General features: G+C 39.7%; 51 protein-coding genes, 1 tRNA gene, 1 pseudogene and 2 other annotated features. Of the genes and pseudogenes, 19 read left to right on the top strand and 34 right to left on the bottom strand.

The genetic code is table 11. The annotated features are described in order from the left end of the window. Positions 1 to 318: 318 nt before the first annotated feature. The 3 genes from ACFVAD_RS15650 to ACFVAD_RS15640 all read right to left on the bottom strand — a co-directional run bounded on the left by ACFVAD_RS15650 (position 319) and on the right by ACFVAD_RS15640 (position 3,811). A complete protein-coding gene (locus ACFVAD_RS15650; RefSeq protein WP_386641919.1) occupies positions 319 to 1,260 on the bottom strand; it encodes a LysM peptidoglycan-binding and 3D domain-containing protein in 942 nt (313 codons plus the stop codon). 233 nt (positions 1,261 to 1,493) lie between these two features. Then, entirely contained in the window at positions 1,494 to 2,486 is a 993-nt protein-coding gene (locus ACFVAD_RS15645) for a class I SAM-dependent methyltransferase (RefSeq protein ID WP_386641916.1), read from the bottom strand. Beyond that, positions 2,483 to 3,811, bottom strand: coding sequence for an FAD-dependent monooxygenase (locus tag ACFVAD_RS15640; protein ID WP_386641914.1), 1,329 nt, complete (start codon positions 3,809 to 3,811; stop codon positions 2,483 to 2,485). The genes ACFVAD_RS15645 and ACFVAD_RS15640 overlap by 4 nt, the downstream gene beginning before the upstream one ends. Positions 3,812 to 4,215: 404 nt before the next feature. Here ACFVAD_RS15640 and ACFVAD_RS15635 point away from each other — a divergent pair. Then, positions 4,216 to 4,374: pseudogene (locus ACFVAD_RS15635) on the top strand (transposase); the annotation flags it as partial. 137 nt (positions 4,375 to 4,511) lie between these two features. Here the strand turns inward: ACFVAD_RS15635 and ACFVAD_RS15630 are convergent. Both ACFVAD_RS15630 and ACFVAD_RS15625 read right to left on the bottom strand, forming a co-directional pair. Continuing rightward, positions 4,512 to 4,760 (bottom strand): DUF2164 domain-containing protein, encoded by a 249-nt coding sequence (locus ACFVAD_RS15630; RefSeq protein ID WP_386641911.1) that lies wholly within the window; start codon positions 4,758 to 4,760, stop codon positions 4,512 to 4,514. A gap of 26 nt (positions 4,761 to 4,786) precedes the next feature. Then, positions 4,787 to 5,614: a VanW family protein gene (locus ACFVAD_RS15625; RefSeq protein ID WP_386641909.1), complete on the bottom strand. Its 828-nt coding sequence runs from the start codon at positions 5,612 to 5,614 to the stop codon at positions 4,787 to 4,789. Positions 5,615 to 5,788: 174 nt separating this feature from the next. Between ACFVAD_RS15625 and ACFVAD_RS15620 the strand changes: the two genes are divergently transcribed. Both ACFVAD_RS15620 and splB read left to right on the top strand, forming a co-directional pair. Beyond that, entirely contained in the window at positions 5,789 to 6,046 is a 258-nt protein-coding gene (locus tag ACFVAD_RS15620) for a transcriptional regulator SplA domain-containing protein (RefSeq protein ID WP_386641906.1), read from the top strand. Positions 6,047 to 6,057: 11 nt separating this feature from the next. Next, a complete protein-coding gene (gene splB, locus ACFVAD_RS15615) occupies positions 6,058 to 7,083 on the top strand; it encodes a spore photoproduct lyase (protein ID WP_386641904.1) in 1,026 nt (341 codons plus the stop codon). Between the two features lie 41 nt (positions 7,084 to 7,124). Here the strand turns inward: splB and ACFVAD_RS15610 are convergent, their stop codons facing one another. Further along, entirely contained in the window at positions 7,125 to 8,204 is a 1,080-nt protein-coding gene (locus ACFVAD_RS15610) for a M42 family metallopeptidase (protein ID WP_386641901.1), read from the bottom strand. A gap of 168 nt (positions 8,205 to 8,372) precedes the next feature. On the opposite strand from ACFVAD_RS15610, the gene ACFVAD_RS15605 reads away from it, so the two are divergent. Together ACFVAD_RS15605 and ACFVAD_RS15600 are read left to right on the top strand one after the other, a co-directional pair. Then, positions 8,373 to 9,065, top strand: a complete 693-nt coding sequence (locus ACFVAD_RS15605) for a cobalamin B12-binding domain-containing protein (RefSeq protein ID WP_386641898.1) — start codon at positions 8,373 to 8,375, stop codon at positions 9,063 to 9,065. Next, positions 9,065 to 9,601: a hypothetical protein gene (locus ACFVAD_RS15600; RefSeq protein ID WP_386641896.1), complete on the top strand. Its 537-nt coding sequence runs from the start codon at positions 9,065 to 9,067 to the stop codon at positions 9,599 to 9,601. Before ACFVAD_RS15605 ends, ACFVAD_RS15600 begins: the two co-directional genes overlap by 1 nt. A 46-nt stretch (positions 9,602 to 9,647) precedes the next feature. On the opposite strand, the gene ACFVAD_RS15595 is transcribed toward ACFVAD_RS15600, so the two are convergent. Further along, positions 9,648 to 10,637 (bottom strand): CheR family methyltransferase, encoded by a 990-nt coding sequence (locus tag ACFVAD_RS15595; RefSeq protein WP_386641893.1) that lies wholly within the window; start codon positions 10,635 to 10,637, stop codon positions 9,648 to 9,650. A gap of 633 nt (positions 10,638 to 11,270) precedes the next feature. Here ACFVAD_RS15595 and ACFVAD_RS15590 point away from each other — a divergent pair. Both ACFVAD_RS15590 and ACFVAD_RS15585 read left to right on the top strand, forming a co-directional pair. Beyond that, positions 11,271 to 11,804 (top strand): hypothetical protein, encoded by a 534-nt coding sequence (locus tag ACFVAD_RS15590; protein ID WP_386641890.1) that lies wholly within the window; start codon positions 11,271 to 11,273, stop codon positions 11,802 to 11,804. Positions 11,805 to 11,867: 63 nt separating this feature from the next. Then, positions 11,868 to 12,200, top strand: coding sequence for a CHY zinc finger protein (locus tag ACFVAD_RS15585; protein ID WP_386641887.1), 333 nt, complete (start codon positions 11,868 to 11,870; stop codon positions 12,198 to 12,200). Positions 12,201 to 12,220: 20 nt separating this feature from the next. On the opposite strand, the gene ACFVAD_RS15580 is transcribed toward ACFVAD_RS15585, so the two are convergent. Further along, complete coding sequence (locus ACFVAD_RS15580) at positions 12,221 to 12,379, bottom strand: YvdQ family spore coat protein (RefSeq protein WP_386641884.1); 159 nt, start codon at positions 12,377 to 12,379, stop codon at positions 12,221 to 12,223. 500 nt (positions 12,380 to 12,879) lie between these two features. Between ACFVAD_RS15580 and ACFVAD_RS15575 the strand changes: the two genes are divergently transcribed. Continuing rightward, positions 12,880 to 13,137 (top strand): hypothetical protein, encoded by a 258-nt coding sequence (locus tag ACFVAD_RS15575; RefSeq protein WP_386641881.1) that lies wholly within the window; start codon positions 12,880 to 12,882, stop codon positions 13,135 to 13,137. Positions 13,138 to 13,318: 181 nt separating this feature from the next. Continuing rightward, positions 13,319 to 14,545, top strand: coding sequence for an NAD(P)/FAD-dependent oxidoreductase (locus ACFVAD_RS15570; protein ID WP_386641878.1), 1,227 nt, complete (start codon positions 13,319 to 13,321; stop codon positions 14,543 to 14,545). 206 nt (positions 14,546 to 14,751) lie between these two features. On the opposite strand, the gene ACFVAD_RS15565 is transcribed toward ACFVAD_RS15570, so the two are convergent. The 6 genes from ACFVAD_RS15565 to ACFVAD_RS15540 all read right to left on the bottom strand — a co-directional run bounded on the left by ACFVAD_RS15565 (position 14,752) and on the right by ACFVAD_RS15540 (position 21,553). After that, on the bottom strand, positions 14,752 to 15,576 hold the full coding sequence (locus ACFVAD_RS15565; RefSeq protein ID WP_386641876.1) for a nucleotidyltransferase domain-containing protein: 825 nt from the start codon (positions 15,574 to 15,576) through the stop codon (positions 14,752 to 14,754). A 430-nt stretch (positions 15,577 to 16,006) separates the two neighbouring features. Continuing rightward, complete coding sequence (locus ACFVAD_RS15560) at positions 16,007 to 16,459, bottom strand: GNAT family N-acetyltransferase (protein ID WP_386641873.1); 453 nt, start codon at positions 16,457 to 16,459, stop codon at positions 16,007 to 16,009. A gap of 172 nt (positions 16,460 to 16,631) precedes the next feature. Beyond that, positions 16,632 to 18,551 carry a threonine--tRNA ligase gene (gene thrS / locus ACFVAD_RS15555; RefSeq protein ID WP_386641869.1) on the bottom strand — a complete coding sequence of 640 codons (1,920 nt, stop codon included), beginning with the start codon at positions 18,549 to 18,551 and terminating at the stop codon, positions 16,632 to 16,634. 58 nt (positions 18,552 to 18,609) lie between these two features. After that, positions 18,610 to 18,834: a binding site (T-box leader), on the bottom strand. A 42-nt stretch (positions 18,835 to 18,876) separates the two neighbouring features. Further along, positions 18,877 to 19,101 (bottom strand) — a binding site (T-box leader). 215 nt (positions 19,102 to 19,316) lie between these two features. Beyond that, positions 19,317 to 19,985, bottom strand: coding sequence for a hypothetical protein (locus ACFVAD_RS15550; RefSeq protein WP_386641866.1), 669 nt, complete (start codon positions 19,983 to 19,985; stop codon positions 19,317 to 19,319). Positions 19,986 to 20,049: 64 nt separating this feature from the next. Further along, complete coding sequence (locus ACFVAD_RS15545; protein ID WP_386641863.1) at positions 20,050 to 21,036, bottom strand: LCP family protein; 987 nt, start codon at positions 21,034 to 21,036, stop codon at positions 20,050 to 20,052. Continuing rightward, complete coding sequence (locus tag ACFVAD_RS15540) at positions 21,026 to 21,553, bottom strand: sigma-70 family RNA polymerase sigma factor (protein WP_386641861.1); 528 nt, start codon at positions 21,551 to 21,553, stop codon at positions 21,026 to 21,028. The genes ACFVAD_RS15545 and ACFVAD_RS15540 overlap by 11 nt, the downstream gene beginning before the upstream one ends. A gap of 258 nt (positions 21,554 to 21,811) precedes the next feature. Between ACFVAD_RS15540 and ACFVAD_RS15535 the strand changes: the two genes are divergently transcribed. Beyond that, on the top strand, positions 21,812 to 22,255 hold the full coding sequence (locus ACFVAD_RS15535; protein WP_386641859.1) for a tyrosine-type recombinase/integrase: 444 nt from the start codon (positions 21,812 to 21,814) through the stop codon (positions 22,253 to 22,255). A gap of 1 nt (position 22,256) precedes the next feature. On the opposite strand, the gene ACFVAD_RS15530 is transcribed toward ACFVAD_RS15535, so the two are convergent. Both ACFVAD_RS15530 and ACFVAD_RS15525 read right to left on the bottom strand, forming a co-directional pair. Continuing rightward, positions 22,257 to 22,328: transfer RNA gene (locus tag ACFVAD_RS15530), tRNA-Val, on the bottom strand. A 115-nt stretch (positions 22,329 to 22,443) separates the two neighbouring features. Beyond that, complete coding sequence (locus ACFVAD_RS15525) at positions 22,444 to 22,665, bottom strand: hypothetical protein (protein ID WP_386641856.1); 222 nt, start codon at positions 22,663 to 22,665, stop codon at positions 22,444 to 22,446. A gap of 243 nt (positions 22,666 to 22,908) precedes the next feature. Here ACFVAD_RS15525 and ACFVAD_RS15520 point away from each other — a divergent pair, with 243 nt between their 5' ends. Together ACFVAD_RS15520 and ACFVAD_RS15515 are read left to right on the top strand one after the other, a co-directional pair. Then, positions 22,909 to 23,133, top strand: coding sequence for a hypothetical protein (locus tag ACFVAD_RS15520; protein ID WP_386641853.1), 225 nt, complete (start codon positions 22,909 to 22,911; stop codon positions 23,131 to 23,133). A 94-nt stretch (positions 23,134 to 23,227) separates the two neighbouring features. Next, entirely contained in the window at positions 23,228 to 23,779 is a 552-nt protein-coding gene (locus tag ACFVAD_RS15515; RefSeq protein ID WP_386641850.1) for an HD domain-containing protein, read from the top strand. 74 nt (positions 23,780 to 23,853) lie between these two features. Here ACFVAD_RS15515 and ACFVAD_RS15510 read toward each other — a convergent pair whose 3' ends face one another. From ACFVAD_RS15510 to ACFVAD_RS15490, 5 genes are all read right to left on the bottom strand, one after another. After that, positions 23,854 to 24,750 carry a GNAT family N-acetyltransferase gene (locus ACFVAD_RS15510; RefSeq protein ID WP_386641847.1) on the bottom strand — a complete coding sequence of 299 codons (897 nt, stop codon included), beginning with the start codon at positions 24,748 to 24,750 and terminating at the stop codon, positions 23,854 to 23,856. A gap of 93 nt (positions 24,751 to 24,843) precedes the next feature. Beyond that, positions 24,844 to 25,434 (bottom strand): SCO family protein, encoded by a 591-nt coding sequence (locus ACFVAD_RS15505; protein ID WP_386641844.1) that lies wholly within the window; start codon positions 25,432 to 25,434, stop codon positions 24,844 to 24,846. Between the two features lie 68 nt (positions 25,435 to 25,502). Continuing rightward, positions 25,503 to 26,501 carry an aliphatic sulfonate ABC transporter substrate-binding protein gene (locus ACFVAD_RS15500; protein ID WP_386641841.1) on the bottom strand — a complete coding sequence of 333 codons (999 nt, stop codon included), beginning with the start codon at positions 26,499 to 26,501 and terminating at the stop codon, positions 25,503 to 25,505. 28 nt (positions 26,502 to 26,529) lie between these two features. Further along, positions 26,530 to 27,285, bottom strand: coding sequence for an ABC transporter permease (locus ACFVAD_RS15495; RefSeq protein WP_386641837.1), 756 nt, complete (start codon positions 27,283 to 27,285; stop codon positions 26,530 to 26,532). Next, positions 27,282 to 28,055 carry an ABC transporter ATP-binding protein gene (locus ACFVAD_RS15490; protein WP_386641834.1) on the bottom strand — a complete coding sequence of 258 codons (774 nt, stop codon included), beginning with the start codon at positions 28,053 to 28,055 and terminating at the stop codon, positions 27,282 to 27,284. The genes ACFVAD_RS15495 and ACFVAD_RS15490 overlap by 4 nt, the downstream gene beginning before the upstream one ends. A gap of 483 nt (positions 28,056 to 28,538) precedes the next feature. Between ACFVAD_RS15490 and ACFVAD_RS15485 the strand changes: the two genes are divergently transcribed. The 4 genes from ACFVAD_RS15485 (at position 28,539) to ACFVAD_RS15470 (ending at position 31,129) form a co-directional block, all read left to right on the top strand. Beyond that, the gene (locus ACFVAD_RS15485; RefSeq protein WP_386641831.1) at positions 28,539 to 29,264 is read left to right on the top strand and encodes an alpha/beta hydrolase; all 726 of its coding nucleotides are present in this window, start codon (positions 28,539 to 28,541) and stop codon (positions 29,262 to 29,264) included. A gap of 102 nt (positions 29,265 to 29,366) precedes the next feature. Continuing rightward, positions 29,367 to 29,888, top strand: coding sequence for a YjcG family protein (locus ACFVAD_RS15480; RefSeq protein ID WP_386641828.1), 522 nt, complete (start codon positions 29,367 to 29,369; stop codon positions 29,886 to 29,888). Positions 29,889 to 29,891: 3 nt separating this feature from the next. Beyond that, a complete protein-coding gene (locus tag ACFVAD_RS15475; protein WP_386641826.1) occupies positions 29,892 to 30,317 on the top strand; it encodes a GNAT family N-acetyltransferase in 426 nt (141 codons plus the stop codon). A gap of 110 nt (positions 30,318 to 30,427) precedes the next feature. Next, positions 30,428 to 31,129: a DUF421 domain-containing protein gene (locus ACFVAD_RS15470; RefSeq protein WP_386641952.1), complete on the top strand. Its 702-nt coding sequence runs from the start codon at positions 30,428 to 30,430 to the stop codon at positions 31,127 to 31,129. On the opposite strand, the gene ACFVAD_RS15465 is transcribed toward ACFVAD_RS15470, so the two are convergent. Both ACFVAD_RS15465 and ACFVAD_RS15460 read right to left on the bottom strand, forming a co-directional pair. Further along, positions 31,099 to 32,007 (bottom strand): MBL fold metallo-hydrolase, encoded by a 909-nt coding sequence (locus ACFVAD_RS15465; protein WP_386641824.1) that lies wholly within the window; start codon positions 32,005 to 32,007, stop codon positions 31,099 to 31,101. The two genes, ACFVAD_RS15470 and ACFVAD_RS15465, sit on opposite strands and share 31 nt — an antisense overlap. Before the next feature lie 28 nt (positions 32,008 to 32,035). After that, positions 32,036 to 32,302, bottom strand: coding sequence for a hypothetical protein (locus ACFVAD_RS15460; RefSeq protein WP_386641821.1), 267 nt, complete (start codon positions 32,300 to 32,302; stop codon positions 32,036 to 32,038). A gap of 123 nt (positions 32,303 to 32,425) precedes the next feature. Here ACFVAD_RS15460 and ACFVAD_RS15455 point away from each other — a divergent pair, with 123 nt between their 5' ends. The 3 genes from ACFVAD_RS15455 (at position 32,426) to ACFVAD_RS15445 (ending at position 35,595) form a co-directional block, all read left to right on the top strand. Further along, on the top strand, positions 32,426 to 34,726 hold the full coding sequence (locus ACFVAD_RS15455) for a UvrD-helicase domain-containing protein (RefSeq protein WP_386641818.1): 2,301 nt from the start codon (positions 32,426 to 32,428) through the stop codon (positions 34,724 to 34,726). Between the two features lie 159 nt (positions 34,727 to 34,885). Next, a complete protein-coding gene (gene sda / locus ACFVAD_RS15450) occupies positions 34,886 to 35,062 on the top strand; it encodes a sporulation histidine kinase inhibitor Sda (protein ID WP_386641816.1) in 177 nt (58 codons plus the stop codon). A 68-nt stretch (positions 35,063 to 35,130) separates the two neighbouring features. Next, positions 35,131 to 35,595, top strand: coding sequence for a hypothetical protein (locus ACFVAD_RS15445; RefSeq protein ID WP_386641813.1), 465 nt, complete (start codon positions 35,131 to 35,133; stop codon positions 35,593 to 35,595). A gap of 46 nt (positions 35,596 to 35,641) precedes the next feature. On the opposite strand, the gene spoVIF is transcribed toward ACFVAD_RS15445, so the two are convergent. From spoVIF to ACFVAD_RS15390, 11 genes are all read right to left on the bottom strand, one after another. Further along, positions 35,642 to 35,902, bottom strand: a complete 261-nt coding sequence (gene spoVIF, locus ACFVAD_RS15440; protein WP_386641810.1) for a sporulation-specific transcription regulator SpoVIF — start codon at positions 35,900 to 35,902, stop codon at positions 35,642 to 35,644. A gap of 135 nt (positions 35,903 to 36,037) precedes the next feature. Next, on the bottom strand, positions 36,038 to 36,190 hold the full coding sequence (locus tag ACFVAD_RS15435; protein ID WP_386641807.1) for a YjcZ family sporulation protein: 153 nt from the start codon (positions 36,188 to 36,190) through the stop codon (positions 36,038 to 36,040). A 265-nt stretch (positions 36,191 to 36,455) separates the two neighbouring features. Further along, on the bottom strand, positions 36,456 to 36,656 hold the full coding sequence (locus tag ACFVAD_RS15430) for a hypothetical protein (RefSeq protein ID WP_386641804.1): 201 nt from the start codon (positions 36,654 to 36,656) through the stop codon (positions 36,456 to 36,458). 47 nt (positions 36,657 to 36,703) lie between these two features. Then, on the bottom strand, positions 36,704 to 37,564 hold the full coding sequence (locus ACFVAD_RS15425) for a DUF421 domain-containing protein (RefSeq protein WP_386641801.1): 861 nt from the start codon (positions 37,562 to 37,564) through the stop codon (positions 36,704 to 36,706). 18 nt (positions 37,565 to 37,582) lie between these two features. Beyond that, positions 37,583 to 37,780, bottom strand: coding sequence for a DUF1657 domain-containing protein (locus ACFVAD_RS15420; RefSeq protein ID WP_386641798.1), 198 nt, complete (start codon positions 37,778 to 37,780; stop codon positions 37,583 to 37,585). 5 nt (positions 37,781 to 37,785) lie between these two features. Continuing rightward, positions 37,786 to 38,142 carry a stage V sporulation protein AE gene (spoVAE, locus tag ACFVAD_RS15415; protein ID WP_386641795.1) on the bottom strand — a complete coding sequence of 119 codons (357 nt, stop codon included), beginning with the start codon at positions 38,140 to 38,142 and terminating at the stop codon, positions 37,786 to 37,788. Position 38,143: 1 nt separating this feature from the next. Beyond that, the gene (gene spoVAD, locus ACFVAD_RS15410; RefSeq protein ID WP_386641792.1) at positions 38,144 to 39,154 is read right to left on the bottom strand and encodes a stage V sporulation protein AD; all 1,011 of its coding nucleotides are present in this window, start codon (positions 39,152 to 39,154) and stop codon (positions 38,144 to 38,146) included. Beyond that, positions 39,154 to 39,630, bottom strand: coding sequence for a stage V sporulation protein AC (gene spoVAC / locus ACFVAD_RS15405; protein WP_386641789.1), 477 nt, complete (start codon positions 39,628 to 39,630; stop codon positions 39,154 to 39,156). Before spoVAC ends, spoVAD begins: the two co-directional genes overlap by 1 nt. A 16-nt stretch (positions 39,631 to 39,646) precedes the next feature. Then, the gene (locus ACFVAD_RS15400; protein ID WP_386641787.1) at positions 39,647 to 40,099 is read right to left on the bottom strand and encodes a YhcN/YlaJ family sporulation lipoprotein; all 453 of its coding nucleotides are present in this window, start codon (positions 40,097 to 40,099) and stop codon (positions 39,647 to 39,649) included. A gap of 102 nt (positions 40,100 to 40,201) precedes the next feature. After that, the gene (locus ACFVAD_RS15395; protein ID WP_386641949.1) at positions 40,202 to 40,555 is read right to left on the bottom strand and encodes a DUF1360 domain-containing protein; all 354 of its coding nucleotides are present in this window, start codon (positions 40,553 to 40,555) and stop codon (positions 40,202 to 40,204) included. A 319-nt stretch (positions 40,556 to 40,874) separates the two neighbouring features. After that, a partial coding sequence (locus tag ACFVAD_RS15390) for a hypothetical protein (protein WP_386641784.1) occupies positions 40,875 to 42,130 on the bottom strand: 1,256 nt, incomplete at its 5' end.

Raw genomic sequence — 42,130 nt, 5'->3', positions numbered from 1 at the left:
AAAGGTCCTTCATTTGCTTTATGATGGACTTTTTGAGCTTCCTGCACCATGAAAAGGTCCTTCATTCGCTTCATGATGGACTTTTTGAGCACGCTTCACCATGAAAAGGTCCTTCATTTGCTTTATGATGGACTTTTCGAGCACGCTTCACCATGGAAAGGTCCTTCATTCGCTTCATGATGGACTTTTTGAGCACGCTACACCATGAAAAGGTCCTTCATTTGCTTTATGATGGACTTTTCGAGCTTCCCTCCACACAATAAGGTCCTTCATTCAGCACAAAAAGGCCACCCGATCTGGGCAGCCTCTGAATATCTATTATTTATATACTTTTACTTGAACTTCTTGAACACCATAGTTGATAGCATCTTGCTTGTCTGGAATGAAGATATCTATCTTGTTGCCTTTGATTGCTCCACCAGTATCTCCTGCAATCGCTTCTCCATAGCCTTCAACCCATACTTTAGAACCTAAAGGAATGACATTTGGATCAACGGAGATAACCTTCATGTCCGGGTTTTCCAGTAAGTTGATACCTGTTGCAGTAATCCCTGAACAGCCTTCACATGAAGCAGTATAGGCAGTTGCAGACATTGTTAGTTCCTGTACAACTTCCTCGTCAGCAGGTGTTTCCTCTGCTGGCTCCTCGGCTGGTGTCTCTGTTACCGGCTCTTCAGCTGGTGCTTCCTCTGCCGGTGCCTCTGTTACTGGCTCCTCGGCTGGTGCTTCCTCGGCTGGTGCTTCCTCGGCTGGTGCCTCTGTTACTGGCTCTTCGGCTGGCGCTTCCTCGGCTGGTGCCTCTGTTACTGGCTCCTCGGCTGGTACTTCCTCTGCTGGCGCCTCTGTTACCGGCTCCTCAGCTGGCGCTTCCGTTTGTTCAGGACTTGGATTTCCTTTTGTATAGATAATTATTTCATCATCTGCATAGATTAAATCAGGATTTTCAATGGAGTTCCATTGCGCTAGCTGTTGGTAGGTAATTCCATCATAGTTTTGGGAAATTCCCCAAAGAGTATCACCTTTTACAATTTTGTAGCGTTCGGATAAAGCCACTTTTAATCCTTGTTCCGGATGAATCAGATCACTGGAAAGATTGTTCCAGTCTTTTAATTCCTGTACTGTTATGTTATTTGCGTTGGCGATGTCCCAAAGGGTATCACCTTTTTTCACCGTTACTTCTGCAGCAGAGGCATTTGAACCTAGACTGAACGTACCTGCAAGGGCCGCTGCTGTTACCAATGAAAACATGGTTTTCTTCATACGAAATACCTCCTATGTATTCTGACTCAATGTTTACAATCATATCATGATATTGCTAGATTAAAAGAACAGTGGAATAACAGTTTCGTTACATGAGTAACGGGTATATTAAGGGATTGTTACAAAGTTTCCTTATATTAGAATATAAAGGAATACTCTTCTATCATAGGGTTTTCCAACCAAAAAAATGGCCTGCGAAGAGTTTTTCATTCTCCACAGAACCTATTAAACAACTATTTAGTTTTAGTGAGAGTAATCTGATACCAGCCACCTTCCTTGATGACAGGCTTCATTTTTTCCACTTTTAGACCCGCTTGTCGAGCCAGCTCTTTCAAATCACCCTCTGATGGAAGGGGATAGAGATTATCAAACGCCGTAAAGAAGCTGTTAAATACACTTGAGAACTGTCCACCATGCTTGGAGTTATGAATCGGCGTCACGATGGAAAGAGTTCCTTTGCGGTTCAACCATTCATTGATATTTTTAAATAGAGTGATTCTTTTCTTTGGGGAGATATAATGGAGAATATTATTCAGCATGACAAAATCAACTTTCGACTCTGGCCTCCATTCCTGTACATCTTTACAAAGTATCTCTATTTGTTCCTGCTCCCTGCAATTTCTTTTGGCTTCTTCTGCAACATCCTCGTTCAACTCTATTCCGAGCATCTCCGCCTTTGGGAATTTTTTCGACAGCTTCAGCAGGTATCCACCGCTTCCACAACCCACATCCACTACACGCTTCGGGTTTACTTTCTTCATGACCCTCATTACTCTAGGTACAGCCAACTGTTCTAATAAGGAAGAGGTTTGTGCTACCACCATTCCATGTTTATCCTGATTAAAACTCTCTTTTTGATCCTCCTGCATCATTTTCGGGTACTTTATAAGGGTTGGAATATGAAGCTCCATCATTTCCTTCAGGAGTACACCGGTCGATCTTGGGTTATTCTTGCTCGAAGGTAACATGAAACGCTTGACCGTCTGATATCTCTGTTTGGAGCGCTGCTTCAGGTAGCCTATTACTCCACCAACTTCCACCCATCTGACAAGGAGATCCTCCTTCAGGGAGAATTCCTGGGCAACTTCGGTTATTGTTTTTGGCTTTTTAAAGGCTTCGAACAAGTCCAGCTCATAGCCTACATATGCATGCCAACTATATAAAAAAGGCAGATTTCTTTTCATATATCCTCTTGCTTTGAATAGTCGAACATATTCACTTATCATCCCTTGACTTCCTCCTCCATGTCCCTCCAAGGATAGTCATCCCTTTTTGTAAATAGATGACGCTTATCCAAGTGAAAATCCATCTCTTCTGTTCTTTTTGGGGCCACTCCCGTCTGGATAGCCCTATCGATGATGGTTTCCTTCCAAATACCCAATCCGGAAATATTCAGCATATGCTTAATATGAAGCACTGGGTCATTGGTCAACTGGTCCATCACTTTCTTTCTCCACGATACAAACGAGCGCAAAGGACGGGAATAGGCAAGCGCAGATAAATGACTCAGTTTTAGAATATGATGTACACGTGGCCTTCTTACTTTTTCGTATAATGATAAAAGTTCGCTTGAATGTCGGTTATGTTCATACATCCAACAGAAAAGCTCCCCGATCACATCCCCATCCTGGATAGCAAGGTTCATCCCTTCACCGGCCATGGGATGAACACTGTGAGCTGCATCTCCCAATAGAACGATATTATCTTTTACATAGCTGGAAACATGATAATGGACAGGTATCATCAGTTGTATCTGTTTCCAGGATTCTATTCTTTGTACATACCCATCCAATGATGGACACAGTTCTAAGTATTTTTCATAAAAAGATTCCAAACCTTCCTCTATCATTGTTTTATAGGAACCCTTTGGAATCAGATAAACAGACCTCACCATGTTATCTGGAAGCGGAAAGAGTCCCAGGAAAGTCCGGTCTGTTGAGATTATTTTTCCTTCTGTAAGGCATTTGGGCCTTGGAAAGGTTACAGTCAAAAAATGATGATCATATTTCTTTTCTTTCCGCCGCAGCTGCATGAAATCTCGGACCTTCGACTTTCTTCCTTCGGCACTCACATAATAGTCAGCTTCGATAAAAACCTCTTCCTTGGCGAGCTTAACTTTTGCAAGACCATTTTCAAAGCCCATAAACCTGCCCGGCTGAATACTTTTGAAAGATGGATATTTCTCCGCTTCCTCGAGCAGTATCGTTTTTAATGTTTCATGAGGAATCATAAGGGCATGATGGTATGGTTTTGGCAAAATGTTATAACTCATTGACTGAAATGGCAATTCTTCCAAGTTGATATCTACAGGTTTTTTTCTTTCGACCAGATCTATTCTGTTAATGATGTGCCCGGCATCCAATACAGGTGGTAAAAGGCCGATACTGTCAAAGATCTGCAAAGTCTTTGGCTGGACGAGTTCTCCTTTATATAGGTGTGGGCTTCCCTTCATCTGCTCCACCAAAGTTACTCCTATGCCGCACCTTGCAAGCTTGAGAGCGACCGTTAAACCTCCTACTCCGCCTCCAATCACCAATACATTCGTCTTCATAATCGTCACCACCTATAGGTTTCTTTCCACTTTTGTTCAGATGTGAAACTTTTGAACTCTCTGCTGAAAAGCTTTATTATTCATAGCCCATTCAAAAAGCCCTCCACTATTGTCAGTGAAGGGAACAGACAGTAGACAAACTCAAGGTAATTCGAGGTTGCCTACTGTTTTTTATGTACCTGTATAATAAAGCCCGTTGATTTCCGTTCCAGGCACTGCGCTTTCCGCGGGCAGTCCGGGAGCCTCCTCGACGCTTACGCGTCTGCGGGGTCTCCCTTGTCCCTTCCTCCCGCAGGAGTCTCCGTGCCTCCCACTCCAATCAACTGAGTTTTTTAAAACTTTTTGTTAACGATAATCACGTGTATTTTAATGCCTGTTTTAAAAATATTGTGGGTGTCAAATAAATCGACCTTGTATTCGCCGATGCCAAAGAAAAACATGGTATTCGCTTAATAACCCTAAGCGGGATTAAAAATTGAGCATGCAGGCGATGCTTACTTTCGCTGCATATAAACCTAAAGAAGATGGCCAACTTGACATGGAGACGCCACTCGATAGCTTAAATAAAACATCCAAGAAATCTATCCGACGATAAAATCCCACTAAATCTTATAAAAGGGTTCGGAATTTGATCACTCCGAACCCCTTTTGCATACAAACTATGCCCTTCACTTTTGTCAGTGAAGGGCATTTAACCATTTTATCTTTTTGTTCTCGTTGAACGTTTCAAACTTTCCAGGTCCTCTTCCACAGCTGACCATCTTTGCTCGACCATCAGCTTGGCATCATCCACACCTTGATTATAATAGAAGAGACCAATCTCTTTCACAAAAAAATCAACAAGCATTTCCGCTCCGAGCTCGCCAATTGTTTCATCCCGCTCCAATTCGAAATACGTCTGGATACTGCCGATCATTTGGTCTTTTGCTTCTTTTGGCAATTTAATCATTTACTTATTCACACCTTGCAGTAGATTTAACCGCTGTTTTCGGATGCTTCAAGCAACGGTTCATACATCATGATAGCATGATTTTCCGTTATATACTGATCATCCACCTCAATCCCCTGTAAGTTCGATACTTTTCGATGAATGATGTTATGGCGAAGGTAACCTCCCCAATATGCAGGAGTTATACGATGATCTTTTTCATACACCTTATAGCTGACAAGAGGTGGATTGGCCATCCTCCATTCACCGACCAATTGGTCCCCTTTGACCATGACACAAAGTTGAAAAGGCTGATTGGTATCATTTCGAATCTGCAGATCCAAGTAATTGTAGGAGCAGGTTGCCCCACTTCCGAAAGGCTGTGTTCGTCTTGAGTCGGGAAACACATCAAAACTGTGACGGTAGCGTTCGGTCACTGTTAAAGGAGTATGTAACGTCATCCAATATATCAAATTGGAAAGTTGGCACAATCCGCCACCCAGCCCGGGTTTGAACTTCCCGTAAAATAACACCATTCCATCCACATACCCTTTCTCTTTGGTTGGCTTTCCGATAAGCTTCCAATAGGAAAAGGTTTCTCCGGGCTTCAGTACCACACCATTTAATTCTTGTGCGGCAATACGAAGGTTGATCACTTTATTATGTTGATACCACATATCCACATCCTTTAACTTTCTTAAGGTAGGGGTGGAATGTTTAAAAGAGAGGTATGGCAGCATTTCATCTGTCTGATAATCCGCGTACCTGATTGAATCTGTTTTCCACTCCATCCAACGTTTTGCTATGTAGAATTGCGTTCCTAGCCAAATTCGGAGTGCAGACCTGGGCTTAGGTCTTAAATCCACGTTATTCAATAATACTACCCCCAAAATATCCCTTTTAACTAATAGACGATTATAACCTGTAAAAGTTTCGAAAATTTTTAATATTTTCACAGGTATTTCCTTGACATTATTTCTCAAGAATAATTGTCTGCTCTCATAAAAGAATAAACAATAGTTGAGAATTTATTAGAGAAGGTGAAGACCATGGATATACCACAACCGTCCAATTCTGCTGATGTAACGATTGGTGACAGAGTTTATCTATTCTATCGCAACCCACACACCCAAAATGTAGCAACCGTGCAGGAAGCGCAAGTTATGCCTGATCCTCACGATTCCGGTCAATTAGCTTTATTTCTATATGATACCTATTATCCGCTATCAGATGAGTTCGTCTTTTTCAAGTCTTTGGATGATGCAGAAGCTATGTATAATGACTATTTTGGGCCTACATATGATTAGGAGGTGTTTTTTTGAAACCATTTGTCCCTCAACTGGTCTATATTGAACCTAAAGCATTGGAGTATGAGCTTGGAAGGGAATTAAAGCAGAAATTTGAAGCAATGGGGCTTGAGATTAGGGAAACCACTTCCCATAACCAGATACGGAACCTGCCGGGGGATAATGATTTTCAAAAGTATCGGATAGCTAAATCCACGCTCGTTGTAGGAGTAAGAAAGACCCTGAAGTTTGATTCTTCGAAACCATCTGCAGAATATGCCATCCCTTTTGCAACAGGCTGTATGGGCCATTGCCATTATTGCTATTTGCAAACAACTATGGGCAGCAAGCCATATATTCGTACCTATGTAAATTTGGATGAAATCTTTGATGCTGCAGATAATTATATGAAGGAACGCGCACCCGAAATAACAAGATTTGAAGCATCATGTACATCGGATATCGTAGGAATTGACCATCTTACCCATTCGTTAAAAAGGGCTATTGAACATTTCGGAAGATCGGAGCATGGCCAACTTCGTTTTGTTACCAAATTCCACCATGTCGACCACCTGCTTGATGCAGACCATCAAGGGAAAACGAGATTTCGGTTTAGTGTCAACGCCGACTATGTAATCAAGAATTTTGAACCGGGGACTTCATCTCTTGATTTAAGAATCGAAGCCGCCGCAAAAGTCGCTGGCGCCGATTATCCGCTTGGCTTCATCGTTGCCCCCATCTATTTACATGAAGGCTGGCAGGACGGATATAGAACCTTGTTCCAAAAGCTATATGATAAGCTGCCGGCTCAGGCTACAGAGGATTTAACCTTTGAATTGATCCAGCACCGGTTCACCAAGCCTGCCAAACGCGTAATCCAACAGAATTATCCGATGACCAAGTTAGAACTGGATGAAGCCAAAAGGCAATACAAATGGGGACGTTACGGAATTGGCAAATATGTCTACACCAAGGATGAGGCTACAGAAATCAAGGAAACCTTATCCCAATACATTCATTCTTATTTCCCACAAGCCAGAATTGAGTATTTTACTTAGGAACAACAAAGAACAGCCTAGTTGGCTGTTCTTTGTATGTATCAATATTTCACCATCTCAGACAATAGATAATGATAGATCAACTTCTGGGTATTGAGAATGGAGCTTTCGTGTGTACGCTCGAACGCATGGGACGATTCGATCCCAGGCCCGATCAATCCATGGATGATATCATGACCGGAACGGATCGCAGCAGATGCATCCGACCCATAAAATGGATAGATATCAACTTTATACCCGATGTCATTTTTTTGTGCGAGCTCCACCAAATGTTTACGCAAGCCGTAATGATACGGCCCACTGGAATCTTTCACACAGATTGACACCGTGTATTCATCGGAGGACTGGCCATCTCCCAATGCCCCCATATCCACGGCGAGATACTCGACCGTTTCAGGAGTGATATTGGAATTCCCTCCATAACCGATTTCTTCATTATTGGAAATAAGGAAATGTGTGGTGTATGGCAAAGTTATTTTCTCGTTTTGAATATGCTTGATCATATTAAGCAAGATGGCAACACTGGCTTTATCATCTAAATGTCTTGATTTTATGTATCCACTTTCCGTCATTTGTACACGAGGGTCAAAAGAGACAAAGTCCCCAACTTCGATTCCGAGCTCCCTCACTTGATCACGTGTGGATACTTTTTCATCAATCCGCACTTCGATGTTTTCATCGTTTCTCGCTGCCTCCCCAGCATTTTTATAGACATGAACAGATGTCTGATGCATGAGGATGGTGCCTGAATAAACCTTGCCTCCTGATGTTTCGATCTCACAGTATTCCCCTTCTACTGAATTCCAGCGGAAGCCCCCGATCATGGTAAGTTTTAATCTTCCATTTGATTTGATCTCCTTGACCATCGCACCTAATGTGTCAACATGGGCTGTTAACATCCGATGCTCCTTATCGTTCGTACCATTTATGGTGGCGAGGAGCCCGCCTTTACGATTCCTTCTTGTTTCCACCCCATACTCCTGCAGGAAATTTTCCACATAGCTGATTACTTTGCCGGTATTGCCTGAAGGACTTGGAATGGAAACAAGCTCTTTGATCAATGTGAAGGTTTCCTGTACACTTGGTTGATAGTTCAAATGAGCACTCCCTTTGCTATTCATATAATAGTATTAGCATAAAATATATTTCGCGCCTTGTATATATCATTTGAAGGAAATAATCAGACTTTTTAGGAATTAGCAATGTGCCACTGATAAGAAACGTCTATCGATTTCCCTAAAATATAGTATACTGTAAGTAACTACTAGACATCCATAAGGGGGATTAGTGTGCATGAAATTGCAAAAAAGCTGTCTGCCCACTTTCTTGAAAAGAATGTTATTCAAGGATGGGCAAGTATAAAAGACACAATCGAACAGGGCTACAATAGCCCATATATATATGATTTTCTATTTCGGGATGCCATGTACCACATTGGCGAACTTTGGGAGAAAAATGAAATCACGGTTGCTGACGAGCACCTCGCTACCGGTGTAAGCGATCTTCTTCTATCTAAATATCATCTCGAAAAAAAGGAAATGACCCTATCAGGTACGGAACCAGTTTTCCAAACTCCTTCAAATAAGGCAATGTTTTTCTGTGTGGAAGGAGAAGAGCATTACTTGGGCCTTAAAATGGCTTCTTCCTTATTTGAGGAATTCGGATGGGATGTGTATGATCTTGGTTCCAATCTCCCTTTGGACTATGCTGAACATAGTCTGAAGAAGTGGCAGCCTGAAATCATCTGTATTTCCATTACCATCAGACACCTGTTGCCGAAACTAAAAGATACAATCGAGAGACTGACAGCCATTCATCCACAAGCAACCATTATTGTAGGAAGTCGTCTACATCAAGAAGCCGCTTTCCTCTCTTGCTGTACGGAAAAAACAATCATTGCTAAAGATGCTGCCTTTCTGTATGAGTGGTTGAATAATCACAAGAGTGAAGCTTCCTTCGTCCAAAAAGGAGTGTTACTATAATGTATCGTATACCGGTACCCTACTTTAAATTAAGAAGCGATTTTTCGATCCTGGATGTTTCAAAAGAGGTAACCCACCTCTTTTATCCTGTTACATCGTTTCTCCATTTAGTGGATTCAGAAAGTAGAAATAAGCTAAAGCAACTCCTTAATGTTCCTTCACCCGGGAAGATGGAGATAAATCTGAATACAATAGAGTCGCCCACCACCTTGTTTACTATCCATTATAATTATCAATCAAAAGAAGATATCATCCATCTTGTCTGTTTGAATGAATCAGCTTCCTACCATCACATTCAATACGAATTCCAACAGATCAAAGAAAAGATTCAAAGCGGGGCATGGGAAAAAGTGATTCCGACGGCAGTGGAAGGTACTACTAACAATATAAACCTGCAGAAGGCTTCCAGGAAAATCTCCACAATTAATGATTTGCTCAACATCATACAACACGATCTTCAATCTGCCGGAAAAGAGGAGTACGCTGAATTGATCCGCTCTGAACTGGCAGACATCAAAGAGTTTCTTTCCAAATAAAATTTGACCGGCCAATAGCTTTCTGCTACTTGCCGGTTATTTTTTATTACCTTTGATTATTATAAAACACTTCCACGGCTTTACTGAGCTTGCCCATTTCAAAATGCAATGCCTGTGCCAACTCTTTTTTAAATGGAATTTCTCCCTTTTGAAGAAGATCTAAAAGCCCTGTAATAAAGATGGTGGGTTCCGCCAAGTCACCCCGTAGGCTCTCCATTTTTTTAAAGTTCATCCGCTTCAATTCTTTTAGTTTCTCATTCACTTTTATTAATTCTGATTCCTTTAGATTTAATTGCATCTGCAAAGATTGTACCTTCAACGAATCAGCGTTCATTTGCAGCAACTCATCCCTAGATGTATGCAAGTCAGTAACGTGGTCATTTGCTGGGTGCAAGTCCACTTTTAGCTTTCGGTAGATTTTCCACTTATTATTTACAGCCGAGAAGTATTTTTTGGAATCTCCAACCGTTTCACTTTTTCCAAGAAACAAAAAACCATTGCCATTTAATGACTCATGGAACTTGAAAATTATTTTCTGCTGTTGTTGCGGCATGAAGTAGTTAATCACATTTCTGCAACTTATAAAATCAAGCTTTTGGAAGGTTGGATCCTTCGCGATGTTGTGCGGTGCAAAAATGATTCTTTTACGTATTTCTTTATTAACAACATAAAACTCATCTTTTTTATCAAAATACTTTTTTTGTATGTCAGGTAAAACATTCTCAAATGCATGTTTAGGGTAAATGCCTGCACTCGCAATGCGAATGGAGTCCTTATCTAAATCAGTTGCATATATCTTATATTCCATGTTGGGTTGTGCTTCAAGATATTCATTTAACAGAATGGCAATCGAATAAACTTCCTGGCCCGTAGAACAACCGGCTACCCACAATCTTATTTCAACCTCTTTATTTTCCTGCTTTTCTTTCACGATTCTGCTGAACACATTTTCTTGGATGTATGTTGCCAACTCATTGTTAGGTAAAAATTCTTCTGCGCTAACCGTTATATTACCCTCGAAATTTTGTACGACCATATCTGCTCTCCCTTTAAAAAAGTTCACCAAGATTCTCTATCTTTTAATATCATATCAAAAAGCTTTTTTCGGTTGTGAATTTTTCTCCTACAAAAATCGAGTTATATCGTCCTTCATTTGACTTATTGTTCAATTGGTGTATAATAAGAGATTGGGCACTGGTCCAAAAAAGTTAGTAACTTGATATTGAAAGGAAGGACGTTATGACATTCTTTAGTTTTACAAACAGATCACAAGGATGCACTGGCGTTCCATATAGTTTTTTAAGCAAAGCTTAATCGTACTGGCACGGCCTAGGAGCCGTAAGGACGTATGAGAGGTAGGGCTTACGTTGTTTAAGTAAGAAAAGCTACCATGGAATTTTAACCGCGGCAAACGAATTAAAACACTTTTATGTCAATTATAATGCTTGTGATGAAGCAAGTTACTAATAGCGCAAAAACATCATTTCTTATTGCGCTCCCATTACGAAAAATAAAGGCGGGTCGATCCTTGGGACGACTCGTTTTTATTTTTTATGCATATCTATATTTGATTATTTCCAAAATCACGTGTATAATTTAACGCTGATTGTCAAAAACCGTCGAGATATTTTAGCTGATAAAGTACTTTAAGGAAAAAGGGGAGAGTTGGATGTCTTTTACAAGCTTTTTTTTAGCCGAGGAAGAGACATATGATAACAAAGATAGAGATGAATTACAGCAAGACCTGGATGATTTGGAGTTTCAGATGTTCAGGATGAAAGAAAACATGAGGAAAATCGCAAAAAAATGGCAAATTATCGGCATCGATCAAACAAAGGACGATACATGGGTGGTTGTATATACTAACCATGATAATAATTCCCTCAAGATCATGCTGAATGACTGCGAATCCTCCTATCGCGGAATGTGGGATTTTTCCATTCAGGCAACATACAAGAACGAAGAGACTATTTTTATCGGTGACATTAAGGGCCCGGAAAATAAAGGCTATGGGTCCATTTGCATGAATTATCTCAAGGAGTTCGCTAAACAGCAAAACATCCAATATATTACAGGAAATATTGCAAAGCGAGACTGGGATCACGTGGAACGTCTTGTTCATTTCTACGAAAAGCATCGGTTCCAAGTGAAAATTAATGAAGAATACAAATCCGGTGAAATTGTTTGGCAGCCGTATAATTAAACAGTAGAAATCTATCTTTTTTTATGGTTAGATTAAAAAAACTGTGCAAAAGTGAGGGATCACATGCAGAAATCGAAAATCATCCAAGTTTCGGGGCACGCCATTGATGAAGAAACCAGGTGTGTTCATTATCATTCCGACAAGGATATCATAGCGATAAAATTTTACTGCTGTCAAACATATTTCCCCTGCTACGAATGCCATGAGGAGAAAGCGGACCACCCCAGTCAAGTTTGGCCCAAAGAAGCTCAGCAGGAAAAAGCTATCTTATGCGGATCCTGCAAAACCGAGCTAAGCATTCAGGACTATTTGCAATGCCATTCCAAGTGCCCTGTGTGCAAATCAGCTTTTAATCCTGGCTGCCAATTGCACTATCATTTATACTTTGAAAAATAACTTTAAACAAAAAGAGGCCATTAAGGTCTCTTTTTTCTTTCTTCACATCCACTTTCGTCGACGGCTGTTCCATCAACGTCCTCCGAAGTCATTCCTCTCGGAACAGGAAGACTCTCTTTACTAAAGATCTCTATGTATCGGTGGACATGTCCTTTGGAAAAATGTTGACAATGTTCCATATACGCTGCAATATCCGGATTATCAACATGTGATAAAAAATACGAAAACATATGGTGGACAGATGTTACAAAGATGTCCGATTTCAGCAAAGGTCAGCTTAGTATGAATGTGTGATGCTTACAATTGAATTTCGCCTTTTCCTCTATACGATGTGAGTCTAAGGATCATGGAAAGTAAAGTCAGGTAGTTATTCAGTCACCTGACTTTCTTTCCATCTATTTTGTGTCAGATACTATCAGCGACCGTCGCAATAGTACCAAAATCTTAAAGGAGAAACCCTGTTCGCCATACATTCTCTTGCACGTTTGGCCATATCCGGTGAAACCACTCTACGTTCAGATCTTTTGCAAGAACATTCATGATGATCATGATGTTTTTTTTCACAGCACTCTAAAAACACTACTCCCACAATCTTCACCTCCTTTCTTCTCTATTAAATTGTATGTAATTTGATAGAGATTGCTTGTACGGTTTCATCAGAAAATGAAAAAAGAGAAAGATGAATATAAAGCGATTATCCAGTTACCCCTCCACGCAAATTGTATATGCCTTCCAGCTTAAAGAATTTGTAAGAACAGTTCTGACCGCATTCAAAGTACCTGGCGAAACCTCCACTACGGTTGGAACACCTTTATTTGTCGCCAAACCAGCATTGGACATAATAATTGCCCGTAAACCGTTAAAGGTGTCTGATCAGTGCCCGTTCTGCAACTATTGGTGGACGATATGTAATTTCTCATTTTCTGCAAAAAAATAGACAATTGTGATTATCCGAATGTCCAAACTTTTATTAAATATTATGGTTATTTCATGCAGTCGGCAGCAATAATTCTTTAATGCTAATTAAATTAAATTTAAATAATATTTACTTCTCTTGCATGCTCGTCCTTGAGTAGGAAATATTAACAATATCCAATTCTTCATGCAGGAGGCGTAACATGAACCTACAATCAGGATCGTATCATTGGCCCACCACTTTGCCAGTTGCTCCGTTTTATCCATCACTTGAGGAGGATATTGCCTGTGATGTCTTGATTATCGGAGGAGGAGGTTCTGCTGCACAATGCGCCTATTATCTGGCTGATAAGGGCTTGGAAGTGGCGGTCATAGAAAAAGGCAGAATCGCTTCAGGCAGTACAAGTGCAAACACGGCACTCATTCAATATTCCGGAGAAAAGATGTTCACCGATCTCATTCATACCTTTGGTGAGGAGTATATTTCAAGGCATCTACAATTGTTGAGAGAGGCGATCGATGACATAGAAGCGGCTTCCAAGACAGTCGAAATGGATACCGAATTTACTAGAAGAGATACACTCTATCTGGCAAGCTGCAAAGAAGATATAATACGACTGGAAAAAGAATTTGAATTGCTTAAACATCACGGGTTTGAGTTGGAATTACTGACCCAAAAGGAAATTGAGAAAAAGTATCCGTTCAGCAGGGTGGCAGCAATATATTCCTATGGAGATGGTGAGCTTAATCCTTTCAGATTTACTCATGCATTATTTGATTATGCTGCAAAGAGAAAGGTACGGTTATTTGAAAACACGGAAATGAATGGTCATCATTATGATAAACAGGAAAAGTGCATGATTATCGCGACTAAGAGCGGATATACCATTAAAGCAGGCAAAGTGATATTTGCAACCGGGTACGAGGGAACAGAGCTAAAAAAAGAAAAGAAAGTTTCTTTTGTAAGTACGTATACTGTCACCACCAATAAAGTGAATGATTTCTCCTCCTGGTATAATAGGACTCTTATTTGGGAGACCGCCCGTCCATACCTATACATGAGGACAACAGCCGACAATCGGATCATCATCGGCGGCCTTGATGAAAATACTACCTCTGCTAAAGACCGGGATAGTATGCTGATGCACAAAAAAGACAAGCTGATCGAAGAACTAAAAAACATGTTTCCTGAGTTAGATGTAAAACCTGAGTATTATTTAGCTGGATTTTATGGAGGTACAAAAGATGGCCTTCCAATCATAGGAATATACGATGAGTATCCTGACAGCTATTTTCTTTTTGGCTTCGGGGACAATGGTACGGTTTACAGCCAACTTCTTGCCAAGATAATTGCAACAGAGATCCTTGAAGGCGATAGCCCCAATATGGCTTTATATTTACAGGACCGTCCACTTTTAGGAGAAAAATAAACGCAGAAAAAGGCCCGATTCCATCAAACGGAATCCGGACCTTTTTTTGATTATCTGAGAGGTACTCGAACCCCTGACCCCTCCCCTGTCATCCATATTTTTAAGTGATCGAAATCAAATTTTCACTTCTAGTGGGCTAATACGATCGCATCTTTTACTCTGCTGCTTTAAAACCTTTGAATTTCTCGATTCTCTTGACGTTGTTGTTAGCACTCTGACGTTAAAATCCCCTCTGCAATTAAAAGATTATCCAAGTTATCCACCAGCTTATTTACTTCGGCTAAGATTCTTTCATCAAAACTAGAAATGCTGCTCAATAAATCATTTAAATTTTTTTCCATATCGAAAGGCAGTTTAGTCGCCTTTTCCTTTAATATTTTCACTAATTTCTTTTCTCCTGGATGCGGCATTTCATTTATAGCATACAATATATCGAAATAGCTGCCCAATAGAGCTGCCATTCTATGGTTAATACTTACCGAATCATTCCTCTTAATGGCTTTTTCAATTTGAAAATAATAAGCAGGCATCTGCTCTCTTAATAACGGATAATTTTTTCTTACAATATTTAACTTTAATGCTTCAGGATATGTTATATTGTATTTTTGTTGAAGCTCTCCAGCTTTGCCGTGTTGATCATACAGTATAACGGATGTTATGAAGTTACTCCAAAAACAAGTTGTATATCCAACATCTGCTTGATATTTAAATAATGTTCTCTCAAGCTGCGCATCGATCCAATTCAAATCCCGGTATATAATTTCGATTGGAATATTCCCGTCTCTTATAATCCCATCGTCTTCTGTCTCCCAAAATTGATTATTAATCTCCATATAATCACAAAATTTCTTTGTGATTTTTTCTCTTTCTATAATGGGAACTTCCTTGTTTGAATAGATATATAAATCATAATCAGAGTTTTCATCTTGATTGTCGGTTGCGTAAGAACCCGCAAGTAGTATGGCTTCTACCTCCTGTAATTGTGAAAACTCTTTTACAATATCGTTTAATATTGCGTTATCTTTAAACATTAACCTCATCCCCTCTCTCACTTTAACAACTATTTCTTATTTACCTATTAAGCTTTCGATTTTCGCGTTAAAATATATGCATTAATCAACATCCCCCTAAAGTAAAAAAAGGTACAACCTGGAATTAAGTCCTAGGTTGTACCTTTCTTAGGTATCATTGCCTTCAATTTTATGAGTTATATCATCAATACATATTCTATACTCATTTGCTTTTTCCTCCAAAGAAGCAGAAAATAGAATAAATTCATTTCAATAAGTTTTTTGCAATATATTTACATAACCAATTTATTCAAGTGGATACCAACTTCAACAGTCGCCTGTTTGTACATATCAGTTAGTACTTATTTAATATTTGCATTAACAGCTTATTAGAGGGTTGATATTATTGAATTAAAGCTCCCGTTGGTTGAAGACCATACTAACTTCTAGTTTAAATTTTCTTTTTAAAGGAAGTTAGAGATAAACGTTCATTTACTCTAGTTTCTCCTATTTTTGAGAATCCGTTTTTTTCATAGAAATTTACTGCTGGTGTATTTTTGGAACCCGTTGACACTATTATTGTTTCAATACCTTCTAATTTACTTTCAATAAAATCCAATAACATCTTGGCAATACCTTTTCTAAAATATTTGGGGTGCACTATTAACCGATGTATGTCCATTCCATCTTTTTCAACTTTTATAGAAATAGCTCCGCATAACACTTCACTTAAGTAATAACCATAGAAAGTTTCTCCACATTGTTGCAACGTTTCAACTGTATCTTTTAATGGTGGTATTTCATAATAGTCAATTATTTCTGCCTCTACCTTATAAGAAGGGATTTGAACGTTTAAAACTTCTTCAGCAAAATTTGGATTAGTAATATCAATTTTTTTAATCAAAACTGTCCCTCATTTAATTAGATTATGTTTCATATTCTTATAAAATGGTAATACTCGCTAATTCCCCCAACGATGGACTACTGAAATAGTCCATTATTGTTCAATTCTTGGGCCCTTTAACGAAATAATTAAATCTAGTTATATCATGTTATTTCACTTAAATATTTTCATTTTAAATACTTCGTTCTTTTATTTGTTGTAGAATTTCCCTTTTAAAATCTTCAAATGGAATACTTTCTGATTGTTGGTTCCCGTATTTTCTAACATTTACTGCTTCTTTTTTAACTTCATTGTCCCCTAGCACCAGCATATAGGGAATCTTTTGCATCTGTGCTTCTCTTATTTTGTACCCTAGCTTTTCATTACCTTTGTCAATTTTCACTTTTACTCCTAATTGTTTCAGTTCCGACTGAATCTTTAAACAGTAGTCCAAGTGAACTTGTGAGACAGGGATGATTTGTACTTGTGTCGGTGCAAGCCAAACAGGAAAAGCGCCCGCAAAATGTTCGATTAATATACCAAAGAAACGATCAATGGAGCCGAAAATAGCACGATGAATAACAACTGGGCGAACCTTTTCGTTATTTTCATTGATATAAGTCAAATCAAATTTTTCTGGCATCTGAAAATCAAGTTGGATTGTTGCACATTGATGACTCCGTTTTAATGCATCCTTTATATGAAAATCAATTTTTGGTCCATAAAATGCCCCATCACCTTCATTTAATTGATAATCAATTCCTAAATCTTCAAGTACATTTTTTAATGCTCCTTCAGAAAGCTCCCAAAGATTATCATCCCCTAATGAATCTTCTGGACGAGTTGAAAGCTCTACTGAGTAATCGAAACCAAAAGTGCTATACACTTGATCAATTAGATGAAACACCTGCTTAATTTCACTCTCAATTTGATCCTCTCGAACAAAGATATGAGCATCATCCTGACAAAATGTACGAACCCGAAGCATTCCATTTAAAGCACCACTGTATTCATGACGGTGAACTTGACCAAATTCCGCCATTCGAATCGGTAAATCTCGATAAGAGTAAAGGTTGTTTTTAAAAATCAGCATATGCCCCGGACAATTCATTGGTTTCAGCGCGAATTTTTTATCTTCGACTTCAGTGAAGTACATATTTTCGTGATAGTGATCCCAATGGCCCGATTTTTCCCATAATTGTTGATTCATCATAAATGGAGTGCGAACTTCATCATAATAGGCATTACTTTGAAGCTCACGAGAAAAGTTTTCTAACTCATTTCTAACAATTTGCCCTTTCGGTAGGTAAAATGGCATTCCTGGAGCTTCCTCAGAAAACATAAATAACTCCAATTGTTTCCCTATTTTACGGTGATCGCGTTTTGCTGCTTCATCTAAGAAATTTAGATACTCATTTAAGTTCTTTTTCTTTTTAAATGCTACTCCATATACTCGTTGAAGAACTTCATTTTGACTGTCACCCCGCCAATAAGCACCAGATACACGAGTTAATTTAAAGGCTTTGATTAAACCAGTGGACGGAAGGTGAGGACCACGACAAAGGTCAATAAATTCTCCTTGCTGATAAAGAGTTATTTTTTCATCTTTTGGAATGTCCTTTAGTATTTCTAACTTAAATGGCTCGCCTTTTTCTTCAAATAACTTTTCAGCTTCTTCATAAGAAACTTCTATTCGTTTGATTTCTAAATTCTCGTGTATGATGATTTCCATCTCTTTTTCAATTGCAAGTAAGTCATCGGAAGTCAAACTGTGTTCTAGTTTCAAATCATAGTAAAATCCATCTTCAATGACTGGTCCTACTCCCAATTTCACATTGCCATAGAGTCTTTTAACGGCTTGTGCCAATACATGCGCTGAAGAATGCCTTAAAACATGCAATCCTTCTTGCGAATCTAAAGATAAAATAGAAAGCTCCGCATCCCGTTCTATCTTGTAGTTTAAATCCACCAATTGTTCATCTACTTTCCCTACAACTGCATTTTTTCTTAGGCTTGAGCTAACAGATTCTGCTACACTTTCCACTGTAATTCCTTTCAGAAATTCCTTTATTTTTCCGTCTAAAAATTGAATTTTAATTAACTTTTCACTCATAACAATAACACTCCTTTAAAGTAATAAATTAATAAATAAAAAACGCACTCATCCCTCAACAAGGGACGAGTGCGTTTTACTCGTGGTTCCACCCAATTTCCCATAAGCTAAAAGATAACTTACGGCTTTGGTACTGTAACGTAGCATAAACGGTATTGGATACTTAGGTTCCCCAATACAGCTCAAAGGTGGTAAATTATTTTCCTAAGCTAGGAAGATCGCAGCTTATTCTTCCCTCTCTGTAAACCGTAAAAATAATTCATGTCCTTTTCATCGCAATAATTTTATAGTTGATTGTGAAATAAAAAAACGCACTCATCCCTCAACAAGGGACGAGTGCGTAATACTCGTGGTTCCACCCAATTCCCATAAGCTAAAAAGATAACTTATGGCTCTGGTGCTGTAACGTAGCATAGACGGTATTGGATACTTAGGTTCCCCAATACAGCTCAAAGGTGGTAAGATACTTTCCCGCGTTAGGAAGATTTCAGCTTTCCTTCCCTCTCTGTAAACCGTAAAAAGTAACTCATTTCCTTATCAGTGCTTTTTTTCAAACAATTAAATTAAATTATTTTACATACTACTATAAATTACCATAAATAGCAATACCTATTTTATATCGTTCCTACATTAAATGGCCCTAAAATGGAAAATGAGCGCTTATCCTTTGTACCAGGAAAGCGCCCGATTCTTGATTATCGTTGTTTAACTAAAGCTCTGTTAGTGAAAGAGCGTCTTCAGTTCTTGTCGAGAGCCACCCATAGATTACTTTTGCAATTTGATTAATTCTACTATTTTATCATCGTTTCCTAGATTAACATACACTAGCTTGGTATTTTCAATAATATCTGTGTAGAATTTTTCTCCAGCAGGGTACTTACCATCCCAACGTAATGGAACGTTATATACATTAATCGTACCGTCCCCATTACCACTATAAGTTACAGATCCATCTACTAAACGAGAACCTGCTAACTGGATAACATCTTCTGAATATTTAGCGCTGGTGTCATCATTAGGATTGATTGGTTCGCCAGCAGGAAATTGTCGAATATTCAATTCATCTATCTCTTGATTTGGTCCAAGCTGCAACCAAATTCGAGCGTACTCAATTTGTTTACTAGAATACTGGGATAGTAATTCTTTGTCTTCCTTATCGCCTACATTTAATTCGCGATTTTCAGATGAGGTACTATCCAAATCGATTTTAACCGATTCATCTGAAGAAATATCATTTGAATCATCAGTGTATGATTCCTCTAATTCACTTGTTGAAGTATTTGCATCTGTTTCGGTTTTATTTCCCTCTGATAAATCTAAAACAGAACGGTTTTCAGAAGAATCAGCAGTTGATTCTTCGCTTGTGTTGCCAACACATCCCACTAGCATAAATAAAGTAATATTAATAAAAAGGATCTTTGTTAGTTTTTTCATTCATTTATTCTGCCTTTCATTAGTATAAAACCAATTAAATTTCCGAAAGTAGTATATTTAGTTATTAGTTAAATGTGGTTAACTCTTCTGAAACAGAATTTAAAAAATCTTTCTCAAACATAATATAGTATTTACCATCTATACTATCCGATATCATTCCATCACTTAAAGATAACGATTTTATAGAATTAATTTCCACATTCTTTAACAAATGATCAACTGATATATTGGCTTCTATTTTAGTAGTAAATTCTTTTAACTGTGTTTGTGGGATTTCGTTTTTTGTTTTATTAATAACAGCACTAATGAGATTTACTTGGTCTTCTTCATCCAAGCTTCTCCCCACTGCAGCATCCATCATTAATGCCACAACCTCTTCTCCATTCAAACGATTCGGCCCCTTTTTGAATTCAAATGCCACTTGAGAGATAGCTCTAACTTGAATATCTTCTTTCAGGTCGTATTCTATCCCATTCACTGAATCAATCATTAATGAAAAAGTTTTTAAATCCATAAAAGCATAGTAATCAATTGTTATATCAAATAGCTTGGAAACTGTTGTTCTTACACTTTCAGCTCCTTTTGAACCGTAGGCATATGCATGTGTCAATTTATCATATGAAGTAGTTCCATCATTACCTACTATCGGAGCATAAGTATCTCGAGGGAGTGATAGAACTTTCATCAACTTTTTCTCTTTATTATAAGTAAGTAAAAGGTTAATGGGTATTCTATTATTCTCATCTTTCACCGTAAATAGAGTGGTAAAATAATCGTCTTCTTGAGATACTACTCCACTTGTATTATTTCCGTTATTTTCGTTATTAAAGTTGTCATGATAAATCGATGGAATAAACAACAATATACACAAGCCGACGGCTAATAAAGAAGCTGTTAAAACGGAAAATTGTTTTGAAATAAGAGATTTCTTTTGTGTATGATTATTCTCCATTTTATTAATTTGTTGAAACACTTCATTACGGTCTTCTTTCGTAAATCTCAATTCTTGATCCATATTATTAAATAGATTTTTTATTCGTTTATCTTCCATTAAATTCTGCCTCCTTTATCATCGACTCTAATCTTTGTTTTGCTCTTCTTAATCGGGTTTTCACTGTATTAACTGAAATATCTAAAACATTAGCAATTTCCTCTTTTTTTAATGAATCATAGTAGTAAAGATAAATCACTTCCCGATACATTTTCGGAAGAGAAGAGATATTCTCTTTCATTTCTTTGTTATTATATTTATCAATGACTGTTTTTTCTGTTGATGGTAATATTGACTTTGCCGTTTCATTTATAAAACTTCTTACTTGTACCATTTTGTAATTCCAACTTTTTAAATAATCTTTACATTCGTTAATTGTTATACGATAGAGCCATGTTTTTATTTGTGCGTCAAATCGAAACGAATCAAGGTTTTTGTAGCATTTGATAAACGTATTTTGAACCATATCCTTAGCAATCTCTGTATCTTTCACATAAGAAAATGCCAATCGTACCAACTCATTACCATATTCAATCATCAATTTTTCTAATATGAAATCTTTTTCTTCTCTGTCCAATCTGCTATCCTCTCTTTCAACCTAATTCAAATTCTGCTATTAGACGATTATCAAATCATAATAGGTTCAATTTCAACAAATATTTATATATTATCAAACTTGCAGCTGCGACGAAATATCATAGATGTAATGCTCCATTAAATGGCCATTTAATTGAATAAGAAAGATCCTGTTGTTGACAATTCAACATCGTTTATATAAACCCGCTTAAAACGATTGAATTTTTTTAAAATCAATTATTTATCACTAATCTTCAACATGCGAGAAATATTATTAAATAATGTCCTAATTGTCCCTAAACCTGCTCCAAGATTAGCCCCAATTATCCCATTATCTGTTCTTTTAGTTCCATCCATTAGGTATTCCCTACTACAAAAACTGTTCAGATTATTTAAGCAAGCGAATTTACCTAAAATCACTTTTCATGATTTACGCCATCTCCATGCAACAACATTAACGGCACTAGATGAAAACCCAAAAGTTGTAGCAGATAGACTAGGACACAGCCGGGTTCAGGTTACATTAGATTACTATTCAGATGTTAGTTCTGAGCTTCAAAAACTTACAGCTCAAAAATTTGAAGAAGACTTTTTTAATGTAAATGTGCAATTCATGAAATTCAGTGAACAAATCCAACCTAATGAAGCGTGCAAAAAAAGCTGCAGTCCCTTGATAAACAAAGGATTGCAGCTTATTCGTTAGATGATCTGAGAGGGATTCGAACCCCCGACCCCTACCCTGTCAAGGTAGTATTCTCCCGCTGAACTATCAGATCGCAATTTATAAGATGTAAGTTTAATTATAGATAGGACAGGTTTCTTTGTAAAGGGTTTTTTATTTATTCTTGCAAAAATTAATAACCGCTCTTCAATGGAGAGCGGCTTCCACTATTAAATATGATTGGCTTCCTTTTCCCTCTTCCCTGCCCCGTAAGCATCCACCATCAACAGGATTGCTGTCACCGTATGCAGTGCCCACCCAAGAATAGGGACCCAGCCCAAACACGAAGTGATAATACCCCATATACTTCCGTGCTTTTTTTCGCCTTCTTGACTACTGAAAACAAGCGTCACAATATGTAGAACAAGAAGTATGCCAAGTGGAGCATACAATAAGGAGACGACTGTTAACCTCCAATGACCGGAATGGCAAGAAAGGCTTCCAAGCCCCCCGTTACCCATTTTAAAATAGTAGAAATTTTCATATCTCCCTCTCCTTCTACAAAATGAAAAATAAATTCCTTCTATATAGTATATGCTCGACCACCAAGAATAAAACAGAATATGCGTTCGTATTTTTCTTGCATACAAAACGTATGTTCGCTTATAATAGTTATTGAAAGGAGGTCGGATTGGATGCACAGATTACTATCACTTTATGCCAAGCGCCAGATGCCGATTGAAATGATCTACCTTGCGAAAGACGGGCAGATTACACAACGTGAAATCTCTGTGCTGCAGGTTGATGGACGTACAGTCGTCGCTTTTTGCCACTTGCGTAAAACGAAGCGGACATTTCTTTTGGAAAACATTCTATCTTTTGTTCCCGTAAAGAACAAAAAAACCAATATCTCATTATAATTTCCACTTTTGTCCTATTGTTTTAGTTCTGTCCAATGTGGTATTCTATACAGTAATATATTTTTCACTTTTACTAACCAGGGGAGGAGATTTAATGAGAGAAGTAACTTTAACAGATCTTTTTTTACACCCAATTACACAGAAATTCCTGCAGCGTTCCGGGGTGGCGCATGCACTCGAGGTGGCCAACCACGCTTTTCATCTGGCGTTCAAATACAATGTCAGTGTCGATTTGGCCACAAAGGCGGCTCTTTTACATGATATAGGGCATTATGAATGGTATCGCCAAGGAAAATGGGACTATGAGCTTTATCGCGAAAATGATATCCATGCAATAAAAGGGGCAGAACGAGCTCATAAGCTGTTAATCCGTTTAGGAGAGAACCCCCAAAACGCAAAACAGATTTCCGTAGCCATCCTGCTTCATACCGATTCCTATCTTCCGGAATCCGATATTAAGCGCAGCCCTCTCCAAAAGGTTGTCAAGCTTGCAGATGAGATGGACGAAGAACAAGGAGGAAATCACCACTATAAACAAATTGATCAGATTACTGCACTTAAAAAGATTCAAAAGCTCGATCAACTGGTTGATCAATACCTTCCAAAGCAACAGCTTCACTTAAACACCCAGGAAAAAACTATATAAAATCCCATACCCCATACTAAATGGTGCAAGAGGTAGCCAACGCTGCCACCTCTTCAAATTTATAATGAAACCCCTTACTTTTCACCCCTATGTAAAAAGTAGTCGTAGCCGCTCCTAATCTGGAATCCGACTCCTACATAAAGCTTTAAGGCATTGATGTTTTTTACATCCACATCCAACCTGATCTTTTTAGCCGGATAATTGTTTTGTATCAGTTTAATCGCTCGCCTGAGGATCTCCCTCCCAATTCCCTTTCCCCGTTTTGATGGAGTGACAGTAAAAGCACTAATATACATCGAGCTTTCTTCAATGGAAATGGTCAACGTTGCAATCTCTTTACCCTCATATTTGATGATATAAAGTTCAAACCCCTCCTGTGTTCGATTTCTTTCCAATAATGGGGTAACACTGTCGTTGGCATGTTCAAAATGAAAACCGTCGCTCAACAGGTTGCCAATGATTTCAACATCCTTTTCCTCGGCCAAAAGGAATTCTATTTTCTGTTGCAGAATTGGACTTTCATCTCCACTCGCCGTTTCCTTGTATTCCATTGTATACTCAGAAAAGCTATACGTAGCATCTATTTTGTGCATCAAGCTTTTTGCTTCGTCCGAAGTCCCCGGACAGACGTACAGGATCTCATCAGCACCCCGCTCCTTGCAAATTTCCAGGGCCTTATTCAACATCTCTGTAAACCTTCCAGCTTTTCGATGGTCTGGATGAATCATCCCTGCAAGCTCCACCTTCGTTTTGACAACAAAGGAATAGACTCCTAAAAAACCTACTAACTTTGAGTCTTCCTCATCATAGCTTAATAATAGATCCAAATGACTTCCTTCCGCTTTTTGCAGCATCGATAGATTAATGCTTGCACTTACGGTAAAGCCATCATGTTTCTCGCATTCTTTCAACAGCTGGACTACATCCTGATATTCATTTTGTGTTAAGAAGTTTTTTTGTATTATGTTCATATGTCTATGCTCCAATTTTTATTTTCTTCTATAAATAAAAACACCCATATTCACTATGAGTGTTCGACAAGGTCCATATTTATTCCTTCCATACTATTCTCTTACTTTTTTAAGATCCTCCATGATTTCCTCAAACGGTACATCCATTCCACTGTATTGTTCCCGGACATAACCTTCTTTGTCTACAAGAAAGATTCCCGTACTATGCATATACTGGTCTGAGGACTCATCCTTGGCTGCAGGTACCATAAAGGAGACATTTGCAAACCTTTCTATATCCTCCTGCGAGTATCCCGTAACAAAGTCCCAGCTGCTGTAATCCGCTTCCACCTGATCTCCGTAATCCTTTAATGCATCCGGGGTGTCTACGACAGGATCGATACTAAAGGAAACGATGGAGATATCAAGTCCTTCCTCTTCCATTTGGCGCTGCACTCTCGCCATATTCGCTGTCATTGGAGGGCATACCGTATCACAGTTTGTGAAGATGAAGTTGGCCAGCCAATATTCCCCTTTTTTATCAGAAGTCGCAAATGCCTCTCCGGCCTGGTTTTTACCTGTAAGCTCACTTACCTCAAGCTTCATGGAAAACTCTTCATCCAAATTTATTTCCTTATCAGCACTGCATGCACCAAGCAATAGAATGGATAACGTAAAAACGCATATTGCAAAATATTTTTTCATAAGAAGACCCCCTAGTTAACTAAAGAAAAAGTGTCGAGACTATTATAGCCCGACACCCCACTTATGTGCTAGTTAATGAATTGTGTATCGATAAGTTCTTTGAAATCTGGTTTTTCTTTAAGGAATTTCAGATCAAAGGAAGAGTTTGCAAATTCCTGGATTACTTCCGCGTCCACTTCGTTTGTAAAACGGATTCTTTCCCAAGCTGAATCTACAACCTCTTTGGAAAGCTCCTGATTCGTGGATTCCTTGATGGATTTAATCGCAATCTCCTTTGAATCTTCCGGATTTTCTGCGATAAAATTAACCGATTCCTGATGCGCTGCCACAAGCTTCTCCACCAGTTCCTTCTTTTCATCAATCAGTTTACCGGTCGTTACAAAAATCGTATTTGGAAGAGTGGTGCCATAGGATATTTCATTGCTGTCCACGAGAATCTTTGCTCCATACTCAATGGATAGGACTGAAGCCCAAGGTTCCGGTACAGCTGCGGCATCCACCTTCTTTGATTCGAACATACCCCCATATTGTGCAGGGTTACCGGTTACATGCTTCAAGGTTCCACCGATTCGTGCAGATGAAAGTCCAAAGTCTTTCAGGAATGTTTCCATTTGCACATCATGTGTACATCCTATTCCAGGTGTTATGAACGTGGCTCCGTCAAGCTCTTCAACAGAAGTAATCCCGCTTTCTTTGCTCGCAATAATAACGGTCCCGCCAGAGGAAGCTCCAGCAACAATCTTTACATCCGCCCCACTTGTATAGTTATTCATGACCGGCGCAGGACCTACAAGTCCACCATCGATATCCCCGGTTTTCAATGCTGTCATAAATGCTCCACCGTCAGGGAATGTTTTATATTCCACTGTATAATCGTCACCCAAGGCTTTTTCATATAATGCCTTTTCTCTTGCAACCATTGCCGGAACATGATCGATGTTAGGAAAATATCCGATTACCACTTTTTCCTTTCCATCTCCAGTACCATTGCTTGATGAACCACACCCGCTTAGAACCCCCAGCACCAGCAAAAATAGGGCACTAACAGCCAACCAACTTTTTTTCATCTTCTTTCCTCCCTCGTACACTCTCTATTTATGAATCCAAGCCCCAGCGACGAATGACATTTTTTTCGAAGCGCTGGAAGATGACTAAATCAACAACGGAACCGATGACACAAATAATGATGATGACTCCAAACACAAGACTCATCTGTCCGAAGTCTGCTGCATATTTCAACGTGTAGCCAAGCCCTGGCCCCATACTAAGAAGCTCAGCAGCCATCAATGCTCTCCACGCGAATGCCCAGGCGAGTCTTGCTCCTGTCACTGCATATGGGATAGACGCAGGCAGGATGATTTTCCAGAACATTTCAATTCCTGTTGCTCCCATAGTGGAAGCGGCTTTTATAAAAAGTGGCGGTACACTTTTTATTCCCATTCTCATATTAATCGTCATCACCAAAGTACCACCCAGTGTGACAATAAAAATGATGGCTGTTTCATTAAAACCGAACCAGATGATGGCAAGTGGCAGCCATACAATGCTTGGTACACTTTGCAGTGCTAGCACAAGTGTCCCGAGCGTTTCATCCGCCGTTTTGGATTTCGCAAGCCAAATGCCCAGCAATGTTCCAATAACCAAGGAGATTGCGAGTCCTACAGCCAATCGTTTAAAGCTTGCCAATAGGTCATAGATCAATGTTTTATCTGCAAAACCTGCATAAAGTGCCTCAGCAACATTGGACGGCTTTGGCATGAGATCCGGTGACCAGCCAATTATTCTCACTGCAAGCTCCCAGACAATAAATAGGGTTGCAAAAAATATGAGGCGTTTAACTCCTGGTTTCATTGCTTTAACTCCTCTTTCACGACTTTATCTATCTCTTTCTCAAGCATTCTGCTGATTTCAAGCTCCAGTTCGGCAACCTCTTCACTCGTTCTCATTCTGGGACGTGGCAGACCCACTTTTATATCTGCTATAATCGTTCCAGGTCTTGTTCCCATGACAAGGATTCTGTCAGAAAGCTTGATTGATTCATGAATGCTGTGAGTGACAAATAGAACCGTCTTTTGGGTCTGTAACCAGATGGTTTCCAACTCCTGCTGTAATCGCAATCTTGTTTGTTCATCCAGGGCGCCAAAAGGTTCATCCATCAGTAATACGGCGGGGTCCATGGCAAGGGCACGTGCAATGGATACTCTTTGCTGCATTCCGCCGGAAAGTTCGTGTGGATACTGTGTGAGATTGCTTCCAAGCTGGACCATTTTCAAATAATGATTGGCGCGCTGCAATCGTTCTTCTTTATTCTTCATGTCTCTGATGGCAAAGAGGACATTTTCCTCGACTGTCATCCACGGGAACAGGGCTGCTTGTTGGAACACCATTCCCCTATCCTTACCAGGTTTTGTAATGACCGAGTCATGTAATCGGATTTCACCGCTGGTAGGCTTCAGCAAACCAGCCACCATGGAAAGCAAGGTGGATTTTCCACAGCCTGAAGGCCCTAGGATGGAAACAAACTCCCCCTCTTCTATATCCACATTAATGGAGGAAAGGACGGTATTTTCTATATTGTTCTGTACATAGTTCTTCGTTATATCCAAAAGTTGTAAAAACATAAGTATCACCCGCTTCTATTTAATCCTCATAAGTTTAATCGGAATAATTGGAATAAGAACCATTATATAACGTATGAATTATTCGTCAATATATTGACAGGAAAAAATCAAATTATTTTAATCTTGTATCATGTAGGCTCTGTGACTGTCTAGTGTTGATTTAATAAGAATCTAGCTGTTGATTGGAGCAAAAGGCGGAGACTCCTCGAAAATGCGAGCATTTTCTTCGTGCGATGTATCGCTGCCGCAGCCTTCCTTGTCCTGCGGGAGATGGCGTTTAGTGGAGACCCCACAGGCGAAGCCGAGGAGGCTCTCGTCAGCCCCGCGGAAAGCGCAGCCTTTTGCGGAAATCAACAGCGGTGTTTTACAGAGCCTTCATGTAAAGTCATGTGCACAAGATACCTACTTTTTTAGAAAGATATGATATGATTATGACTAAAGCGCTTACGAGAGTGGACTAAGACATCATAGGAGGCTAAATTGATGAAAAAAACACCAGGGAAAATCGAGGAATTGAAACTATATAGCAATGAACTGCAAGAAGAAATGACCTTAATGGTTTACACACCTGCGAACTATTCGCCGCTCTATAAATACAATGTCCTTATCGCCCAAGACGGAAAAGATTACTTCACATTGGGCAGAATAGGAACGATTGCTGATCAACTTTTAGAAAATAAGGAAATTCAAAACACCATCATCATCGGGATACCATATAGGAGTGTGAAGGATCGAAGAGAAAAGTATCATCCCGAGGGCAGCAAGCAGAGTGCATATATCCGTTTCCTTGCCCACGAACTGACACCGTTTATCGATCGCGAATATCCGACTTATCAAATGGGAATGGGACGTGCGTTAATCGGAGATTCTTTAGGTGCTACGGTTTCACTCATGACTGCCCTCTCCTATCCACATACATTTGGTAAAGTCATCATGCAGTCACCCTATGTAGATGAAGCAGTACTGAACAAGGTCGAGGATTTTAATCAGACCTCCTTCCTTTCCTTGTATCATGTGGTTGGAACAAAGGAAACGGAAGTGCCTACCACCGATGGCAAGAAGAAAGATTTTATCAGCCCAAACCGCACGCTTCATGAACGGATGAAGGAAAAGAACTACACCGTATTCTATGAGGAGTTCGAAGGGACGCATACTTGGACTTATTGGCAGCCGGATCTGAGACAAGCACTGCCAAAAATGCTTTCATAACTATCAGAATTCTTTTCTATCTATTTAAGTAAAATTACGATAAAATAAGGAAAAGAATATTCATTTTTCTTATAAACAATACATAAGTAGGAGGGATATTGGATGAAATATGGAATCGCTATTTTTCCAACAAAAAAACTACAGGACTTTGCAAATTCTTATCGTAAACGCTATGATGCGCATTATGCGTTAATTCCGCCACATGTCACATTGAAAAATGCGTTTGAAATTGATGAAAACGACATGAAATCTGTCACTGATGAGCTTTCTTCCATTGCAAAAGAAACCGCTCCAATCCCTTTGAATATTTACAAGGTTAGCTCCTTTGCTCCCGTTAATAATGTCATTTATCTAAAAGTGGATCCGAATAAAGAGTTGATTTCCCTTCATGAAAAGCTGCACAATGGGACCGGGTATTTCAATGATAACCGCGAATTTTCCTATGTACCGCATATAACAATCGGACAAAAATTATCGGATGATGAACATTCTGATGTTCTTGGCGCTTTGAAAATGACAGACATTGAGCATGAAGAAATCGTGGATCGGTTCCATTTGCTATACCAGCTTGAGGATGGTATGTGGACAGTTTATGAAACATTTCGTTTTGGAAAGGGCTGCTAAACCTTGCACGTACAATTAGTGGAAAATGAACACCAGCTCGAGGATGCTTATTCCGTTAGAAAAATCGTTTTTGTAGAAGAGCAATTAGTACCAATAGAAGAAGAGATTGATGATTTTGAAGCAGAAGCTGCCCATTTTGTCCTGTATGATGAAGATCAGGCAGTTGGAGCAGGACGCTTTCGTATAATCGAAGGTACCGGCAAGGTGGAACGAATCTGCGTACTTCCTTCCCACCGTACCGCCAGAGGTTCCGGTAGACAAATCATGAAGTTTATTGAAGAATATGCCCAATCAAAAGGGGTCACTTCCCTGAAATTGAATGCTCAGACCCATGCGGAAGGCTTTTATTCCAAGCTCGGCTATCAAACGGTTTCTGAAATTTTCCTTGACGCAGGAATACCTCATGTCACCATGAAGAAAACCATCTAATTTGCAATAGGCGAACACCCATCAAATTTGGGTGTTCGTCTTTTTTCATAATTCTCCCTAATTTGAGTACACTACTAGGAGGAAAACAAGTGAAGGATGACAGCCAAATTATGATGGAATATGGACGAATCACTGTAGAGTTGATTATAGGGTTTTGTGCGCTTTTTGCCCTTACCCAGCTCTTGGGGAAAACGCAGATTACTCAGATTACCCCATTTGATTTTATTTCAGCCTTGGTTTTAGGGGAACTTGTCGGAAACGCCTTATATGATAAAGAAATTGGGGTTGTAAAAATACTTTTCACCGTAATTCTATGGGGACTACTCATCTATTTACTGGAAATGATTACACAAAAATGGGGCCGCACAAGGGCATGGCTTGAAGGCCGGCCCTCCATTGTCATACATAGAGGCCGGATTAATAAGAAAGAACTGAAAAAAGCGAAACTTGATATTGATCAGCTTCGCCATCTTCTCCGTTCCAAAGGGGCCTTCTCTCTAAGGGAAGTGGAATATGCAATTCTGGAAACCGACGGTACAGTCAGCGTCCTTAAAAAGTATGGATATGAAACCCCTATTAACAGGGATTTGAATGTTCCAAGCAAAGAAGTAACGCTTTCCATCCCTCTCATAACGGACGGCCGCATCTTATCGGAAAACCTGAAAGAAATTAACCTTACAGAGCAATGGCTATTATCAGAAATAAAAAAGCTGGGATACCACACTCCAAAAGAGTTGATTTTTGCTGAATGGGAAAGAGGAATGCCTCTTTATGTCATTCCTTACCTGGAGAGCGACACCACAACCAACTGATTATTTTTGACTGCAAAATCAACCTTTTCTTCACTTATAAGCTTAGTTAGGTATGCCGATATCGCTGTTCGAAAAAGCATGAAGGAAGGTGCATTTTTGATGACAACAGCTTTTTCGCTGCAACATAATGCAACAAGGTTTTCCAGAGTTATTCCGTCTTTGCATGCTCTAACATTTTCTTCTACTAATTGTTCGATTTCCTTATGTACTCTGATATTCTCATCAATCGTCTTTACATGGTCCTCTTCAAAGCTTCCGTGTCCTGGTATGGCTCCCTTGCACGGAAGACTTTTTATTTTCTCCAGACTCGCCAAAGTACGGGTTGCATCCACGATAAAAGGAATCCCGTGTTTATCCAATGATTCTTTTCCAAAGTATCCATCAGCCGCAAAAAAGATGTCTTCAGCTATAATACCAAACTGATTATAGCTATGACCTGGCAATGCAATGGTTTTAAAGCTTACCTCCCCCACCTTCAGGTTCTCTTCTTCCATTATAATAGTATCCACTCTGACAGGTTTCCCTTCCAGAAATTTGTTTCTCCAATGCGCCAATGGATAAACTCCATGGAATAAATATAGTGGCTCGAGTATCGGGTTCTCTAATATAGCCGATTCCAGATTTGGTGCAAATGTGTGAATCACCTGTTTTTGTTGAAGGTAGGCGGCGCCTCCGTAATGATCCGCGTGAGCATGTGTAATGAATAGATGTGTCAGAGGCAACTCTCGCTCACCAAGGTGCCTCAACACTTTTTTCATCGCCTGATCGTCAAGACCAGCGTCCACCAGCAGCCCCTCTTTGGAGGAAACTTTGATATACCCAATATTCACTGCACCTTGAAAATAACCAACCGATTCTGTTATCCATTGAAAATCCACATCAAGCACTTCCTTTAGAAATTTACTTCTATATAGATTCGTTTACATACCTTCCCTTTCCTGTTAATTCCGCCAATAAGTGATCAGAAATATACTCAGCCGCTTTTTCATCCCTTTTCCCTCTATACAAGCTTGGCCTGGCGTTTTTCTGGATATCCTCCCAAGAGTACTGGGAATCAACCCGGTAAAATGCAGGTCTTATTACCGGATCCAATTTGATCAGTTCCTTGGTTGTATTTAAGCGATTCGCATATTGCGTATATGCATCCATTTGAACAGGCAAAACATAGCCCATTATCCATCACTCCTTTCTTCATTTTTCCCTTTTTTAGAAATTAACAAACTATTAATGCCTCATGTCTTATTGATATATTATGTGTTAATATGAGAAGGATTGACTGTTAAAGGAGTTTTACAAATGAAGTCTGCCATTTGGAACGAACGATCCATACATTTAGATAAAATGACGAGAGAACGCTATCAGGAAATATATGAAGCAGGTATTAAAGGCGAGCTCCAATGTACGGTCTGTGGAGAAGGCGTCAAACTCTATCTCGGTCTTCGTAAAGAGCCTCATTTTTACCATATACATACATCCATTGTCCATGAAATGCCTCTAGGGGAACTGGAGACAGTGCCGCCCACCGAACCTCAAGAGGAACTCTATGTGGAACGTAATGGATTCCGTTTCCCTAAATCCAGATCAATAGCGACCGATTCCGGTACAAATGCTGTCAAACAAGTAAAATGGAAAAATCCAAAGCTACTTTCCAAGCTGCCTACCTTTATTAAAGAAAATTCGGCTCCCCTTTCTACTTTAGGTGGGTTTTTCCAGAAAATTGAGGAGAAAAATATCTTCCTTGATTCTGCTCAACAGAAAGCGGTAACCTCCATTGATGGACCGCTTCTTGTTCTAGCTGGTGCGGGCAGCGGCAAAACCCGCGTCCTTACAACCCGGGTGGCCTATATGGTACAGGAAATAGGGATAGATCCCCGCTCCATTATGCTGATCACATTTACAGCAAAAGCCGCGAACGAAATGAAGGAAAGATTGCAGATGTATGAAGGTCAGCATGAAAGGATTTTCTCCACCCTTGTTGCAGGCACCTTCCATAGTATCTTCTATAAAATGCTGGCCCATCATCACCCCGCTCGCTGGAATGGGGAAAACCTCATCAAGTGGGACTGGCAAAAGGAACAGTTTCTAAAATCAGCGGGAAGGAAAATCGGACTCGATGAAAAGGATTTCCCCTTTGATCAGGCAATTCAGCAGATTGGATTTTGGAAAAACAATATGCTGACACCGAAAATGATTACACCAAGCAATAAGGTTGAAGAACAAATAGCTAGCTTGTACAACGATTATGAGGATTGGAAAAAAGAGAAGCAGTTGTTTGACTTTGATGATATGCTTATAGGCTGTTATGAGCTTTTATTGGAGAATCCCGCACTTTTGACCAGATATCAGGAACGCTTCCGCTATTTTCTTATTGATGAATTTCAGGACATCAACAAAGTACAATATGAAACCATCAAGCTTCTCGCACCTGAAGGAAACATCTGTGCTGTCGGGGATGATGACCAAAGTATTTATGCTTTTAGAGGAAGTAATCCAGACTTCATCCTGAATTATCACCTTGATTTCCCGAACACCAAAGTTGTTACCTTATCCCAAAATTACCGCTCCGCCCACAGCATCGTTTCAGCGGCAAACCTGGTTATCCAAAAGAACAAAAGCCGCAAGCAAAAAAGAATGGTGGCTCAATATGACAATCAGACCTGGCCTGTTCTGTTCTTTCCATATGACGAAGAGGAAGAAGCAACCTTGATTGTCCAGGATATGAAGGAGCAAATCGAAAAGGGAAAACAGCCACGTGATTTTGCGGTATTGTATCGAACACATAGTGCAGCGAGAGCGATTTTCGAGCGCCTTTCCCAGTCTGGCCTGCCATTTACATTGGATCAGGATTATGAAAGCTTTTATAAGCGGCGAATTGTCAAAGCTATCCTCGGTTTTCTCCGTCTAAGCCGGGATCCGAACGATGTACAGGCATTTTCTGATATACTGCCTGCCCTTTTTTTAAGGCAATCAAGCCTTCAGGATGCAAAAGCATTTAGCATTCTTGAGGATTGCAGTCTAGTAATGACATTGGGTAAATTATCGAATCTGCAGCCATTTCAACTAAAGAAAATCAAAAGGATTGTACCACTGTTTTCCACTTTGAAAACGGTCACGCCTCTTGTTGCGCTTGAAATGATTGAAAAGGACATGGGGTTTGATGACTATATCAAGAAACGCGGGAATGAAGGCAATGCCCTTGAGAAAGGCTCGGATGAGATTCGTGACCTAAAGGTTGTAGCAAAGAAATTCAATTCAATTTCCGATTTCCTGGAGCATGTAGATGATATGATCGCCAAAACGGATGAGATGAAAAAGCTCAGCAAAAAGTACGGCAATGCTATTCATCTCTCGACTATCCATCGTTCAAAGGGTTTGGAGTATAATCATGTATATATTCTAAGTGCAGTAGATGGGAGCCTCCCACATGATTTTTCATTAGAGACATTTCGCAATGGAGAACACCTGGCCCTTGAAGAGGAGCGCAGATTGCTTTATGTTGCCATGACACGTGCCCAGGAAGCATTGTTTCTTTCCATCCCTGAAAACAGAAGAGGAAAAAAAGCGTATATGTCACGATTCATTAAAGATATTCTATAAATCCCCAAGCAATCCCTTCAAAATGGGATTGCTTTTTTATTTTCCCTGATGTGCTTTATAACGTTTAAAATATTTCAATTGGGGTATGTACCACGTATGAGCTGAACGGAACTGAAAATTCAGACCGGTTTTAAGGTAAGAAAGGGGAATGATCTATCGATGCAAACCACCAAATCCAATTGTGCCATTACGGAACTGACAGATGAATCATTAATATTTGCATATGAAAATGCAAGAAAGAAGAATCTAGATTTACACTTCATTCAGCTTTTGGAGGAAGAGATTTCACAAAGACAGATCATCAGTTTGCATCATTCGGAAAAAATACCAAATTAATATAACGCAGCGACCTGATACATGATACTATTTAAATATACAGACTATTAAAAATGAAGGGGAATATTATGACAAAAACACTTCAAGACATAGAACAATGGACACAATTCCATCGTAAAACTGCCGTAGCCCTCTTCAATCAAGTATGGGACCTGATGGAAAAAGAATCTCGTACGGAAGAGGAAGACTTTTTAATGGTACATAAAGCACACGCATCGCGCTATCATTGGAATGAGATTGGGGAACCTGTACATTTTTCTCGCGGAGAATGGCAGATTTCAAGGGTATATGCTGTTTTGAAACGCCCAGAGCCTTCCCTGTATCATGCAAAACGCAACTTGGCCATTTGCCTGGAACATAAGATACAGGACTTTGATTTGGCATTTGCTTATGAAGCCATGGCCCGTGCCTATAGTGTAGGCGACGAGCAGGAACTGAAGGAAGACTATTTGCGCCTGGCGCACGAAGCAGCTCCACATATTGAAAAAGATGGCGACAGGAATTTGGTATTGAGCGATTTGGAAACAGTCTAGTAATAAAAAAATCTGGCACTCGGTGGAGAGCCAGATTTTTTATTTGCTATTTTTTCTTTTCATTTAACATTTTTGAAATGGTTCCCATGTCAACAGGCTTATTTCCATTCACCAATGTATTTACAATTTTATCTTCGAGTTCCTTAGGTACCTTTTTATTGGCAAGGGTGGCTACACGGCTGACAAGATTCCGTACTGTCTGCTCATCCTTGAAATTTGCATTTTGCATCGAATTTGCGAGTTCAAATACATCCTTCATATTTACACCGGTTTTCTTCTCTATGCCTTTGAATAAATTATTGTCCACTATACATCCTCCTCTCGGATATACCTCATTGTATGTGTAAAAGAATGGGTTTGTTACTTGGATACAGTTTCAATTTAGAGTCATACATGAAAAAAAGCACGGTTATCCGCGCTTTTCTTCATTCTTTTCTATTTATCAATAGAATTTAGAAGCACCAACGATAATTAGAAGAATGAATAGAACGACAATCAGGACGAATGTACCGCCAGTATTGCCGCCACAGCCATAGCCGTAACCAGGATATCCTGCTCCACCTACGCCATAAGGATAGCCACCATAGTAACCCATAATCTCGCACCTCCTTAATGAAGATTCCCTAATACTATATGTTTTTTTTTTCATTCGGTTTGGGCACATCTGAAGAGAATATTCAAATATTTGATTCTTTCTATATTATTGAAACCAAGCCTGTTTCCATGGTTCTCTTGAAAGATTCCCCATATATCCGGGCCTGGCTTGCTATTTGCATATAAAAAAGCCGATGATAAATAAGGAATTTCCTTACTTCATCCGCTTCGAAGTTAATCATTCTCGCCCATTTCATAAAATTTGCTCATGAACCTTCCATCCATTTTTCCAGATTTCCCATGTACTTGTTCATTCTGGCCTCCAACCATAGCGCATTCAGTATAAAGTCTTCTGCACTTGCAATATGATCCTTGCCGAGCTTCTCCGTCTCTTTCAGATTTCCCATCACCTTCCACCGCTCAAACATAAACTTCAGATGTTCTTCCCCGAAATCAAAATCTCCCATGTTTTCACCTCAAAATAGTCTATGTAAAAGGTTGAAAAGATGGTCCTTCAATCCTTTAATAACGGGCTCAATCTATTTTTAATATTTGCAAGCTGCGCAGAAATTTCTTCATACATCCCTTTTTCAGTTTGAGTGGGAGTAATCTTTTCCAAGTAGGAAAAGTCAGCCTCGCACTTTTCAAGTGTCAAAAGCAACAGCTGTCTTTCTTTCATTTTTTCCGGTGCCAATTTGTCATTATACAAATCCAGACTTATTCTCCCTTTTGAATCAACCTGCGCCAAAAAAACCGATTCCAGCAGCACCTGTTCTTTTTCCAGCTGTGCTTTAAGCCACCCGCGATTTAATCCGATCTTGGCAAGCGGCTCGTCGAGAATATCACCGTCCATTATCACTGTCTGCGGTTCGGTAATATGCGGATTGTCCGAATAAATGTCCCCATAGGTAATCGGCTGATGTTCCTTCTTTAAAAGAACACTTAGATCGCCGTTTGATTCCAAGGTTGCAAATTCAATATAATCAATGTTGAATATATCCTTCTTCCGCAGCTGCTCCAGCAGTTCATCAATCGAATATTTTTCTTTTCTCAAATTCCGTTCCAGGATTTTCCCATTTTCTATAAAAACTGTGGCATTTCCTTCAATTATATCCCGAAATCCTTTTGACCTGAGAGAAATCTGGGAAATGACCAAAGGAAACAGTGACCATATCAGAATACTGGTAATTCCATTTCCCACTTTGAGATCGGGATCCATGGACAGTGTACCAGCAATATCCCCTACTGTTATACCTACAATATATTCAAAAAAGGAAAGTTTCGAAAGCTGCTTTTTCCCCAATAGCTTGGTAATGATAAAGAGCCCTATAATGATGGAAAAAGAGCGAATCGCAATCTCTGTCCATTGCGGCATATCGAGCCAGCCCCTTTTTTATTTTCCTTGTGTTGATTGGTTTTGATTTTTCAATTTTATGTTGATGGTAGAAACAAGTTCGTCAATTTTCATCATGGATTCGTGGTAGCTCTGGCGTGCCCCCTCATCGACCGCTTCCATTGCAAAAACCTGAAGACTGCTGCGTATCATCTTTAAAGAAGCAAGGTTATAGCTTAAAATTAATTTTTCTTCCATGGCCTTTATCCTTTCGGCTTGAATAGTAATGCTCCAATAAATCCGAAGACAATGGCAGCTGAGATACCCGAACTGGTGACTTCGAACATGCCGGTCAACACCCCGACCAGTCCATGCTTGGATGCCTCCTCCAACGCACCATGTACCAATGAATTCCCAAAGCTTGTAATTGGGACAGTCGCCCCTGCACCTGCAAATGCGATCAAAGGTTCATAAAGACCCAGTCCGTCAAGAATTGCTCCTGCTACAACCAATGCACTCAAGGTATGGCCTGGTGTAAGCTTGAATACATCAAACATTACTTGACCAATGACGCAAATGAGGCCTCCGACAACAAACGCCCAAAAAAACGATAGCAGCATGCTAATTTCCTCCCATCTCAATTGATACAGCGTGCGCAATACAAGGAATGGATTCCTTTTGCTGAAAGGACAGAGGAGATAAAAGTGCCCCTGTTGCGACCATCAGAAGCCGCTTTATATTTCCTTTCTTCATTTCATTTAACAGGTGCCCATAAAAAACAGTAGCCGAGCAGCCTGCCCCACTTCCTCCAGCTAGCACCGGCTGATCTTTTTTATAAATCAACAACCCTGCATCCTGATATTGCTGTTCAGTAATCGAGAATCCACCCTCACGCAGGAGATCAAGCGATACCTGTCTACCGATTTCTCCAAGATCCCCAGTTACGATCAAATCATAGTAGGAGGGATTTCTTCCAAGGTCCTTAAAATGGGCTTTTAATGTATCAACTGCGGCCGGAGCCATGGCGCCACCCATATTGAACGGGTCCGTTAAACCCATATTTATCACTTTACCGATTGTTGCAGCTGTCACATGCGGTCCTACCCCTACATTCCCAATCAGCCCAACTCCTGCTCCGGTTACCGTCCATTGTGCCGTCGGAGGTTTCTGTCCGCCATATTCCGTCGGGTAGCGGAACTGCTTTTCTACAGCCGTATTATGGCTGGATGCCCCTGTCAGGCAGTACTGCGCTCCTCCATAGTTCACAAGAAAGCTTGCCAGCGCCAGACCTTCCATCGATGTTGAACACGCACCGAATACACCTATGTAAGGAATACCCAAAGCTTCAGCTGCAAAGTTCGTCGGTGTCATCTGATTGATCAGGTCACCAGCAAGCATGAATTGCACATTCTCCAACTCCATATTGGCTTTTTTCACCGCCTTGTTGCACGCTTCCTCCAGCAGAACCTTATGCGCCTTTTCATAGCTATCCTCTTCCAGCCAAAGATCCTTGTGTAATAGATCAAAATCATCGGCAAGTAGACCATTCGCTTCAAAAGGACCACCGACTGCCGCTCCTGAGAGAATAACCGGCTTATTTGCAAATGTCCAAGATTGTTTTCCTTTTAGCATCAGAAACCTCCTATCTGCATGATGACCGTTTTAATTAGTGCAACGACAAATGCGGAAAACACACCGAACAGAATCACAGATCCGGCTAGCTTAAACATATTGGAACCTACTCCTAGAACAAATCCCTCTGTGCGGTGTTCAATACAAGCAGAGATTACAGCATTACCAAACCCTGTGACAGGAACAGCACTGCCAGCCCCGCCAAATTGGGCAATTCGATCATAGACACCAAATCCTGTCAACAGCATAGAGAGGAAAATCATCGTAGCAACCGTCGGATTCCCCGCTGTAACTTCTGTAAAATTCAAGAAATGGATATAACAAAGCTGAATAGCCTGTCCTACGATACAAAAGATTCCTCCAACCAAAAAGGCGATGAGACAATTCTTCCAGACCGGTCTTTTTAGTTCCCTTTGCTGTTCAAATTGCTGGTATTCCTTCTGCTCGGGTGTTGGCTGACTATTTTTTTTACTCAAATGGGATCCGCCCTTTCTAAGCCTTCTCTTTTCGAAGATCATCAATTTTTTCGATTCGCTTATTAATTTCTTTCTCGGTTAGGTTTTTTTCCTTGATGTCTTTACGCAATCGTTCTATTTCCAAACGTATCTTCAGATCATGGGAAACGATCACATTCTCATCTGGAAACTCTTTTTCCAAAGCCTTTTTCACTTTGGCTTCTATCTTTTCCGTGAAGAATTTTTGATATTGGGTGACATGAAAAGCAACAAGAAGCTCATCCTCAGAATCATATGCAACCGCACCCTTTACTTCTTTGAAATCAATTGCAATTTCTTCTGCCCTTTTTTCCTTATCGGATTTCTCTTTTTTCTTTGTAGAGGTCTGTGTCACAGTATCCTCCACCCTTTCTTTAATTTCTCCTCCACCACAGGCACTGAGAATCTGAAGTAATAAAATTAGTACAGAAAGAACTTTCCAATATTTCATCTTTTCACCTTCCTAATAAAATACTCTATCCCTTAATATTCTTATCCTGAAGAAAATTATGTAATAAAACAAAAACAGCCTTTCTTAGAAGGCCGGTTTTGTTCAATCTATTATACGATTTATGATACTTTCAATGATTCCTGCCAGACCTGCAGCAGCCAAAATAACGAGCATTGGCTTTCCTGCGAGTGGATACAGATAGAAGAGGAAAAATAAACCTGCTGTCACCCACATTCCCGTACACCAATGACAGCTTAAAAGCTCTCCGAAAAAGCCGCGTAACCCCTTTCCTTTTATAAGGACATACGTTTCCGTTTCACCGTTTCCATTCACTTCTTCCACTTCTTCAATAAAAGGTTTCCTTAAAAAATTAGTAATTTTATCGGTAATGATCAGCCTGGTCAATCGGAAACTAGCAAGCCCCAATAAAAGGAACCAATACCATTCATCCAAAATAAAAATCCCCCTTCCCATACATGGTTATGTCAGTAAGAGAGATTCTATAATAAAAAGCTTAATCAGTCGTTATGATTTTTTTCTTTCCGCACCCGCACCCAGAGGTTTTCTTTACTTTTTTCCTTGGCGAAGAAGTGGTGGAAGCAATTACCTTAGGAGAACCCTTCCCTGTTGGGGGCTGAGAATTGGAATAGTGATAATAAGTCATAGCGTAAACCTCCATCTTGGTCATATATATGAAACTACTTATATCATATTATGCTGATATGACCAATTTGTCTTCCGCCTTAGCACAAATCCTTGAAACAATTTTTCGCATTCAGGTTTCTTTTTTTACATTGTTATAGAACCAGCTTTGAATTTTTGGTTCTTCACTATTGGAAGGCTTATCGGATGTCGCTTTCTCCTCCTTCCATTCTGCCACCACCGTATGATTAGGGAAGAAAAAATTCGCCTTCTTTTCGAGATTGCCGACAAACGCACGTAATTTATTTATTTCTTCATAAGCACCCTTCAAATCCGCTTCGAACTGAGTCACTTTCTTTTTGAATTCTACATTTTCACTCTCAAGGCTATCATTCAAGTAAACTACCGTCTTCATTCCCTCTTGAAGCTGTTCATTTTCTTTCCCGGATTCCATTACTTTTCTGTTGGATTGGATGAGGTGGCTTTCAAGATCTGCGATAATGCCATTTTGATTTTTTGCTTCCTGCACTAATTCCAGATTTTCTTCTGATAATCTAGAAAGATGTTCTTCTGATTTCATATGCTCTTTCTGGACTGTTTGAAGTTGTTGCTTAGAGTCCTCCAATGCTAGTTGCACTGTTTGGTATTGTTGTTTTGCTTCGTCTAATTCTTGTTGCACCGTTTGGTATTGGTGTTTTGCTTCGTCTAATTCATGGTGGAGTGTTTGGCATTGTTCGTTTGAGTTAATTAGTTCATGCTGCATGCTTTGGCATTGCTGTTTGGCTGCTTCTACTTCTTGTTGGAGTGTTTGGCATTGTTCGTTTGAGTTAACCAATTCCTGCTGCACTGCCTGATATTGCTGTTTTGAGTCATCTAAATCTTTTTGCATCGTTTGGCATTGTTGTTTTGCTTCGTCTAATTCTTGTTGCACCGTTTGGTATTGGTGTTTTGCTTCTTCTAAATCATGGTGGAGTGTTTGGCATCGTTCGTTTGAGTTAATTAGTTCATGCTGCATGCTTTGGCATTGCTGTTTAGCTGCTTCTACTTCTTGTTGGAGGGTTTGGCGTTGTTCGTTTGAGATAACCAATTCCTGCTGCACTGCCTGATAATGCTGTTTTGAATCATCTAAATCCTGCTGCATGCTTTGGCATTGCTGTTTAGCTGCTTCTACTTCTTGTTGGAGTGTTTGGCATTGTTCGTTTGAGTTAACCAATTCCTGCTGCACTGCCTGATAATGCTGTTTTGAATCATCTAAATCCTGTTGCAAGCTTTGGCATTGCTGTTTAGCTACTTTTATTTCTTGTTGGAGTGTTTGGCATTGTTCGTTTGAAATAACCAATTCCTTCTGCACGGACTGATAGTGCTGTTTTGAGTCATCTAATTCCTGCT

Source organism: Sutcliffiella sp. NPDC057660, from assembly GCF_042800035.1.
In the GTDB taxonomy this organism is placed as follows: Bacteria; Bacillota; Bacilli; order Bacillales; family Bacillaceae_I; genus Sutcliffiella_A.
The sequence above is the reverse complement of the archived record's forward strand: the minus strand, read 5'-3'. Positions and strand labels throughout refer to the sequence as shown.

Coding starts and splice junctions, on each gene's coding strand:
- ACFVAD_RS15595 (WP_386641893.1), bottom strand. CDS start 10,637: ATGGTCGTACAAAATTTCGAGGGTAATATAACGGTTAGCGCAGAAGAA.
- ACFVAD_RS15470 (WP_386641952.1), top strand. CDS start 30,428: ATGATGGAATATGGACGAATCACTGTAGAGTTGATTATAGGGTTTTGT.
- ACFVAD_RS15620 (WP_386641906.1), top strand. CDS start 5,789: ATGGATATACCACAACCGTCCAATTCTGCTGATGTAACGATTGGTGAC.
- ACFVAD_RS15445 (WP_386641813.1), top strand. CDS start 35,131: ATGACAAAAACACTTCAAGACATAGAACAATGGACACAATTCCATCGT.
- ACFVAD_RS15565 (WP_386641876.1), bottom strand. CDS start 15,576: ATGTTTAAAGATAACGCAATATTAAACGATATTGTAAAAGAGTTTTCA.
- ACFVAD_RS15610 (WP_386641901.1), bottom strand. CDS start 8,204: ATGAATAGCAAAGGGAGTGCTCATTTGAACTATCAACCAAGTGTACAG.
- ACFVAD_RS15495 (WP_386641837.1), bottom strand. CDS start 27,285: ATGAAACCAGGAGTTAAACGCCTCATATTTTTTGCAACCCTATTTATT.
- ACFVAD_RS15480 (WP_386641828.1), top strand. CDS start 29,367: ATGAAATATGGAATCGCTATTTTTCCAACAAAAAAACTACAGGACTTT.
- ACFVAD_RS15420 (WP_386641798.1), bottom strand. CDS start 37,780: ATGGAAGAAAAATTAATTTTAAGCTATAACCTTGCTTCTTTAAAGATG.
- ACFVAD_RS15515 (WP_386641850.1), top strand. CDS start 23,228: ATGAGAGAAGTAACTTTAACAGATCTTTTTTTACACCCAATTACACAG.
- ACFVAD_RS15490 (WP_386641834.1), bottom strand. CDS start 28,055: ATGTTTTTACAACTTTTGGATATAACGAAGAACTATGTACAGAACAAT.
- ACFVAD_RS15430 (WP_386641804.1), bottom strand. CDS start 36,656: ATGGGAGATTTTGATTTCGGGGAAGAACATCTGAAGTTTATGTTTGAG.
- ACFVAD_RS15425 (WP_386641801.1), bottom strand. CDS start 37,564: ATGCCGCAATGGACAGAGATTGCGATTCGCTCTTTTTCCATCATTATA.
- ACFVAD_RS15505 (WP_386641844.1), bottom strand. CDS start 25,434: ATGAAAAAATATTTTGCAATATGCGTTTTTACGTTATCCATTCTATTG.
- spoVAD (WP_386641792.1), bottom strand. CDS start 39,154: ATGCTAAAAGGAAAACAATCTTGGACATTTGCAAATAAGCCGGTTATT.
- ACFVAD_RS15630 (WP_386641911.1), bottom strand. CDS start 4,760: ATGATTAAATTGCCAAAAGAAGCAAAAGACCAAATGATCGGCAGTATC.
- ACFVAD_RS15645 (WP_386641916.1), bottom strand. CDS start 2,486: ATGATAAGTGAATATGTTCGACTATTCAAAGCAAGAGGATATATGAAA.
- ACFVAD_RS15640 (WP_386641914.1), bottom strand. CDS start 3,811: ATGAAGACGAATGTATTGGTGATTGGAGGCGGAGTAGGAGGTTTAACG.
- ACFVAD_RS15520 (WP_386641853.1), top strand. CDS start 22,909: ATGCACAGATTACTATCACTTTATGCCAAGCGCCAGATGCCGATTGAA.
- ACFVAD_RS15510 (WP_386641847.1), bottom strand. CDS start 24,750: ATGAACATAATACAAAAAAACTTCTTAACACAAAATGAATATCAGGAT.
- thrS (WP_386641869.1), bottom strand. CDS start 18,551: ATGAGTGAAAAGTTAATTAAAATTCAATTTTTAGACGGAAAAATAAAG.
- ACFVAD_RS15435 (WP_386641807.1), bottom strand. CDS start 36,190: ATGGGTTACTATGGTGGCTATCCTTATGGCGTAGGTGGAGCAGGATAT.
- ACFVAD_RS15650 (WP_386641919.1), bottom strand. CDS start 1,260: ATGAAGAAAACCATGTTTTCATTGGTAACAGCAGCGGCCCTTGCAGGT.
- ACFVAD_RS15570 (WP_386641878.1), top strand. CDS start 13,319: ATGAACCTACAATCAGGATCGTATCATTGGCCCACCACTTTGCCAGTT.
- ACFVAD_RS15535 (WP_386641859.1), top strand. CDS start 21,812: ATGCGAGAAATATTATTAAATAATGTCCTAATTGTCCCTAAACCTGCT.
- ACFVAD_RS15590 (WP_386641890.1), top strand. CDS start 11,271: ATGTCTTTTACAAGCTTTTTTTTAGCCGAGGAAGAGACATATGATAAC.
- ACFVAD_RS15580 (WP_386641884.1), bottom strand. CDS start 12,379: ATGGAACATTGTCAACATTTTTCCAAAGGACATGTCCACCGATACATA.
- ACFVAD_RS15600 (WP_386641896.1), top strand. CDS start 9,065: ATGTATCGTATACCGGTACCCTACTTTAAATTAAGAAGCGATTTTTCG.
- ACFVAD_RS15585 (WP_386641887.1), top strand. CDS start 11,868: ATGCAGAAATCGAAAATCATCCAAGTTTCGGGGCACGCCATTGATGAA.
- ACFVAD_RS15545 (WP_386641863.1), bottom strand. CDS start 21,036: ATGGAAGATAAACGAATAAAAAATCTATTTAATAATATGGATCAAGAA.
- ACFVAD_RS15485 (WP_386641831.1), top strand. CDS start 28,539: ATGAAAAAAACACCAGGGAAAATCGAGGAATTGAAACTATATAGCAAT.
- ACFVAD_RS15400 (WP_386641787.1), bottom strand. CDS start 40,099: ATGAAATATTGGAAAGTTCTTTCTGTACTAATTTTATTACTTCAGATT.
- ACFVAD_RS15550 (WP_386641866.1), bottom strand. CDS start 19,985: ATGAAAAAACTAACAAAGATCCTTTTTATTAATATTACTTTATTTATG.
- sda (WP_386641816.1), top strand. CDS start 34,886: ATGCAAACCACCAAATCCAATTGTGCCATTACGGAACTGACAGATGAA.
- ACFVAD_RS15455 (WP_386641818.1), top strand. CDS start 32,426: ATGAAGTCTGCCATTTGGAACGAACGATCCATACATTTAGATAAAATG.
- ACFVAD_RS15575 (WP_386641881.1), top strand. CDS start 12,880: ATGAATATAAAGCGATTATCCAGTTACCCCTCCACGCAAATTGTATAT.
- ACFVAD_RS15500 (WP_386641841.1), bottom strand. CDS start 26,501: ATGAAAAAAAGTTGGTTGGCTGTTAGTGCCCTATTTTTGCTGGTGCTG.
- ACFVAD_RS15460 (WP_386641821.1), bottom strand. CDS start 32,302: ATGGGCTATGTTTTGCCTGTTCAAATGGATGCATATACGCAATATGCG.
- spoVAE (WP_386641795.1), bottom strand. CDS start 38,142: ATGCTGCTATCGTTTTTTTGGGCGTTTGTTGTCGGAGGCCTCATTTGC.